The sequence below is a fragment of the Piscinibacter sp. PDB1-1 genome, assembly GCF_056675995.1.
The window spans coordinates 57,212-113,329 of record NZ_JBWVZJ010000003.1 but is presented as its reverse complement, the minus strand read 5'-3'; the positions used below and the strand labels follow the sequence as shown (position 1 = coordinate 113,329).

Sequence of the window (56,118 nt, the reverse complement as noted above, 5' to 3'; positions counted from 1 at the left end):
CGGATTCCGACATACATATAGGCTCGTGCTGACGCGGATTCCACGTCACTCGCGGCAAGATTCGCACATCGATTCAGCGGGATCGATCTCAGAAAAATCTTTCGCAGCCAAAACCAAAGCTGCGGGACAAGGAGACGAAAGGGGCAGGTGCTCGGCGCCGGCCGTTTCGACGGATGCATCACACAGGAGCAATCGGAATGCCACACGTCTTAGTCATTGAAGACGATCTCGACTCGGCCGAGCCTTTGGCCGAACTGATCTCGGCGGAAGGATTTACCGTGGCTACAGCGGGCTCGTTGCGTGATGCGCGGCGGCAGATGGCGCTTCAGGTCCCTGACCTGGTGCTGCTCGATCTGGTGCTGCCCGACGGCAACGGCCTCGAGCTGCTGGAAACCACCCGCGAGATGGCTCACACCGAGGTCGTGCTGATCACGGGCCATGCCAGCCTCGAGACATCCATCCAGGCGCTGCGGCGGGGTGCGACCGACTACCTGGTCAAGCCGCTCAACTTCAAGCAACTCCAGTCGGTTCTCGCACGCGTGAGCAAGCCGTGCCCGCTGCAGGACAAGACCGAAGGGCTGGAGAGCAAGGTCGACACCGAAGGCCACTTCGGCGGCCTGTGGGGGCGCTCTGCAGCCATGCGACAGGTTTACCAGCAAATCGTGCGGGTGGCCTGCACGAATGCCACGGTGTTCATCACCGGCGAAAGCGGCACCGGCAAGGAGGTGGTCGCGCGCACCGTGCACGACATGAGCCGCCGCCGGGGCCGGCCCTTCCTGGCCGTGAACTGCGGCGCGATCTCGCCACAGCTCATGGAGAGCGAGATCTTCGGCCACGAGAAGGGCAGCTTCACGGGTGCCGATCGGCAGCATCAGGGCTTCTTCGAGCGCGCGAGCGGTGGCACCTTGTTCCTCGACGAGATCACCGAAATGCCGCTCGACCTGCAGGTCAAGCTGCTGCGCGTGCTCGAAACCGGCACCTTCATGCGCGTGGGCTCCACCACGGTCCAGCAGACCGATGTGCGCCTGCTGACGGCGAGCAACCGTGATCCGCTGCGTGCGGTGGCCACGGGCCGTCTGCGTGAAGACCTGTTCTACCGTCTGAACGTGTTCCCGATCATGCTTTCGCCGCTGCGCGAGCGCTCCGAAGACGTGGAGTTGCTGGCCCAGCACTTCCTGAACCAGATCGCGCAGCGCGAAGGCGCGCGCAAGCAGTTTGCACCCCCGGTGCTGCAGCGGCTGGCGGCCTACGGATGGCCGGGCAATGTCCGCGAACTGCGCAACGTGGTGTACCGCGCCTATGTGATGGCAAGCGACTCCCTCATCGAGGACGCCTGCCTTCCCGTCTCTGGCGACGCGCCGCCGCCTCTGGTGCCGGTTGCGTCGAGCAGCGGCGACGTGGCTTACAGCGGTGCGCCGGCCTTGACCTTCCGCGTGGGCACAGCGCTGGCCGACATCGAACGCAAGGTGACGCTGGCCACCCTGGAGCACATGGGGCGGCACAAGGAGAAAACCGCCGCCACGCTGGGGATCAGCCTGAAGACGCTCTACAACCGTCTGAAGGAGTACTCGGCCCTGCATGAAGCACCCACGCCGGCTTTGGAAGAGGGTCAGTAAAACGGGGTTCTCAGATCAGAGCCATCCCAAAGCGGCCGCCGCTCCCGAGAACCGGGGCGGCGGCCGCTTTGCATTCGGGCCTGTTCGCACTAGATGAGCACCTCGCCCTGGCCCGGCGCGGGTGCTCAACTGGTGTGAACGGGCCCTATGCAGGCGAGAGTTGTCGATCACGGCCACTCAGAACTGGGCCATCAACAGAATGTTCTGCCAGCACTCAGTTCACCTCATCGGAGACCAGGGACTGAGCATCGACGCTCAGCACCTGCTCCGCGCGTGCGTCCAGGCTTGCCGCTGACCGGCGCGCAAAGCTGCCGGCGCGATCGCTCAGGTTGCTGAGCAGGCGGTCGGTTTCCAGTGCCTGCGGGTCGGGTGGGGCGGGCTCTTGGGTGAGAGCCTGGGCAGCGTCATCGACAGGCTGTGCGGCAACTTCGAGGCGCATGAGCTCGGCGCCTTCCTCGCGGCTTGCCACGGCAGCGGGAACGCGATGGGTGTTGGCGAAGGCGGCCTTGGGGTCGACGAGTCCGGTCTTGAGCGCGTCCTGGAAGAACGAACCGACCAGCAGGATGGCGTTGTGGCCGCCCTGGCCCCAATAGTTGCTGCGCATCGTGACCCGGGGGTCGTTGAAGCCGACCCAAGCGCCCGCCACGAGCTGCGGGTGCATCAGGATGAACCAGCCGTCGGTGTTGTTCTGCGTGGTGCCGGTCTTGCCCGCCACGTCGCTCGCGATGCCGAAGCGCGTCTTGACCATGGTGCCGGTGCCGCGGTTCACCACGCCACGCATCATGTCGATCAGCTCGAGTGCGGTGTCGGCCGACATGGCGCGCTTGGGCGACGAGCCGAACTCTGCGATCACCCGCCCCTGGCGATCGCGTATGCGCTTCACGAACAAGGGAGCGCGCCGCTCGCCTTCCTTGGCGATGGTGGCGTAGCCATTGACCATCTCCAGCAGCGTGACCGCGCTGGTGCCCAGTGCAAGCGAGGGCACCGGCGCCAGCTCGCTCTGGTCGACCCCGGCGGCGCGGGCGAGGGCCACCACGCCGGACGGGCCCACGTCTCGCATCACCTGGGCGGTGATGGTGTTCTTGGAGTGGATCAGCCCTTCGCGCAGGCTCATCGCCTCACCGCTGGAACCTGACATGTCGGTCGGCCGCCAGACCGTGCCACCGCCGGCGCGGAACTCGAGCGTCTCGTCCACATAGCTGCGATCGGGGCTCAGGCCGCGCTCCAGCGCTGCGCCGTACACGAAGGGCTTGAAGGTCGAGCCGGGTTGACGCTCGGCCTGCGCCACATGGTCGTACTGGTCGGCGGTGAAATCGCGGCTCCCCACCCAGGCCTTGACTTCGCCGTTCGTCGGGTCCATGGCGACGAAGCCGGCCTCCAGGCGGGTCTTGCGCGCCTTCAGACGGGCGATCCACGCGGCATTGGCGCTGAGATCTCGCCACACCTCGGTCTGGCTTGCGCCGCCTTCCACCGCACGGCGGAACTCGGGTGACTCTCGCACCGCGGTGGCCAGCAGGTCGGCGCGCTGCCGCCAGAAATGCGCGAACGGGTCGGCGCGCTGGCGGCGCTGGGCGTAGCTCTCGAGGCCTCCCGAGGTGGCGGCCAGGCTGGGCGTGCTCCATTCCACGTCGGCTACGTTCTGCAGAGCCGCCATCTGCTCCTCGACCGAAGCCTGCGCGGCGCGCTGCAGCTGGCTGTCGAGCGTGGTCTCGATCTGCAGGCCGTCGGCGTAGATGTCGACATCGTGGGTTTCGGCCCACTCGAGCAGCCATTTGCGCACGTGCACGACGAAGTGCGGTGCCAGGCCGAGGGTCTCGGTCGGCCGGTTGAAACTCAGACGGATCGGCTGCTGCGACAGGTGCTCGTACAGCGCCGGCGTGAGCGCATTGCGCTTGACCATCTGAGCCAGCACCAGATTGCGGCGCTGGCGGGCGCGATCGGGGTGCAGCACCGGGTTGTAGTAGTAGGTTCCCTTCAACATGCCCACGAGCGTGGCGCATTCGAGCGCGGTGAGTTCGGCTGACGGCTTGTCCCAGTAGGTGCGCGCGGCCATCTCGATGCCCACTGCGTTGTAGAGAAAGGGCGCGGTGTTGAGATAGAGCTCCAGGATCTGCCGCTTGCTGTACTGCTGCTCAATGCGCAAGGCGGTCACGATCTCCTTCAGCTTGCGGTGCAGAGAGCGGCTGCGGCCGATCTCTTCAGGGAAGAGATTGCGCGCGAGTTGCTGGGTGATGGTTGAGCCGCCTTGGAGATCTCCGTTGGCGCTCTGCCATGCGGCACCGATCAGTCGGCGCACATCTACCCCTGGGTGGTCGTAGAAGCGCCGGTCCTCGGTCGCAAGAAGCGCTGGGATGAGGTGCGGCGACACCTGATCGAGCGTGATGCGCTCCTGCTGGGTGCGCCCGAAGGTCGTGAGCACCTCGCCGTCTGCGGTCAGCAGCACCGAGCGGCGCACCTGTTCGATCGAGCGAAGGTCGCGCGCGTCCGGCGCCACCTGGAACAGGTAGGCGATGTAGGTACCGAGGAGCGCCAAGCCGACTGCTGTGCCCAGCATGGACACGATCAAGGCCGGGCGTAGTCGGAGGATCATCCCGCGATGCTGCGGCCGACCGGCCCGCTCGGTCTGTAGGAATGGAGGCCAACTCGCAGTCGGCGCCGGTCAGGACTTGTTCTGGGCCGCCTTCGCCTGACGCCGCAGCTCGGTCACGGGCTTGCCGCCGATGCCCCAGTTGTCGGTGTCGACCTCGTCGATGATGACGAAGGTGGTGGCCGGGTTCTTGTTCAGCACACGCTGCAGCAGGTCGGTCACGCCGGCGATCAGCTCGGCCTTTTGCTCGGCGGTGGCGCCTTCGCGCGTGATCTGGATGTTCACAAAGGGCATGGGGGCTCCTGGTTGCGGATCATTTCAATTCGAGAGGCGCTCAGGCGATGAGTGAGGGGGCGCCGCGCAGGCGCTCGGCCGCATCGGCGATCAGGCGCCTCATCAACTCGGCCACGCTGGGCACATCATGGATCAGCCCGGCGGCTTCACCGGCGATCACCGCAGCGGTGTCGAAGTCACCAGCGGCGCGGGCGGCGGTGTACCGCTCGGCCACCGCAGCCTGATCCCGCAGAAGCTCCAGCTCGCGGCCGCTCCATTGGCGCAGGTGGTCGTTGGCCAGGCATCTGCCCGTGTACGGGGCCGGCCACACGTTGCGGCGCGACAGGTCGAACACGATGCCGCGCTGGCTGTCGTCGCCGCTGGCCTGCACGATGCGCTGCTTGGCAGTGGCAAAGCCAGCCGCTTCTTCGGTGGCGTACAGGCGCGTGCCGAGCGCCACGCCCGCCGCGCCCAGCATCAGTGAGGCCGCCAGGCCGCGTCCATCGGCAATGCCGCCGGCGGCCACCACAGGCACCTGCGGCCCGGCCATGTCGACCAGCGCGGGGACCAGGGCCAGGGTGCCGCGGCTCACGCCGTGGCCACCGGCCTCGCTGCCTTGTGCGACCAGGATGTCGGCGCCGTGGTCGAGGGCGGCGCGCGCCATGGCCTCGGTCTGTACCTGGCACACGAGCTTGGCGCCACTTGACTTGATGCGCCCGGCAAAGGGCGAGACGTCGCCGAAGGAGAGCCACACGGCGCTGGGCCGGGATTCGAGTGCGATGTCGAGCAAGTGCGGTTGCTTCGCCAGGCTCCAGGTGATGAAACCCAGGCCGAAGGGGCGGCCGGTCGCGTCTGCCCAAGGCCGCAGCGCCGCCAGTTCCCGGCGCAGCCAGGCTTCGTCGCCGTAGCCGCCGCCCAGAAAGCCGTAGCCGCCTGCCTCGCCAACGGCCTGGACAAGGCGGGCATCTGCGACGAGATCCATGGCCGCCAGCAGGACGGGGTGGTCCACCGCGAGAGCGTCGGTCAACGCGGTCTTGAGTCGATGCGAGGTGTTCATCGCCGAAAGGGTAGTGCGGCGAGTGAATCTTTAAAAGTGAATTGTTAAGATGCCAGCGTTTCATTTGAGAGATGGCTGCATGGACCCGATCGCGCTCCAGACATTCGCCGCCGTGGCACGCCAGGGCTCGGTGAGTGGCGCAGCGACGGAACTCCACACCGTGCAGTCGAACGTCACCGCGCGGCTCAAGCAACTGGAGTCCGACCTGGGTGTCGCGCTCTTCACCCGCCACAGTCGCGGCATGCTGCTCACCGACGCCGGCACGCGCCTGCTGGGATACGTGCGCCGCCTGAGCGACCTGGCCGCGGAGGCGAGGGCGGCCGTGCTTGACGATGGCCGCGCGCAGGGCAGCCTGCGCCTGGGCTCGATGGAGACGACCGCGGCGGTTCGCTTGCCGGCTGTCCTGAGCCGCTTTCACCGCGACCACCCCGACGTGCAACTCGACGTGCGTACCGGCCCCACGGCCGAGCTGCTGGATCACGTGCTCGCCCATCGGCTCGATGCGGCTCTGGTCGCCGGGCCCGTCGACCATCCTGACCTGGTGGGCGAGGCCGTCTTTCGCGAAGAGCTGGTTCTGGTGTCGGCGCGTGGCGGCCAGCGCATTGACGAGCGGCTGCGCGACGGGGGTCTCACAGCGATCATGTTCCGCCAGGGGTGCTCATACCGCCAGCGCCTGGAGGCGCACTTCGCGGCGCAAGGCTGGCTGCCGTTTCGGCGCCTGGAGTTCGGCACGCTTGAAGGGGCGCTCGGTTGCGTGGGTGCCGGCATCGGCGTGACGGTGTTGCCACGCAGCGCGGTCGAAGGCTATCGCCGCCAGGCTGATTTGCAGGTGCAGCCGCTCGGTACGCGGCCGGCCATGGTCGAGACGCTGCTGGTGCGGCGGCGCGATTCTGGCTCGGGTGCCACGTTGCGCTCGTTCGCGGCGGCCATCAAGGCCGACGACGCGGCGCCTGCCGCGCGTGCGCGCAAGCGGCGATTACCTTAGTCACGCTGCGCGCGCAGGCCGCGCCGCTATTCTGGAGCCGGACTTCGACCGTGCCTCCAGCCCCTGTGTGGGCGTTGTATCCAGCCCTTCGGGCGTTGAACCGACACACCCATGCAAGCCACCACCCAACCCTTGTTCGGAACCCGGCGCGCGCTTGCGTTTGCCGGCCTGTCGGCTGGCCTCGCCGCGCTCGGCGGTTGCGGCATGCTGGGTCTCGGCAAGAGCCCTGCATCGATCAATGCAGTGGTCGTGGCGTCGCCCCAGGTGAACCCCGATTCGCGCAAGCGTGCCTCGCCGGTCATGGTGCGCGTGTTCGAACTCAAGTCGCCCACGCTCTTCGAACAGGCCGATTTCGTCTCGCTGTTCGAGAAGGAGCAGGCGGTGCTTGGCGCCGAGTTGCTCGGGCGCGATGAGTTCGTGCTGCGCCCCGGCGAGTCGCGTTCGGTCAACAAGGTGCTGTCGCCCGATACCCGCTACATCGGCGTGATGGGGGGCTACCGCGAGATCGAGCGCGCGCGCTGGCGCTCGATCGTGCCGATCGTCGTGGGCAAGAAGAACGAGATCCGCATCGACCTGGGCGACATCGCGGTGCAGGCGACACGCTCGTCTCCCTGAGCGCAGGCCTGCTGCCCCCGTTGCCCGACAGCCGACACACCCCCATCCCACATCCAACAACATGAGCTGGCGCGCCAAAGTCGTGTGGTCTTCGGGCATGTTCTTGCAGCCCCATCACTTTCAGCAAGAGACGCGCTACCTCGAACGGTTGGTCGATGCACGGGCGCGCTGCATGAGCCCCTTCGCGTGGGGCTTCTCGGAGCTGGAGCTCGACGAAGGCCTGCTTGCGCTCGGCAAGCTCGGCATCTCGCGCGCGAGCGGCATGCTGCCCGACGGCACGCCCTTCAGCATGCCGCAACTCGATCCGCTTCCCGCTCCGCTGGAGGTCTCGGCCGATGTAAAGGGCGAGATCATCTACCTTGCGGTGCCCTTGCAACGCGAAGGATTGAACGAGGTGGCATTCGATGGCGTAGCGGCCGCGGGCGAGGGCAGCGAGCTTGCCCGCTACAGCGCGCTCGAAGAAGAGGTGCGCGACAACACCGACGCGTCCGATGAACCCACCACCATCCAGACCGGCCGCCTTCGCCTGCGCCTGGTGCGCGCGAAAGAAGCCACCGAAGCCTTCGCGCTACTCGGCGTGGCCCTGGTGGCCGAGCGGCGCAGCGACGGGCAGGTGACGCTGGAGCGTGGGTACATCCCGCCGCAGGTGGCCATCGACGCCTCCGCGCAGCTCTCCGCCAGCGCGTCCCTGCTGCACGGGTTGATCCTGCAGCGCGCGCAGGCGCTGGCCGGCCGCATGGGGCAACTGAGCCATGGCGTGTCGGAGCTGGCCGACTTCCTGATGCTGCAAACGCTCAACCGCAACGAGCCGGTCTTCAGCCAGCATGCCGCCACGCCCAGCGCCCACCCGCGCGAACTGCATGGCGACTGCCTGCGCCTCGCCGGGGACCTCGCCACGCTGGCGAGCAACAAGCGCAGGCCGCCGGAGTTCCCGCCATACAAGCACGACGATCTTCTGCGCACTTTCACGCCTGTGTTCGATGAACTGCGCCGCATGCTGACGGCCGTGCTGGAGCAAAACGCCATCCAGATCGATCTGGTCGACCGCAAGTACGGCGTGCGCACGGCGGTCGTCACCGATCTCGAATTGGCTCGCAGCGGCACCTTCGTTCTGGCCGTGAATGCGCAGGTACCGGGTGAGCAGTTGCGCCAGCGGTTCCCGGCGCACACCAAGGTCGGGCCGGTCGACAAGATTCGCGATCTGGTCAACCTGCAGCTGCCGGGCATCGGCCTGCGCTCGCTGCCCGTGGCGCCGCGGCAATTGCCTTTCCATGCGGGCTACTTTTACTTCGAACTCGATCGCAGCACGTCCGAGTTGTGGAAGCCCATCGAGCAGAACGGCAGCGTGGCCATGCACATCTCGGGGGACTTCCCAGGGCTGGAGCTGGAGCTCTGGGCCATCCGCAAGTAGGCAGCATCGCCAGCCCGCCCTGATTGCCGAGACACGCCCATGAGCAGCTCCAACCCGGACGACCCGTTTGCCGACATCGACACCGGCCGCACGTTCATCATGCCCTCGCCAGGTGGGCGTTCGAGTGCGGCAGGCAACGCGGCCACGACGACCACGGTGCGCAGCGGTGCGGCGGCCGGGGCGGATGTCGCCGCCGACATCGGCCCCAGCGAGAGCGGCCTGAACCCGCTCGTGGCCTTGGCCAACCCCTTGCTGGCCCTGGTGCCGCAGGTGCGCGCGACCACGCACCTGAACGACCCCGCAGCCTTGCGCGAGTCGATGGCGCAAGGCATCCGCGAGTTCGAAGCCGGCGCGCGAGCCAAGGGCATTGCGCCTGAGCGGGTGCTCGCCGCGCGCTACATCCTTTGCACCCTGCTCGACGAAGTCGCGGCCACCATGCCGTGGGGCGCTTCGGGGCAATGGGGGAGGCACAGCCTGCTGGCCATGTTCCACAACGAGACCGGCGGTGGCGAGAAGGTGTTCCAGTTGATGGCCAAGCTGGCCGAGAACCCGGCGGCCAACAGAGACCTGCTGGAGTTGATCTACGCGGCACTGTGCTTCGATTTCCAGGGCCGCTACCGCGTGGTCGATGGCGGCAAGGCACAGCTCGAAGCCGTGCGCGAGCGCCTCGCGCAGATATTGCAGAAGGAGCGCGGGCCCTACGCGCCGGCGCTGGCTCAGAACTGGGTGGGCGAGAAGCCATCGCGACGCTCCATGCTCACATGGTTGCCCTTGTGGGTGACGGCGGCCGTGGTCGGCCTGCTGATGGTGCTGATCTACAGCGGCCTGGCGTTCAAGCTCAGCGGCGATTCCGACCCGGTGTACTCGCGCATTCAAGAGCTGCGGCTGCCCCCGCCCACGCCACCGGTCAAGCTGCCCGCGCCCGCACCGCGCCTGGCGCAACTGCTGATCTCGGACATCAAGGCGGAGCAGGTGGCGGTGCGTGATGAGGTCGACCGCAGCGTGGTCATAATTCGTGGTGACGGTCTTTTCGCCCCTGCCAGCGCCACGCTCAGCCCCGAGCGCGAGGCGCTGATGAAGCGCATCGCCGAAGCGTTGAAGCCGTTGCCCGGGGCGGTGGTCGTGACGGGGCACACGGACAACGTGCGCATCCGCACGGCGAGTTTCCCGTCCAACTGGCACCTCTCGGAGGCGCGTGCCAACACGGTGCGGCAGATCCTGCTGCGCAACGGCCTGCCGCCCGAGCGCGTGCGGGCCGAGGGCCGCGCCGATGGCGAACCCGTTGCGCCCAACGACTCGGTGGCGAACCGCGCGCTCAACCGACGGGTGGAGATCACGCTCTTCATCGCCCGTCCGACGCCGGCGCCCGCAAGCTGACCCATGATCAAGAAGCTCCTCGGATTCATCTTCAACCCGTGGCTGCTTCTGGCGCTCGGGCTGGCGGCGGTCGCGCTGCTGATCTGGATCGTCGGCCCGCTGATCGCCGTGGGCGACTACCGCCCGCTCGAAACGGTGACGGCGCGGGTGGTGTGCATCGGCCTGCTGGTGGTACTGATCGTCTTGCGCAACCTCTACAAGCTGTGGGCGTCGCGCAAGAAGAACGCGAAGGTCGTCGACCAGTTGCTCAGGCCGGCGGCCGCTGCCGCCGACCCGGCCGACGGCGAGATCAAGACGCTGAACGAGCGGTTCACGCAGGCGCTGCAGACGCTCAAAACGGCCCAGTTCGAACAGCCCCGCGCCGGCCTTGCAGGGCTGTGGAGCGGCTTGTCGTCGCGCCTGGGCAAGCGGTATCTGTACGAGCTGCCCTGGTACGTGATCATCGGCGCGCCGGGCTCGGGCAAGACCACGGCGCTCATCAACTCGGGGCTGAACTTTCCGCTGGCGGGCTCCTCTGGCCAGCATTCGGTGCGTGGCGTGGGTGGCACGCGCAACTGCGATTGGTGGTTCACCGACCAGGCGGTGCTCATCGACACCGCCGGCCGTTACACCACGCAAGACAGCAACAAGGGCATCGACAGCAAGGCGTGGGAAGGCTTCCTCGGCCTGCTCAAGCGCAGCCGCCCGCGCCAGCCGCTCAACGGCGTGCTGGTGACGATCTCGGTGGCCGACCTGCTCACCCAGAGCGCGGCCGAGCGCAGTCTGCATGCGGCCACGGTGCGCCAGCGCTTGCAGGAGCTGCACCAGCACCTGGGCATGCGCTTTCCGATCTACCTGCTGGTCACCAAGTGCGATCTGCTGTCGGGCTTCATGGAGACGCTGGGCGATGTCGACAAGGACACGCGCGCCACGCCTTGGGGCATGACCTTCAAGCTCGACAAGCAGCAGCACACCGACCTAGGAACCTTCAGCCACGAGTTCGACCAACTGGAGCGGCGGCTCACCGACGGCATCATCGGCAAGCTGCAGCTCGAACGCGACCTGCAGCGGCGTGCGCGCATCTATGGCTTCCCTCAGCAGTTCGAGGCCTTGCGCGACCTGCTCAAGAATTTTCTGGAGCAGGTGTTCTCGCCCTCGCAATTCGAGGCGCACCCGCTGCTGCGCGGCGTCTACTTCGTGAGCGGCACGCAAGAGGGCACGCCCATCGATCGCATGCTGGGGCGTATCGCGCGCACCTACCGGCTGGAGCGCACGGTGGTGCCGCCCCTGCAGGCCAGCGGGAAGAGCTACTTCCTCTCGCGGCTGCTCAAGGAGGTGGTGTTCGCCGAGAGCGGCCTGGCGGGCACGGACTCGAAATGGGAGCGCCGCCGCGGCCTGCTCGCGCTGGGTGCCTATGCCCTGGTGGGCGTGGTCGCCATCGGTGCCGTGATCGCCTGGGGTGTCAGCTACCTCGGCAACGAACGCTACGTGACCCAGGTCGATGCGAGCGTGGGCGATGTCAACAAGCTGGTGCAGGGCACCCCCAACCGCAACTCGCCCGACGTGCTGGTGTTGCTGCCGGCGCTGCAGGCGACGCGCGATCTCGCTCGCTCGACACACGGCGATTCACCGCCGATGTCGCTCGGCTTCGGGCTGTACCAGGGCCGCAAGCTCGACAACAGCTCGCAACTCGCGTACCGCCGCATGCTGGTCGACTCGGTGCTGCCGCGCATTGCGCTGGGCATCGAAGAACAGCTCAAGACCGGCAACGACAACCCCGAGCTGCAGTACGAGGCCCTGAAGGCCTACATCATGTTGTACGACCCGCAGCGCTTCGATGCATCGGCGCTCAAGCTGTACACCATGGCCGCCTGGGAGACGACGCTGCCGCGCTCGGTGACGACCGAGCAGCGCGCCGAACTCGAATCGCACCTGGATGCATTGCTGGCTGAAGGCGCGGTCGTTTCGCCCTTGCCCGAAGACAAGAACCTCGTTGCGCAGACACGAGCACGCCTGTCGGCCATGCCGCTCACCGAGCGTGTGTTCCGCCGCCTCGTGCGCCAGGGCGTGGGTGCGGAGTTCCCTGACTTCACCATCGCCAAGGCGGCCGGACCGGGTGCGGCGCTGGTCTTCACGCGCGCCAGCGGCCAACCCTTGACCAAGGGCGTGCCCGGCTTGTTCACGCACGATGGCTATCACAAGGGCTTCCAGCGCGAAGTGGAGCGGGTGACCGCGCAACTGGCCGACGAGGAAAGCTGGGTGCTCGGCGTGACCGACGCCCGGCGCCAGAGCGCGCTCAAGGACCTCGACGTGAAGATGCAGCTCATCGACGAGGTACGCCGCCTCTATCTCACCGAGTACGCCAAGGTGTGGGAGGCCTTCATCGCCGACATCAAGATGCTCAACACTGGCAACCTGACCCAGGCGGTACAGATGGCACGTGTGCTCTCTGCGCCCGACAACCCGCTGGTGCCGTTGCTGCGGGCCATGTCGCGCGAGACAACGCTGCGCGACTCGAAAGACGTGACGAGCAAGGTCGAGACCAAGGCACGCGATGCGCTGCAGCGCTCGCGCGAAGAGTTGATGCGGCTGCTGGGCAACAAGAGCACGGCGCCCCCGGTGGCGCCGGGCGATTCGATCGAGAGCATCGTCGACGACCGGTTCGTCGGCCTGCGGCAGTTCGTGAGCTCGCCCGACGGCAAGATCCCTGCACCCGTAGACGGCACGGTGGCGTTGATCAACGAGGTCTACACCTTGCTCACTGCTGCTGATACGGCCGTGAAGGGCGGAAACGTGCCACCGCCGTCCGATGTGCCCAACAAGGTGAAGGCCGAGTCCGCACGCCTGCCGGAGCCAGTGCGCTCCATGCTGGCCACCTTGTCGGTGAGCGGCACATCTGCGGCGCTGGCGATCACGCGCAGCAACCTGGGCAACGCCATCAACTCGGAGATCGGTGAGTTCTGCCGTCAGGCCATCAGCGGGCGCTACCCGTTTGCCAAGGGCAGCACGCGCGATGTCACCCAGGAAGACTTCGCCCGCGTGTTCGCGCCCGGCGGCTTGCTCGACGCCTTCTTCCAGAAGAACCTGGCCAACTTCGTCGATACCACCACCCGGCCCTGGAAGTTCCGAAGCGTCGATGGCGCGAGCATGGGCGCCGACAGTTCCACGCTGCTGCAGTTTCAGCACGCCGCGGTGATCCGCGACACCTTCTTCCGCGGCGGCCCGCAACTGGGCATGCGCCTCGACTTCAAGCCCCTGGAGATGGATGCCACCATCACGCAGTTCACGCTCGATGTCGACGGCCAAGTGGTGAAGTACGCCCACGGCCCGCAGATCCCGAGCAGCATTCAGTGGCCCGGCCCGCGCGGCAGCTCGCAGGTTCGCGTGGCGCTCACGCCGGTGTCGGTCAACGGCACGTCGGGCCTGGTGCACGACGGCCCCTGGGCGCTGATGCGGCTGTTCGATCGTCAGCAGATCGAAGGCGCCGGGGCACCGGAGCGCTTCAAGGCCACGTTCAACGTGGATGGACGGCGGGCCGCTTTCCTCGTCACCACCAGCAGCGTTCGCAACCCGTTCCGCTTGCCTGAACTGGAACAGTTCTCATGCCCGGGAAGACTCTGAACGAACAGTCCCTGCTTGAACTGCTCGAAGGCACGGGCGTGGGAGCCCCCGGCTGGTACGGCAAGATGGCCATGCTCGGCGACTTTGCGAGCCGGCGCCTTCCGCAAGAATTTGTCGACGTGTGCGACGACTGGTTGGCGCGCGGCGTCGAAGCAAGCCGCGCCCAGCTCGGCGAACGCTGGCTCGAGGTTTACCTTACCGGGCCGATCTGGCGCTTTGCATGGGCACCTGGGGTGGTCGACACCCAGTGGTGGTACGGCGTGATGATGCCCAGCGTCGACAAGGTTGGGCGCTACTTTCCGCTGGTGATCGTGCGCAGCGCGCCGGCCTTGCCGGGAAGCAGTGCGGGCATCCAGGCGCTGCAGAACTGGTTCGCGCACCTGAGCGCAGCCGCGCTCGGCACCTTGCAGGCGGGTGCCACGCTCGAAGACTTCGAGGTCGCGCTGGCGCGCGCTCCGGCCGCGGGCGAGATCGCCGAGCCTGGCGATGCCGCGCCCACCGCGAGCCTGCTGCCCGGCCGCGTCCGGCACAGCTTTCATGGCGTAGCCAATCTCGGGACCTGGGTGCAGGCACTGCTGGCCGACGACGTGATGCTGCGCTTTGCAGGCCGCAGCCTGTGGTGGCCTGACCATGCCGACACGCCGGACAACAGCCTCAGCGTGGCGCAGGGCCTGCCACCCGCGCAGTATTTCTGCGAACTTCTGGAGGGGCATTGGTAGCTCGTCAGGCATGCCCATGCTGGGCGCGTGGAGCGCAGATTGCCCGCGTCCGGCATGAACAACAAGCCCGCGCCGACCCCTGCAAATGATGCCGATCCTGCGCCTGCAACGCGCTGGAACGGGCTGCTGGCGTTGATCGCCATTGCATCGGTCGAGATCATCCTGGGAACGACCGTGCAGCGGGTGACCGCCCGCCAGCCTGTGGCCACCACCCAGATGCTGTCTGGCGTGCAACCACAGGGCCCGACCACGGACGCCGAAGCGCTGGCGCAATGGGCCGTGCGAAGTGGCGATGCGGGCCAGCGGCCGTTCGTGATCGTCGACAAGCGCCAGGCCCGCGTGCTGGCGTACGACGCCTCCGGCACGTTGCAACGTGCCAGCCCGGCGCTTCTCGGGTTGGCTCGCGGCGACGATTCGGTACCGGGCATCGGCACGCGCAAGGTGGCCGATGTTCGCCCCGAGGAACGCATCACGCCCGCCGGGCGCTTCGTGGCCCGCCCCGGCATCAATCTCGATGGCGAGGACGTGGTCTGGGTCGACTACAACGCGGCGGTGTCGATGCACCGCGTGCGCGCGACGCAGGCAAGCGAGCGCCGTCTGCAGCGGTTGGCGTCGCCGACGTCGGCGGACAACCGCATCTCCTACGGCTGCATCAACCTGCCGGCGCCGTTCTATGACGACGTGATCGCGCCAATGGCGAGGCGTGGCCCTACGGTCGTCTACGTGCTGCCGGAAACGCGGCCCCTCGGCTCAGTGTTTGCTGTGGCACGCCCGGGTCGCTCGGCGTAGCCCTGGTGCTCAAGGCCGGACCAACGAAAACCGGGCCCGAAGGCCCGGCTTGTTGACGAAGTCACCGGACGAATCAGTTGCGATCGGCGCGCGGCGCCGGCATGTCGGTGCTCATGCTCGGGCTGGTCGTGGTGCTCGAACTCGGGCTGCCGGTCGTGCCCATGTTGCTGCTCGAGGGCTGCGTGTCGGGCGTGATCGGCGGCGTCTGAGTCGTCGTGACCGTGGGTGGGCTCGTGGGCTGCGCGGCCATGGAGGGTTGCTGGTCGGTTGTCGTGGTCTGGGCAATGCTCAGGCCGGCGGCTGCCACGAGGGCGACCACGGCTGCGAGATTCAATCCGTGTCTCATGTCGGACTCCTTTCCAGTGGTTTCAGGGGCGGGGCTCGCGCCCCGGTGCTGGAAACGGGCAATCCATATGCCGACCGAGGCGCCAGGCGGCGTCCACGAGTGTCGGACACCGCCTACTTGACCAACATCACGCGCATGCCGAGCGGCTTGCCTGCCACGCGATCGAGCACCTGCACCGTGGTCTCGCGTGGCTTGAAGCCGTCGGGCAGCGCCTGGCTGCCGCGCACCACCTCATGGCTGCCGAGTTCCAGCGCCACGGGCTTGAGCGCCACCGAGGTGTCCGGGCCGCGCGCCGACTGCCCCGACACGGTGAGTTGCAGAACCCCGGCGAGCGGCTTGCCGCCAGAGCGATCGCGTGTCAGCACCACATCGTAGACAAGGGCGCCGCCTTTGGTGGTGAATCGGCCGGCGCGTACCTCGACGCTGCCGCCGCGCGGATCGGGCGGCAGTGAAGCCACGATGCTGCTCAGATCCTGCCGCAGCCCCTCGCTGTCGGAGCGGGCACCGGCCAGTTCACCGGTGAGGCGCTTCTTGTCGGCAAGCGCGCTCTGGAGTTGCTTCTGCGAGTCGCCCAGTTCGCGCTGCAGGCGCGTGCGCTCGGCGTCGGCCTTTTCGTAGGCACTGGTCAATTCGGCCGATGCGGATGCCGACAGGCGCTTGGGCAGGTAACGCTCCTGCATCACCAAGACCACCACGGCACCGAGCGCCATGCCGCCTAACAGGAGCAACAGCCAGCGCGGCGGGCGCCCCCCCTTTCGGCGGCTGCCATAGGACTCGAGGACGACGGGTTTGGACTGACCGAACATTGCGAGGTACTTCAGAGCTGATTTCAGGGGAATGGGGCAGGGTACAACCAGCGAAAAGCCCCCGTGAAACACGATGTGCCAAACGCGAACGGCTGCTTGAACACGCTGACACGCCCTTACAGTCCTGCATGCCCGAGAAACTGCAAGACGGTGCGGCCACGAGCCCCTCCGAGACCCTGAGCCTGCCCAACCCGCGCCACGCCCGGCGCATCCCTGCCCACATCCGCAAGGAAGACTTCAACCGGATCCGTCAGGCCGCCTACCTGCTGCCGCAGGTCGTCAAGCCGGCCGACTACGTGCCAGAGCGCAGCGCAGGCTTCGAAGATCACCTCGACAAGCTGGGCCTCGTGCTGCTGCAAAAGGCGGTGGCCGGTGCGCGCCCCAGCCGCTGGATCGCACCGGGCCTGATCGACACGGCGCTCCAGCACCTCGATGCACTCGGCAGCGGCCCCGAAGTGCGGCCCCTGATGCTCGAGCGCAGCGCGGTGCTCGACGCGCTGGGCGTTTCGCGCGATGCCGGCGCGTGGACGCGCGTGGCCACCGATACGCTGCACCTCGACGAGTCGGGCTGGAAGGTGCCCGTGCTGTTCAGGGTGCCGGTCGATGAGGCCCCGATCTGGGCCTACTACCGCACGGGCGATCAGGCGGCCTTGTTGCAGGCGCTCGGGCCCGTGCCGTCGTACCCGCATGCCGACACCTTGCTCGCTCACCTGAACAAGCTCGCCGCGCGCAGCCGGGCCTACACGCCGCGGCATCTGCAGGCGCTGCTCCCGCGCCTGCAGTCGGAGTGCGCGTTGCCGCAGGCCACGGCGCACCCGCAGGAGCTGCTGGCCGCTTGCACGCGCGCGCAGGATCGCTGGGAGCATCACGCCACGGAACTCGACACGCTCGAGGGCCTGCACACCGAACTCGCCTTCCAGGGCTACCCGGATTCCTTCCCTCAGGCGCGGCAGTTGCAGCGCCGCGTGAAGCTCTTCGTCGGCCCGCCCAACAGCGGCAAGACGCATGCGGCGTTCGAGCGCTTGGCGGCATCAGGGCACGGGGCCTATCTCGCGCCGCTGCGCCTGCTGGCGCTAGAAGGTCGTGACCGCCTCGCGGCGCGCGGCGTGCCGTGCTCTTTGCTCACCGGCGAAGAGAACGTGCCCGCAGACGCCGCACGCGTGGTGTCGAGCACCATCGAGATGGTCGCCACCGGCAAGCCGATCGAGGTGGCGGTGATCGACGAGGCGCAGATGCTCTTCGACCCGTACCGCGGCTGGGCCTGGACACAGGCGATCGTGGCGGTGCCGGCGCAAGAGGTCATCATCATCTGCTCGAGCTACGCGGTGCCCGCCATCGAGAACCTGCTCGGCCTGTGCGGTGAGCGCTGCGAGGTGAGGCACTTCGAGCGCAAGCAGCACGTGGAGTTGCTGGCCCACCCGGTACCCATCTCCAGCCTGCAACTGGGCGACGCGGTGGTGGCTTTCAGCCGCCGTGACGTGCTGATGCTGCGCGACCAGATCGCGGCCAGCGGGCACCCGGTGTCGGTGATCTACGGTGCGCTGCCGCCCGAAGTGCGGCGCCGCGAGGCCGAGCGCTTTGCCGAGGGCGAGTCGCACATTCTCGTGGCCACCGATGCCATCGGCATGGGCCTGAATCTGCCGATCCGGCGCGTGCTCTTCAGCACCTTGAGCAAGTTCGACGGCCAGGGCACCCGCACGCTCGACGAATCCGAAGTGCACCAGATCGCCGGCCGCGCCGGCCGCTTCGGCATGCATGAAGAGGGCTACACCGGTGTCTTGAAAGAGGCCGAACCGAGCGCCGCCAAGGTGCTCAAGGAGCTGCTGCCCAAGACGCCGAGGGCGCCGCGTGACTTCAAGGCGCCGGTGGCGCCGAACGGGTGGCATGTGGACACGATTGCGTCGCGCCTGCAACTCACCCGCCTGCGCGAGGTGCTGGGCGTGTTCATGGAGCAGTTGCGGCTCGACGACGCTCACTTTGCAGTCGCCGAGCTGGAGCAGATGCTGGAGCTGGCCGAACAACTCGACCAGAGCGCCGCGAGCCTGACTTTGCGGCAGCGCTTCACCTACGCGCAGGCGCCGGTCGATTCACGCACTGAATCGCAGGTGCAGGAGTTCCTGCAATGGAGCAGCAGCCACGCGCGCACCGGCCGGGCAGGGCGGCCGTGGTTCCTGGACGACGTGGACGGCCACAGCCGCCTCGACCGCATGGAGCAGGCGTTGCGCTCGTGCACCTTGTGGCTCTGGCTGAGCCTGCGCTTCCCGGGTGTCTACGGGCATGGCGACGAGGTGGTGGCGCTGCGCGAGGTGCTCAACGACGGCATCGAGCGGCAGCTCAAGGGCAAGAAGCCGCTGGCGCAGCTTCGGCGTGGCATGCGGCGCATGCATTGAGGCCGGTGTCGTGCGCGAGGCCATGGCTCGCGCGAGCCTCGCGGCCTCACTTGCTGCGCATCAACTCCGACCAGTCGAACTTGCCTGTCGACTCGAAGCTCCTGCCGCCCAGGGCGCCACCGGAGAGCCTGCCGCGCAGGGCGTACTCCACCGGGCCGCTCTCCTTGCTTGCCACCATGCCCATCACGCGCCGCATGGCAGCCATCGCCGATACCGACACGGGCACCGTGATGACCGACTCGCCGAAGCGGGGCACGGTGCCTTGCGCGTCGCTCACGCCGGTGGCGAAGGTGGTGTTGGCCATGTCGATCGACAGGGAGACGCCGTCGTAGTCGACGGGTGTGTCGTTCGGGTTCTGCACGCGCAGCTTGACGGCCAGGCGCATTTCCATGCCCTGGCCCTGCATCGGCTCGACGCCCACCATGTTGACCTGCAAGGGTGTGCCGAAGCCTGCGCAGCCCGAGAGCAGCCAGGCGGCCGCCGCGGCTGCGGCCCATCGACAACATTCACGTCTGTTCATCGTTCAAGGCCCTGAAAGTCGGTCGGGTTCGGTCTCGTCGTACAGGCTGGACATCTGCGTGGCCTCGCTGGGGTCACCCACCCACACGGCGATCGCACTGTAGTTGTCCTGGCGCGGCAAGGCGGCGGCTTGGATCCCGCTCGCCATCAGGCCCAGCCATTCGTCGGGGGTCTTCGATGTAGCGAGCATCGACTCGATGGTCTGCGTGTCGAAGTGATCCCACCATCCGTCTGAGCAGAGCAGGAAGGCATCGCCGTCGGCGATCAGCGCGCGCTGCGGCAGCGTATTCGGCTCGACACCCTCTTCGGTGCCCATGGCGCTGAGCAACTGGTTCTTGCTCGGGTGGTTGCGAGCTTCTTCGGGCGTGAGGTAGCCCGCGCTCAGCATGCGTTGCACCACGCTGTCGTCTTCGGTGATGTGGGTCACGCGGCCGTGGCGCAGCATGTACAGGCGCGAGTCGCCCACGTGCGACCAGAGGGCTTCTTCGCGCTCGGCGTCGATCCACAACGCCACCAGCGTCGCATGCATGCGGTCGCGGCTGCGCTTGTCCTGGCTCTGAACCAGCGTCTCGTTGGTCTCGCACACGACCTGGGTGAGCTGCTCGGGGCTGAGCTCGGTGGACGATTGCAGGCCGAGCGCCGTCACACGCACGACGATGTCGGATGCGATGGCACCCCCGCGGTGGCCCCCGGCTCCGTCGGACAGCACCGCATACCAGAGCGCCCCGCTCTGGCCGTGGCGCATGTCGTCCTCGTTGTGGCTGCGCCCACCGACCTCGCATCGCGTGGCGATCTCAACCTGGAGCATGGCGTGCGTCTTTCAGGGTCAGATGGGGTGGCGGGATTCGTCCAGCCGATCCAGCTGTTCTTCATAGGCGCTGATGAAGGCCTTGCCGAAGAGATCGTGGAAGTCGTCCTGTGCGTCGTCACGGATGCGCTTGTAGTGCTGCAGGTACAGCTCCCACAGCTTGGCGCGGCGGTTCATGGGCAGCACGCTGTCGAGCATGCTGCTGCCGGTGAGCTTGCCTTCGAGCCGCGCGGGTTCGAAGCGTTCGAGCACGCCCGCCAGCGCAGCGCGCATGCCGGCCATGGTGCCGATGGCGTGGCCGACTAGGTCGTTCATCACGTCGTTCACCGCGTCGGGGCCCATCAGGAAGCCGCGCATCGGGGGTTGCAGCAACTGCTCGATCGCCACCCCGGCATCGGGCGAGAACTTGAGCGGATTGTTATTGCGCGCCTGGATGGTGGTCACGTCGGCGCGCAACTCCTGCTTGGCGGCGGCGCGAACAGCCACGAGCTTGATGGTGCCGTCGATCGAGTGGTGCATCACCTGCCCCAGCAGCTTCATCAACTCGGGCGTGAGGCCTTGCGGGAGCTTGATGCGCACGCCGGCGCCTTCGCAGAAGGCGGCCCAGAGCGCGTCGACCTCGCCGGCGGCGAGCGGCCGGGACGACGTGGCGGGCGCTTCGGCCTCGGGCGGCAGTGCATCGAATGGCGCCGGGGCCGAGTCGAACTCGAGTTCGGAGCTCTTGATGCCGGGCACGGTGGCGGGCGAACTCGTGTCGTCCACGCGCATCGCGGCGGGAACAGGTCGGCGTGGGGCTGGCGGTGGCGCTGGGGCGGCCTCGGGCTTGGGTGCGGTGACGGGAGCGCGGGCCGCCGCCATGGGCTCCGGTGGCGCCTTGACGGCGGGCGGCGCGTACGCGGATTTCATCTCCGGCGTGTGGTTGAAGGCTGCGGCCGGCGCGGGCGCGGGGGGGCGGTGCGAGGCGGGCGCATCGAACATGGCCATCGGGTCCTTGTTCTCGGGCGCGGCGCCTGCCTCAGGTTTGGCGGGCGCGAGAAACGCGGCGAGCGGGTCGCTGCCGGCAGCGGGCGCTGCACTCAAGCCAAAGGCTTCGTCCAGGTTGCCACCAGCCGACGATTTGCCGAGCAGATCGCCGAGGCCGAGATCCGTGGGCAGGGGATCGCCCGGCGCCGAAGCGGGCGACGCTGACGGCGCGCCGCGCATGAAGGTGTCGAGCGGGCCCTTGGCGGAAGCCACGGACGCGGCGGACGCCCCCGCTGCGGGCAGATCGGCAAAGGGATCGAAATCGTCGGGCAGGCGCGCAGGTGCGGCACCCGGTGACGGCATGCGCACGTGGGCAGTGGTGGTGGGGTGGTTGGTCTTGCTGACGGGGCCCAGCAGGCCGGCGAACGGGTCGTTGGCGGTGGGCGGTGCGGCGTTGGCCAGGAGATCGGCGAACGGGTTGCCGGCGGGGGGCGCTGTCGTCGGTGCGGACGCCCTGGCTGGCGTGGCGGTGGGCGGTGCCGCAGGTGTCGGCGGTGCCGAGATCGATGCCGCCGGCATCGGCGTGGCCGCCTTGGCTTGCGCTGCAGCGGCCGCCGCGGCGCGCAGCCGTGGGTTGGTGCGGATGTCGGAGGCCGAGGCCCGGATCACCGTGCGCGCATCCATGGGTGCCTGCGTGGCGGGTTCGTTGTTGTCGCTCACCGAGGCGCGCATGCCGTACCCGGCGATGACGATTTCGTCGCCATGGTTGAGTGCCGCGCTTTCTCCGGGGCTGATGGCGCGCCCGTTGAGCAGGATGGCGTTGGCGCTCCCCACGTTGCGGATGGAAAACGCGCCGCTGCTGAACCACACCTCGGCTTGCAACCGCGAGATGTGGCGCTCAGGGTCGGGCAGGGTGAGCGTATTGGTGTCGGAACGCCCGATCGTGCCGCCGCGTTCGTCGAAGTGCCCGGTGATGGCCTGCGTCAGGGTGTCGTTCTTGAGTGTGTGGGCGCGAATCACGAGATTCATGGGAGCTCCAGGGGGCGCGACGGGCTGTCCTCAAACGAGGGGATGCCCAAGCTTGCTTTATCCGGCCGCCGATGACGCAAGGCAATGAACGAAAGTCATCCGGCAAGGAGCGCCGATTGCGACGCTGGGCAGCGGCGCGGTCGTTGCGATTCAGGAATCGCGTGCCGGCCGTGCGCCGAGACAGGCGTCATCGGGCGGCGCCGCATCGCGCAAGCGGTTGAGCAGTACGTCGGTGGTGCGGCCCGTGGGCTTCAAGCCCTGGCGAGCCTCTTCGGTGCTGATCGCCTGGCGGGTCTTCGACCCGGGGTTGCCATCGGCCCGCACCTCCGGGTAGCGCGCCGAGAGCAGGCATTGCAATTCACGGATCTCGGGGCGCGACAAGCCCCGCTGCTCACTCGCCCAGCGCAACATGGGTGGGATGTCGCCCTGGATGTAGTCGGCCAGCATGCCCACGGCGTAGGCGTAGTTGAGCGAATGGTTGTACTTGTAATGCGCTTCGAAGTTGGACGAGGCCAGCAGGTATGGCCCCTCCGCGTCGTCGTTCATGCTCAGCAGAACGAAGGGTGTCTCGGGCGCGAGACCCGCGGGTGGTAAATCGACCAGCACGCCACGCCTCAGCCACTCGGCCAGCGGGCGGCGGTTGGCGTCGAAGAGCTGTTTCGACACGCGGCCGTAGAGCGTGCCCCCAAAGGCCCGCTCGCGCAGCGCGAGCGAGCGGTCGAAATCTGCAGGCAGCGTGACCGACAGCGCCCACGGCTGGCCGGCCCGCCAGCCATCGGCACTGAGCTTGCGGGCCGTGATCATCAGCGCATCGGGCACGCTGCGCACGGTGTCGACGCGGCCGTCCTGGTCGCCATCCGCGAACAACCTGCCGGGCTGACCGCGATGCTCCAGATAGGTGGCGGGGATGAACTGCGTGTGCCCAAAGGCGCCCGCGAAGGAGCCGACGAAGACCTCGGGGGCGATGTCACCCAGGCGCAGCACCTCGATCGCCGCGTAGAACTGGCGCCGCGCGTTCGCCTTGGCCGCCGGCGTGGCAGAGACCGACCCGCAGGCGCGGTTGGCCAGAGACTGCAGCACCGGGTAGCTGCCGGGGTAGCGGCCGAAGTCGGTCTCGACGCCGAAGAACGCGACGACCGTGGCGGGCGACACGCCGGTCTGCGCCTGGATGTATTGCAACTGGGGCGCCCAGCGCGCCATCACCGCGCGCCCTTCGGCAATGCGCTGGTCGTCGACCAGATAGGCGGAGTACTCCCAAGTCGGGTTGAAGAACTCCGGCTGCGGGATGCCGGGCTCGGCCAGCCGCGCGTCGTAGTCGATCTGCGTGACGAACTGATCGAAGACCTGTGGCGTGATCCCGCCCTGCGCGGCAGCTTGGGCGCGCAGCTGTTTCAGGCAGGCGTCCAACTCCGCCTGACCCGGCCAGGCCGGGAGGCTGGTCACACCCAGAAGACTGCAGAGCAGTACGCCGGGCAGGGCGAGCTTGGCGTTGCGCACGGGCATCCCTCGTCAAGTGGCAGCCCCATGCTAACCCCGCAGATTCGACGTACGGGCGGCTTGTGGATGCACAATCGCCCGTGTCTCAGCATCCACGTTACAAAAGCATGACCGCATCCATCCGCCATGGCGTGACGTCTTTCGCTTCCATCGTGCTGACGGCCGCAACGATTGCCCCGCTCGTGGGATGCGGCAACATGCCAAGCGGCAGCGCCGATACGGCCGCGACCGGCCCCGCCCCGGCGGCCAGTGCTCCGGTTGTCGCTCCGCCGCCCCCGCCGCCGCCCACCGCTGCCCAGCAGCAGCAGGCGCAGAAGATCGCGCAAGGCGCGATCGAGTCGCTCGAACTGGGCAACGAAGACCAAGCCCGCACCGAGCTTCAATCTGCACTCTCTCTCGACCCGAACAACAAGCTCGCGCAGAACCTCACGCGCCAGATGACCGAAGACCCGATGGCGGCGCTGGGTCGTGAGTCGTTCCCGTACACCGTGCGCAGCGGCGACACTTTGTCTCGCATTGCTGGCACCTACCTCGGCGACATCTACGCCTTCCACATCCTCGCGCGCTACAACAACATCAAGGTGCCGCGCCAGGTGCCGGCCGGGCAGGTGATCCGCATCCCGGGCAAGGCGCCCGCCGTGTCGGCCGCGCCGCCTCCGCGCGCAGAGCGCCGGGCCGAGCCACCTCCTGCCGCAGCGGCACCCGTGGTCGCCGCGCCGCCACCGCCGCCGCCTGCACCCGCGCCGGCTGAACCCAGCGCGGCCGAAGTGGCCTATCGCAGTGGCGAAGCGGCGTACAAGGCCGGCATGTACGAGAAGGCGATGGCCGACTACCGGCGCGCCGGCACGCTGGGCCACCCCCAGGGCGCGGCGAAGGCCGATGCCACCGCCAAGCGGCTGGTCGACATCCACTCACGCAATGCCCACGCCGCGATGGCCCGCCAGGACCTCGACGGCGCCATCCGGTCCTGGGATCAGGTGCTCGAGATCGACCCCACCAACGAGACCGCGCGCCTCGAGAAGCAGAAGGCGCTGCGCTTGAAGGACAAGGTCAAGGCTTTGCCGGGCTGAACGCGCCCGTGCGGGTAGGCGTCTTGGTCGGCGCCTTGGCCGGGGCCGCTGCGGTAGGTGCAGGCGTCGGTGTGGCTGCGGCCACGATTCCCCTGCAGCCCGCGTGCTTGCTCTGGACGCGCAGGCAGCTTCGGGCGGCGGCGAGCGCCGCCGCTGCATCCTTGGCCTGCAGCGATTGGGCCTTCTTGAAGTAGATATCGGCCAGCATCTCGCGCGCGGCCTGGTCTGCGGGCTCGGCTTTCAACTGGCCGTTTAGCAGCTCGATGGCCTCGTCGAAGTCGCCGCCGCTGGCGAAGTTCGAAGCCTGTTCCATCACCAGAGGGTTGCTCGCCACGGGGGGCGTGGCGGGCCGCTTGGCGGCCGCTTCTGCCGGCTGCTGCATGCGGCCGGGCTTGAGCATGTACTCCTGCCGCGTACGCGAGCGTTCAATGCCGCGCAGCGCATTGGCGGCGTCGGCGTTCTGGGGCTGAAGGGCCATCACGGCGAGGTAATAGCGCTCGGCTTCGGCGGCATCGCCTCGCTTCTGGGCGGCTTGCGCTCGGCCGAAATACTCGCGCGCGCGGCTTTCGGCCTTCTCCTGCGCGGCTTCGAGGCGGCTGTCGTATCGCCCGGGGCGGAGCAACGAGAGCACCTCCCAGGTCTGTGCGGCCTCGAAGTACGCGCCATGCTGCTCGAACGCTGTGGCGGCTTCGACCTGCTTCTTCTCGAATGAAGTCACCCCCTCAGGTTCGGCCGTGCCCATGAAAGGGGCTGACGTGTTGGTGCGAGTGGAACTGCAGGCGCCGATCAGGGCGCACAGCAGCACGGCGGCAAGGCGTTGCGTGGTGGGCGACATGGTGGGCGTTACGGGAGGCTGTAGGGGCGACTGATTTGCACGCGGGCCTTGAAGGCATCCAGATCGTGGTTGCCGTAAATCATGGTTCGCCGCAGCATGAACGAGTGCGCGAAGAAGGGCGTGCCGCCGGGGTTCACTGTGACACCCATGCGGTATCCGTTGCGCGCAAGCGAGTCGGTGACGATTTCGTTGGCATCGCCGTAGGGGTAGGCGAAGTCTTTCACGTCGAGCTTCAGGCGGCGCTCGATCAGGTCGCGTGGGGAGCGCGTTTCGGTGTCAATTCGCTGCCGGTAGGCAGAATCGCTCTCGTCGCGCAGGCGGTTGATCAGGTTGGCGTGCGTCTTGGAGTGGGCCTGGATGTCGATGAGGCCGGTGGAGATCATCTCCTGCATCTGCGGCCAGGTGAGGGCGTCGGCGGCGCCGACAAAATCGCTGTACAGGAACACCGTGGCCGGATAGCCGTACTTCTTGAGCAGCGGGTAGGCCTGTCGGTAGTACGACTCGTAGCCGTCGTCGAAGGTCAACACCACCGACCGCGCAGGCAGGGCCTGCTTGCCATCGATGAACGCGGCCACGTCTTGAAGGCGCACCACTCGGTAGTCATTGCGCGCCAGCCATTCCAGCTGCTCCGCGAAGGCCGCGCTCGACACGGTCATGCGGCTCACCGGATTGCCGATGCGGTGGTAGCAGAGGATGGTGACGGTCTGGTAGCGATCACGCCGCACACCAGTCGGGTTGGCCTGCTTGAGCGGCACCACGACCGGGTAGCCCACCCGCGCCTTGGCGCCGCCGTTGGCCTCGGCCACCTCCCAGTCGCGCTTGGCGTTGCCGAGAAAGCGCGTTGCAATGCTCGCATTGGTGTCATGCGCAGAGGGCATGTAGAGCAGCCAGCGTTCGTTGCGGCCGATGACACCTTCGCTCGATGCGGGTGCGGGGGTGACCGATGGCGGATCAGACGGCGTCGTGGCGCATGCGCCGAGCAGCGCCACCACGGATGCGAGAAACAGGAGGGGCCAGCGCACGGTGGTGTCAGGGATTCAGTTTGTGGGTGTCGCCCGGCTTGGGCCCGGCTGCGTTGGTGGCGGCCGCGCCCGTGGGTGGGCGCGGGCCGGGGGTCTCTTGTGGTGCGGGCGGCCGTGCTGCAGGCATGTAGCGGTGCTGCAACGCCTGCGCCATGCCGTCGAAGGCGTTGAAGAGCAGGCCGAACTCGTCCTTGCGGTCTTCGGCGATTCGGTGGTCGAGCCGGCCCTGCGCGATCTCGCTCATCGATTGCGTGAGCGTCTTGATCGGCCGTGCGAACCAGTTGGCCAGGAAGTACATGGCCAACGCCACCGCCACCACGGTCACGAGCACGAGCACCACCATCAGCATGAGGCTCAACCGCGCCACGTATGCCAGCGGCTTCTCGGCAATGCCGAGCGCCACACGGCCCACCGTTTTGCCTTGGAAGGTCATGGGTGCCTCGAAACCGAGCACCGTGTCCGCACCGTCGACATACCGCGTGACGGCGACCTCGCCGCCGCGCTTGCCGAGTTGCTCGCCCGCGTACGGCTTGTACGGCTGCCCGACGCGCGTTGCCTGGCTGGAGGCGCGCACCATGCCGGCGCGGTCTACGATGGTGACTTCGGTGAAGTCGCGCGTCTTCATGATCTCTTGCAGCGAGACGTCCACCGGCACCCACTCATCGGCCAGCGCAGACAGCGCGTTCTGCGCCGCGATGAAGCGGCTGAGCGAGGCTCCGTAGTCCATCACCTGGCTCATCATTGCCGCCGTCTGCTGCTTGTGGACCACCGTGCCCGTGATCGCCATCACCACCAGCACCACGGCCCCCATCATCAGCGCCCATTTCACGCGCAGCGGCATGATCTTGGAGCGGCCCTTCTCGCGTGCCTCTTCCTCGAGGTCTCGCTGCAGGCGGATCATCGCGTCAGCCAACTCGCGGCCCGTCTGGAAACGGCGGTCGGGCGACTTGGCCAGGCAGCGCTCCACGATCCGGCGCATGTCTTGAGGGATGTCGGGCCGCAGCTTCTGGATGGCTACGGGCTCGTCGTTGGCAATCATCATGGCCAGCGCCACGATGCTGTCCGACTTGAACGGCGCCTGGCCGGCAAGCATCTGGTACAGGATGATGCCCACCGAGAACAGATCCGAGCGGCCATCGACCTTGTTGCCCTTGGTCTGCTCGGGTGACATGTACTGCGGCGTGCCGAGCACGTCGCCCACGCGCGTTTGATGCGCGGCCGATGCCGACGTGACGTGCGCGATGCCGAAGTCGGTGACCTTGACGTTCTGCGCACCCGCGACGCACATGATGTTCGATGGCTTGATGTCGCGGTGCACGACACCTTTGCTGTGCGCGTAGTCGAGCGCCTTGCCAAGCTGGATGCCGATGGCGATCACGTCCGCGATGGGCATGGGCCCCACGCGGGACATCAACTCGTTGAGCGGCTCGCCTTCGATCAGCTCCATGGCCATGTACGGCCGGTTGTCGATCTCGCCCACGTCGTGCACCGTCACGATGTTGGGGTGCGACAGGTTGCCGGCGGCGCGCGCTTCACGAAGGAAGCGGGCGCGGTACTCCTCTTGTTCGCAGAACTCGGGGTGCAGGAACTTGATCGCGATCGCCCGGTCGATGCTCGGGTCGTGTGCCTTGTAGACACTGGCCATGCCGCCACGGCCGATGCGGCTGATCACCCGGTAACGGCCCACCAGGCGCGGCGCGTTCGCGCCTTGGTTGACTGCGCGCTCGGCCGTCGGCAAGGTATCGAATTTGGACTGCCCACTGCTCGTTTCACTCACGGCCCGAGTGGCCTCGGTGTCGATCGGGGGGCGTGCGGGTTGGCGTTCGGGTGGGTCGGTGGGAGAAGACATGGACCAGCCTCGGGGACAGCGTCTCGTGACAGGGTTGCAGTTATCGGGCCCGAAGGCACCATTGGCAATCAACGAAAGTCATGCAATCTAGGGGCTTCACCTTATGTGCCGAAACATCAAGACACTCTTCAACTTCGAGCCGCCGGCGACCGAGCTGGAGATCCGGGATGCGTCGCTGCAGTTTGTGCGCAAGCTGAGTGGGTTCAATGTGCCATCGAAAGCCAACGAAGAGGCGTTCGACCGAGCGGTGGAAGACGTGGCGGCTGCGGCCCGCATTCTGATCCGTTCGCTCGTGACGACCGCCGAGCCGCGTGATCGGGAGGTCGAGGCGGCCAAGGCGAAGGCGCGATCGGCAGAGCGCTTCGGCACTCAGCCGCGCAGCATGTCGCGGTAGAGCCCGGGCTCGGAGCCTTCGATCGGGGTGGCGTTGGCGACGCGGCGGAAGAAGTCTTGCGAGCCGACGTAGCCCGCCACGGCGTAGGCATAGCCTTGGCTGCGCATGTCGTGCAGGCAGGCCAGCAGCAAGGCTGCGCCTATGCCGGCCTTTCTTGCGCTGGGTGCGACGCCAACGGGACCGAACATGCCGCGGGCGGTGGCGTCGTAGCAGGCGAAGCCTATGGAGGCGCCGGACTGGGTGGCGATGAAGAGACTGACCGGCTGGTTCGACAAGGCCACGCGGGCTTCGCTGGCCCAGCCGGCACCGAAGTGCTCGGTGATCCAGGCGAGCAGGAGATCGTGCTCTGGTCCGATCGGTTTGCGGATGGCGAGGCCTTCTGCTGGCGATCGCGAAAGTGCCGGCAAGGCGTAGAGCTTGATCAGCATGTCCATCGCAGGATTCTCGTTCAGTGCATACCGGACTGGTAGAGCCACAGCCAGGCGGCTACCAGCGAGAAGATGATGCCGATGATGAGCCAGGTCTTGGCCTGCGGAACGAGGCTGCCGGCGCGCAGGTAGCGCCAGCCGGCGAGCAGCAGGAAAAGGAGGCCGAGGATGGCGAAGATGAACCGCAGCTCAGGCATCAGGCTTCCATTTGCGCGAGAAGGCGCTCTTGACGGCGCGCCGGCGCGGCACAGTTGAAGAGCGCGGTGCCGGGTTTGAGCAGGCTCATGTACAGGGCCGCGGCCATGCGCCTGCGCTGCGTGTGTTCCTTCAGGACTTGGAGGCAGTGGTTTGTTGTGGGTGAGGCGCCTGCGAAGAGCCGCGCGCCCGTGGGGAAGCGATGGGCATTCGCCTTCCACCAATCGCTGAGCTTGGACAGGTCCGGCCAAGGGAGGCTTTCGTCCTCATCGAGCGCGATGTCGTCGTCGTCCAGGTCATCGGTGGGGCCTGCGGCTGGCGTCTCGGGTGGTTTGCGCTCCAAGTCAAGCCAGGCCAGGTCGGCGCCGGTGATGAAGCTGAAGGCCTCGCCAGCAACTCGCGCGAGGGCGTCGTCTTCCATTTGCTTGAGGAGCCAGGGCATCACGTGTGCATCGCCGGCCCAGCCAGATGCCGTGATGAGCAGGCGCAGCTTTGCTCCCTGTGCGGCCAGTTGTCGAACCAGCAACTGCGCGGCTTTGGCATCGGAGGTGAAGAGGGCCAGCCTGAGCGCTTCTGGCTGTGCAGGGCTGGGCTTCAGCGCGAATGACCGTAAAGACTCGACGGCTTGGTGGCGGTCATTCAGCATGACCGCGGACAGGGCGGCGGCAAGGCCGGTGGAAGAAGCTTCGTCCGTGAGATGGCGGAGGCAGGCTGGCAACAGGTCGACCCGGCCGAGCTCGCCTGCAGCACGCAGGGCACGAGAGCGCAATCGGGTGTCGGGGTGTTCGATCGCAGCATCCAGCGCGGGGCCGGGGTCTACGCGATGCAAGGCGCATGCGGACACACCGAGCCAGCGAGAGGCGGGCGAGTCTGCAGCCAGCAAGGCGGTCGTGAGTCCGCGCAATCGCGCGGGGCTTGCCCAGCCCATCGCCGAAGACAGCGCGCGGTCGGCATCGGGCACCAAATCCAGCAACGACAGCAGGCGCGTGATCTGTTCCATGTCGCGGCGCTCGACCGCCAGAATTGCGGCCGCAAAGAGCGTGCCCATGCCGGGTGATTCGAGTGCCGCCTGGCTGAGCCTCGCGCCGTAGTCGCCAGCATTGACCAGACCGTCGAGATGGGCCGCCAACCTCTCGTCGGTGCGACCGAGTTGGTGCAGTTTCACGTGCGGGCCATTCACAAGCACCTCGCGCACGGATCGCAGCAGCGCAGCGTCTTCCAGATGCTGGGAGACAACAGCCGCAATGGGTGGTCGCTGGAACGCTGCCATGTGGCGAAGTGCGCTCAAAGATGACGCAAGCGCGACGTCATGCCGTGACTTCGACGGCGATGTCGTCGGTAGACACCCATCTCCACTCGCGGGCGTCGGCGGACCAGCCGATGCGCTTCGAATGGATGGCCCATGTCGATGTGCCGCCACGCGCGAAACGGCTGACGGCTGGCGCTCCTGCAACCGGAGCCAGCTCGCTCCATCGCTCGGTGACGGGCGAGGCATAGAGGGTCTGGGTTCCTATCCAGAGCAGACGATCGCCTTGCAATCTGACATCGGAGAAGTAGCCGCTGAACTCCGAGTCTTCGGCTGTGCGGCACCAGCCCTCGATCGACCCTTGAAGAAGCACGCCGCTGGCCCCGCACGCGACAAAGGTGGTGGCATCAAGAGCGCAGACGGCATTCAGCATGGCGTTGGTGGCGCTGTCGAGCCGCCGGCTCTGCTGGCCCGTGATCGACAGGATCATCCCGCCTCCACCGACAGCAACCAGTGACTTGCCACCCAGATCGGCAAGGCCGTAGATGGCAGCGTCGGCCTCGTTCATGTCTCGATCCAGGAAGGAATCATCACTGCGCTCGAAGCGAGTCTGGTTCAACGGCGAACGATAGAGCTGGTTGCTCATCCCTCCGACATAGACGAATCCATCTTGCTGCACGCAGCAGCCGAGATAGCCAAAAAGGTCCGGGCCCTCGGAGCCGAAGGCATCGTCTATCTGCGTCACCGCGCCGCCCGGCTGAAGCTGCCACAACGTGCCGCCGGGGGAGGTGATCAGCGCGTGCAGGCCTGCGCCGAGGGCGTCCCGCCCGTGAAACCACAGCACAAGTTCGGCCGCGCCTGGGAACTCGCCCAGCACCGATGCCCTGGCGGTGGATCGATCGACCACCACCAGCGCACTTCGCCGCTCGAGCAGCATGGGATCGGGAGGCTGGCTCAGCAGCAGAAGACACTGCGTTTCGTTCACGACGCACGCATCGATGGGCGGAAACAGCTCGCAGAACCTGGACAACGCGATGGTGGTCAAGTGGAAACCTCTTGGTACGGGGATCAGCTCAGGACGGTCGCCGTTCGCACCGGCGTGTCTGCTGGTATCCCGGCTTCGTCGACGTGATAGGCCTCCAATTGCTTCTCGGTGCAGTCCTTGGGGCATTGCTGGAAGGTCTGGTGGTGCGCCCAGGCGCCGTCCTGGATGGATTCTTCGAGCGTCGCATAAGAATTGTGCTTGGCCGGATCCGGCCCCCAGCTCGCCAGAGGCTGGTTGCGCAAGCCATTGCGCCGGCGTCGCTTTGCCTTGTCACGCAGGCTTTGCAACTTGTGGTGCAGCGGATCGGAGTGGTCTTTCCCGACGCACACGGTGGGCGCTTCGAACTGGTCGTAGTTATCGAAGGTGTTTTCGAGCGGGATCGCCTGCGAGAGGGGGCTCGAGATCTGCGCGCCCGTGGCGGCAATCACCGCTTGGGTCACGCCCATCCCCGAGAGGCCCCCGCGCCCGCCTGGCTGCGTGAAAGACGAAACTTCGACCAGGTGGTCACCGGTTCGTTCGTCGTCATCAGTGCTCTCACCGCAGCAGAACTTCTTGTCGAGCCTCTTGGGCACGAGGATGCACTTCTGAGCGTCCTTGCAGGCGTCGGAGCAGTTCTTGACTTTGTTGCCTTCGACCGTTGCAGAGGAACACTTGGATTCGAACTCCGTCTTCTGCGTGGAGCATTCTGGTGGAAGCGCCGCGAGCAGATCCTGGTAGACGGTGGGCAAACTGTTCGGCGGGGTCGACCCGTGGTTGTGGGTGGTCATGTCGAGGTGACGCACCACGTTTTCGCCTTCGAACTTCACGTCCATCGACCACATGCTGAAGTAGACCTTGCCAGTGATCTTGTGGGTGACGACGCCTTTCATCGGTGCTGAACCTGCTTCGTCCCCCGAGCTCTTCTTGAAATAGCTCTTGTTCTTGAGCATGACCTCCTGGCCCGAGATCTTGACGCTGGTCGAGCCGTCAGACGTGTCTGAAGCGAGCCCGGTGTTGGGGTAGGGAATAGGAACGCCCGGTGGTGTGGCAGGCGTCTGAGGCGGCGTCATGCACACGTCAGGGAAGGCGCAGATCGCCTTGCCCGCCGCCTGCTTGCATGCAATCTCCATGGTGTTGGCATAGACCTCGTTGCTCATCTTGCAGCCCCGTACTGGAGAGTGACTGCGGCGCGCTGACCAGTGTCGTTGGACCAATGCGCCAGGATGTTGTGCCCCTGTGCATAGGCCTTGCGGCATGCCTCTCGGGCCATGGCAATGACGGTGACGCCCGCCGCCGCACCGGTTTCGCCTGTGCATTCAGCGGGGTGCCAGATGTCGAACTCGTCTTTCAATCGCCTCAAAGTGCGCGACAAGGCGAGCGTGGCTTCCTTGAAGTAGTACTGCTCTCCTGACAGGTCGGTGATGCGGAAGTCGATGTCGTGCATTTCGCAAGAGGCGTCCGCAAGGCAGGCGCGGATCGCCTGGGACAGACCTTCTGCGCGCAGCGGCTCCCCGCTGTCGATATGCGCCTCTTCGCGCCCGAAGCCGATGCCGGTGCACCACAGCTCCGGGGCCTGGGCTTGGGCTGCACCCACCAGCAGCGCGCCGGCCGCTTCGCCGGGCATGAAGCCGTTGGCGTTGTGCTCCCTGAGCAGGCGCCCCTTCTGATCGAGCGGGTGGAGGCTGGGCCAGGTCAGCAGGCTGTCTACGGCGGCGATCAAGACACGAGGCACCGCGGATCCGGAGACCAGAGAGCGCGCGTGCGAGAGCGCAACGGCCACGCCGACCCGCCCGTGCGGCACCACCATCGACTGCGGCCCGAACGATGCCCCCAGCTCGTCACGGATGAGCTGCATGATCTCGTCGTCCAGACCAGGAGCACGCCCGGGCCTGTCGGTTTCGGCCACACACAGCAAGAGGGGCAGTTGCGCCCACTGCGCTTGCGGTACCCCTTGCAGTGCTTCGTCGATGGCCATGGCGGCCATCTTGGCGAGCTTGGTGGAGCCTCGCCATGGTTTGTCCAAGGCGACCTGGTGAGCCATGATCCATCTGCCATCTGAGGCGACGAAACGCGTTTCGGTCGGGTTGGTCAGCTTCGCGCGGAAAGCCGCGCAGCTCTGCTCGGCCGTGAGGCCGACCGATGTGACGAGCCCGGTGCCCTGGATGGCAAGAAGGTGTGCGCTCATGCGGCAGATGGCGCGGGTTTGGGTTGCGGCTTGTGCATCGGCACCATCACGACCGGGATGGGGAAGGCCAGCTTGTCGCGTTGCTGCCACCATTCCTTGCCCTTTTTACCCACCAGCACCTGGGCAATCTCGTGGATGCTTGCTCGCAGAGGGCGTGCCACGCGCCATGTCATGGTGAAGCGCTCCAGGTCGGGCTCGAACACGATGGTGTCGAGGCTGGCGACCCGACTTTCGCGCTCGCCCCGCTTCGGGAAAAAATGCACCGGCGCCTCGAAATGAGGGAGCGTGAACTCGCGCAGGCCATCGGCGGTGAACCCTTCGAGCGCGACGGGCAATGGCTGCGTTGGCAGTGGCAGCTGCTGGTCTTCGGGCGCGGTTTGGTAGTAGCGCTCGTCGAAGTCAGCCGGCAAGAATGGAAATGTGTCGGCCAGCCAGCGGTCGTCATACGTACCGGCATGGCGGGCGCGCGCCGGCCAGCCGCGCCCTAGGGCCCCCAGAGCCATGGGCATGTACTTGTCGCTTGGGAACTTGACGGCCTGCCCGGTCTCTTCTGTGTTGGGCAGGGGCTTGCCATCGACCCACGCGTTCTTGAGGTGTTTGTGCCACCCGCGCCCGACCGGGTTCGCGAGATAGGCGTCGTGTTCACTCGCATCAGGGCTGTTGCGATCTGCCCCACCGAAAGCAACGTCGTAGGAGATCGGCATCTGGGTGAATGGTGTCGGATGAGACGCGGTAATGCCCGTCACGCCCGCCTGCCAGACCCTGTCGCCAACGACGTCGAAACTCTTCTTCAGGGGCCCGATGCGCAGGCTCACCCGCTGGCGTGTGACCTGCCGCCCAGCGGGGGCATGCGCGCTCCCCAGCAGCAAGACGTCGCAGGCCTGTTTGCGCGGTGCGAAGTCCACTTCATTCAGCGGGGCGGTGATGCCGGGCTCACCGGTGAAGGTATCGGCCATCACGAGGGGCAGTTGCTCGTCCTGCAGACGCACCTCCTCTCCAGCCTTGGGTAGTACAAAGCTGCCCTTGATCACGACGACCAGCAGATCGCGGCCGCTGGCCTCCGTGGCCACGCTGTAGCCGGCGGTCATGCGCGTGGCGTTGGTGAACTCCATGGCGGACCTGCCGTCAGTTCAGTTGAACCGAGCCGCCCTTGACCCGATTGACCCCGGTCGAGCGGCTGGACACATAGCCGCCCTGGATCAGCACCTTGCCCGCTTTCGTCAACGTGATGCTCGCCTTGCCGCATTGAAGCACCAGCTGCTCGCGTGCGTTGACGACCATGCGAGCCCCATCGGCATCCACCTCTACCTGACCGCCAGCTTCCAGCGGCCGGTCCCCGGGCTGGCGCAGCACGCCCATCACGATGGGGCGCGAAGGGTCGCCACCTTCGAATGCCAGCACGACCTGCTTGCCGACGTGGGGGCCATGCAGGTCGAGCACGGTGCGAGTGCGCAACGCAGCCGTTCCGGGTTGGCCGGGATACTGCACGAGCGGCGTCTGGCCTTCGTCGGCCAGCGCGACGATCTCGCCGATCACCACCTCCGGTAGGGCCTGCGGCGCCAGGTGGGCCGGACGAGCCGCGAGGAGCGGTGCCAACATGGCAGACCCCACGGTGGAGACAGCTTCGTCTTCGGCTGGCATCAATTCTTCAAGGGCTCGGGAGTCGCGTTTCATCGTCTGCCTCGTCAGTTCTGCAGGATCTTCGAACCCTTCATCACGATGTCGCTGCTGGCCTTGGCGTTGATCTTGCCGGAGCCCTCGATCGTGATGTCCTTGCCCTTGATGGTGATCGTGCCGTCTTTCTTCATCGTGATGCTGGCGCTTCCTGTGGTCAATGTGATGGAGTCTGCGGCGGTGATCTTGAGATTCTTTCCGACGCTTAGGGCGTCGTCTTCGCCCACGCTGGTCGTGCGTGCCTTGGCGACACTGGTGCTTTGGGCTCCGCCCACGTTCAATGAACGATCGGCGCCGACGTCGGTGCTTTGCTTGGCGCCAATGCTGTTGGACTGGTTCACGCCGACTGTGGTCGATTGATTCGCTCCCACCGTGATGGTCTGCGCGGCTCCGACTGCGACGACCTGAGCCGCACCGATGGCGATCTCCTGCGCGGCGCCGATCGCCACGCTTTCATTCACACCCACAGCTCTCGTGCGCTGCAACGCGACCGTCTCCGTCTTGCTGGCGCCTACGGTCACCGTGCGGTTTGAACCGATCGAAACCTCTTCGTTGGCGCCAACCGATTCCGTGCGGTTGGCCCCGATCGTGATCGTCTCGTTGCTTCCAACGTCTTCGGTGCGGTTCGAGCCGATCGAGATCACCTCGTTGCTGCCGACGCTCTCGGTCCGATTCACCCCAATCGTGATCGTCTCGTTGTTGTCGACGGTCTCGGTGCGGTCATGTTTCACATGCACCGTCTCGTCGTTGTCAACTGTCTTGGTGCGGTCGTGCCCGACCCAGTGCGTCTCGTCGTTCTCGACCTCGATGTCCTGGTTCTTCTCGGCGTGCAGCCAAAGTTGCTCCGAACCCTTCTTGTCTTCAAACCGAATCGCGTTCGCGTTGTCGTAGCCCGCGCCCTTTGAAGACCGGGAGAGGATGCCGCTCTGTGTGGCATTCGCGGGCAGATCCCACGGCGGCATCTGCTCGGCGTTGTAGACGCGGCCGGTGACGATGGGTTGGTCGGGGTCGCCTTCGAGGAAGTCGACGATCACCTCTTGCCCGATGCGGGGGATCTGGATGGCGCCGAAGTTCTTGCCCGCCCACGGCGAGGAAACGCGCACCCAGCAGGAACTCTTGTCGTCTTTCTTGCCGTAGCGATCCCAGTGGAACTGCACCTTCACGCGGCCGTACTTGTCGGTGTAGATCTCTTCGCCGGAAGGGCCGACGACGACGGCCGTCTGCGGTCCTTGCACGAAGGGCTTTGCAGTGCGGCGGCGCGGACGAAACTGTTGGGATGAGGGGATGCAGGCAAAGTCGCATTGAAAGTCGCCGCCGCTCTCTTCGCCGGAGTCGTGGCCGGCGATGTGAGCGTTGAGTGCGAGCGAGGTGATCAGGTACTCGGCGTTCTGGTCATCGCGCGGGTGGTGGCTCAGTTTGAGCAGTCGGCCCACCTCGATGCCGTGTCCGTTGGAGGAGCCGCGAAGGGATTCGAAGCGCGTCTGCATCTCGTCGATGCGGTCTTCGGCGATCTGCTTGCCGTCGGCCGACTGAATGTAGTCGCCCTGGTAGTCGAAGACTTCGTAGTCTGCAAGGTCGTGGCTGCGGGCGTGGTCCTTGTCGACCTGAAGGCTGGTGGACGGGCGCTCGAAGTCGTAGCTCGTCAGCACCGATTTACCGGTGCGCACCTCGCGGGCGCAGGCCCAGCGCGAGACGAACTCGGTGTCGGGCGGCGCCATTCCGCCGGCTTCGTAGAAGGGCAGGGTCTCGTGGTGGTCGACGGCGTTGTGCGCGCTTTGCGAATCGACTAGGACGAGCTTGTGCTTGCCGTCCGCGTGTTCGAAGTGCCAGTAAATGCCCTCGTGTTCGAGCAGGCGGGCGATGAAGTTGTAGTCGCTCTCCCGGTACTGGACGCAGTAGGTCCATGTGCGGTAGCTGCGAAAGAGCTTGAATTCGAAATCGGCAATGCTGTGGTCTTCGAACACCTTCTTGACGATGTCGGGAACGCTCATCTCCTGGAAGATTCGGCAATCGGTGGTGCGCGAGAGGAACCAAAGCCACGGCCGGACCACGGCGCTGTAGCCGTAGTGCCGCCCACGGTGCGAGCCGATTCCGAAGCGGGTGACATAGCCGTTGACGTGGCGCCTGGCCCCGTCGCGCAGCTCCACCGTCACGGTGACGGGTTTGCCGAGAAGGTCTTCGGGCTTCAGGTCGGGCCGCAGGCTCAGCATGTTGAGCTGCATCTCACCGAGCATGCTCAGGCCCGACGACGCACTCATCGATTCGAAGAGCAGGTCGGTGGCTGGCAGCGGAGTGGTGAGTGAGATGGGAGACGGCATGTTCTGCTCTCTCGGACTGCGGTGGCTGCGGCGCATTGCCACCGCGGGGCTATGTTTGATCTTTGCCGTGAAGGCGTAAAGCGACCAAAGTCATGGGTTCGTGTTGGCTGCTCGTGGGTCTCAATCGACGTCCGGTTCGGCCAGTGGTACGTCCAGTTCGTAGACGTCCACGTCGTGTGGCGTGTAGACCGCAGGTGTGCCGCGCCGCCAGGCGCCGCGCGCGGCCAGCTCCGTTGCCGCGTCATGTGGGTTCAGCGCGCCGGGGTCGAAACAAAGCGTGGGACCTTCGAAGTAGCCCCAACTGTCCGGGCCCCAGTAACCCAGTGCTCGTGCCGGCCAGTGCCAGGGGCTGTCGTCTGGGACCCCGATGACGGCGCCCACCTGGGGATCCAGCGCGGCGTATACCTTCGCTTGTGCGGCGTTGGCCAAAGCCTGGCAGTAGAGCCGGCCTTCGAGTCCGCGCGCCATCTGGCAGGCGTGTATCTCGATGCCTTGATTGCCCTCGCTGAACCACGGCGTGAGTGCCGAGAAGAGGCCCAGCATGGGGCGGGTGAGCAGGCCGGTTTCGGCAAGGGGGCCGCTCCCGAGCTTGAGTCCGACGTTGCCAATGTCAGGCTGATTGACGCCGTGGCAGTTGATGACGAGCAGGTACAAGGACCCGTGGCCGGCCAACGGCTCGGTGATGCGGGTGATCAGGTCGCCGCTGCCGGCAATGCGCGGCAGGGTGACGTGGGCGACGTCGGCGCGCACGCTGGTGTGGCGGCGAAACGTGATCCCGGCGTCGGACATCTCTCGGGACGACACGTAGACGATCATGAAGCCGCCCTCCGGGGCTTGGCGCATGCCACCAACCAACCCATCACGGGCTGGCCGCCTTCCATGCGCAATACCTGCTGACCGATGTGGCGGATCTCGAGTTGAGCGTGCGCGAGGCACTCTTCGACATAGCTGCGCGCATGAGCGTAGCGGCCACTGGTTTGCAACACGTACGGCCGTGGATCGTCCGCGGAGGCGGCCTCGACGGTGAAGGTGTAGAAGCCTCCGGGGCGCATGGCACTGGCCCCGGCCAGCATGGCTTCATGTAGCTCTCCGAAGTAGCAGAGCGTGTCGGCGCAGATGAGTGCGTCATAGCTCGATGGGTGCGAGCGCATGTAGCGCACGAGTTCGGCGTGGTGCAGGCTGTCGTACACGCCACGCCGTTCGGCGCGCGCGAGCATGCCTTGGGAAAGGTCGCAGCCGCTCAGGTCGCGCGCCCACTCGCGCACCATCGGGCCGCACAGGCCGGTGCCGCAGCCAAGGTCGTGGATGTCGAACTGGCGCTCCGGCGGGGGCAGCAGCGTGGCGAGCAGGTCCGCCACAAGTTGTGGTGCGCGGTAGCCCAGCGCGCTGAGGTTGGCGTCGAAGCTCGCCGCGAAGGCGTCGAAGGTGCGCTCCACATAGGCGTCGCTCGCACGTTCGGGAATGTTCTGCGCTTCGCAGGCGGCGAGATGGTGCTTGATGACCGGGTTGTCGGGGTCGGCCTGCAGCCATTCACGGTACAGGCGGGCCGCCTCGTCCAGGCGGCCGAGGCGGGCCAGCGCCTTGGGCACGGCGTTGCGCGCCTGCAGATGGCGCGGCCAGCGCACCACGGCCTGGCTGTGTGCGGTCAGGCCTTCGTCGATGCGGCCTTGCTCCAGGAGCGTGAGCGCAAGGTTGTACCAAGCCTGTGCAAAGTCGCCGGAGAGGGCCAGCGCCTTGCGGCACAGCGCTTCCGACTCGGGGTGCTCGCCGCGCTTGCGCAGCATGGTGGCGAGGTTGTTGAGCGCGTCGACGTTGTCGGGATCGAGTGCCAGGCTCTGCCGGTAGGCGTCCACGGCCTCGTCGTAGCGCTGGGTTTCGACCAGCACGTTGCCCATGTTGTTGAGTGGGCCCGGCTGCCCCGGCAGGTGATCGATCGCCTGGCGGATCAGAGAGAGTGCCACGTCGCTGTGGCCGCGGCTGTGTTCAAGCACGCCCAGGAAGTGCAGGGCATCGGGTTGGCCGGGCCATCGTTGCAGCACGGCGCGCAGTGCGGGTTCGGCGGCGTCGAGCTTCTTGTCGCGCAGCAGGAAGATCGCGCGCTGCAGCATCTGCTGCTGCGCTAGGCGTGCGGCGCCGCTCAGGGGGCGGCGGGCGGCTGTGTCAGTCGAACGCATACGCGAATTCGCCCTCGGCCACGCTCAGCGCCACCTGGCCGATCGGCTTGCCGCTCGCCAGCCGCGTGAGGTACTCGTGGCTGATGCGCGGCAGCACGGTGTTGGTGAGCAGCGAGTCGATCACGCGACCGCCGCTTTCCACCTCGTTGCAGCGGCTCACCACGAGCTTGACCACCTCGTCGTCGTACGAGAAGGGCACGTCGTGGTTGGCCTCGACGCGCTTCTTGATGCGGTTGAGTTGCAGCTTGACGATGCGGCCCATCATCTCCTCGGACAGCGGGTAATACGGGATCGTCACGATGCGCCCGAGCAGCGCAGCCGGGAAGACCTTGAGCAGCGGCTCGCGCAGCGCCTTGGAGATGGCATCGGGCGAGGGCATCAGCTCCGGGTCCTTGCACAGGTTCATGATCATCTCGCTGCCGGCGTTGCTGGTCAGCAGGATGATCGTGTTCTTGAAGTCGATGAGGCGGCCTTCGCCGTCTTCCATCCAACCCTTGTCGAACACCTGGAAGAAGAGTTCGTGCACGTCGGGGTGGGCCTTCTCCACCTCGTCGAGCAGCACCACGCTGTAGGGCCGGCGGCGCACGGCCTCGGTGAGCACGCCGCCTTCGCCATAGCCCACGTAGCCGGGCGGCGAGCCCTTGAGTGTGGAGACGGTGTGCGCCTCCTGGTACTCGCTCATGTTGATGGTGATGACGTTCTGCTCGCCGCCGTAGAGCGCTTCGGCCAGCGCGAGCGCGGTCTCGGTCTTGCCCACACCGGAGGTGCCGGCGAGCATGAAGACGCCGATCGGTTTGCTCGGGTTGTCGAGCATCGCGCGCGAGGTCTGGATGCGCTTGGCGATCATGTCCATCGCGTGGTCTTGCCCGATCACGCGCTCGCCCAGGTTCCGGGCGAGGTTGAGCACCGTCTCGATCTCGTTGGCGGCCATGCGGCCCACGGGGATGCCGGTCCAGTCGCCCACGACGCTGGCCACGGCCTGGTAGTCAACGGTGGGCAGGATCAACGGGCTTTCGCCTTGCAAAGCCGCGAGTTCGGTTTGCACCTTCTTCAGCGCGTCGAGGGCGGCACTACGCTCGGCGTCTGACAGCCTGGGCACATCGGCCGCCGCCTGTGCCGCACCTTTCTCCAGCTTGCTGCCGGTGCCTTCGACAGGTTCGACCGCCCCGCGCAGCGTAGCGCGCAGGTCGAGCAGCTTGTCGACCAACGCCTTCTCGCTCTGCCAGCGGGTCTGCAGCTTGTCGAGGCGTGCACGCTCGGTGCCGAGTTGCTCTTCGACGAAGGCAGCGCGCTTGCCCGTTTCAATGCCGATGGCGCCTTCGCGGGCGATGATGCCGCGCTCGACCTCCAGCGCTTCGATGCGGCGCGAGCAGTCGTCCACCTCGGCCGGCGTGGCGTGCAGGCTTACCGCCACGCGCGCGCAGGCGGTATCGAGCAGGCTGACCGATTTGTCGGGCAGCTGGCGGCCCGGGATGTAGCGGTGCGACAGCTTCACCGCGGCTTCGAGCGCTTCGTCGAGGATCTGCACCTTGTGGTGCTTCTCCATCGTGGAGGCCACGCCACGCATCATCAGAATGGCGCGCGGCTCGTCGGGCTCGTCGACCGTGATGCTCTGAAAGCGCCGCGTGAGCGCCGGGTCCTTCTCGATGTGCTTCTTGTACTCGGCGAATGTGGTGGCGCCGATGGTGCGCAGCTGGCCACGCGCGAGCGCCGGCTTGAGCAGGTTGGCCGCATCGCCGGTGCCCGCCGCGCCACCGCCGCCCACCAGGGTGTGGGTTTCGTCGATGAACAGGATGATCGGTTTGGGGCTTGCCTGCACCTCGTCGATGACGGAACGCAGGCGTTGCTCGAACTCGCCTTTCATGCTGGCGCCGGCCTGCAACAGGCCGACGTCGAGCACGCGCAACTCCACCTCTTTGAGCGAAGGCGGCACGTCGCCGCGTGCGATGCGCTGCGCGAAGCCTTCGACCACCGCCGTCTTGCCCACGCCGGCCTCGCCGATGAGGATGGGGTTGTTCTGGCGGCGGCGCATCAAGATGTCCACGACCTGGCGGATCTCGTCGTCGCGCCCGACGATCGGGTCCATCTTGCCGCCGCGCGCCTGCTCGGTCAGGTCGGTGGTGAACTTCTTCAGCGCCTCCTGCTTGCCCATGGCGGCCGGCGCGATGGCGCCACTCGCCTCGCCGGGCGCGGCACCGCTTTCGCTGGCGGCCTGCTGGTCTTCGGGTGAGCCCGCCACGATCTTCAGGAAGTTCTCGGTCAGCTCGTCGGTCTGGATGCGCTCGAACTGCTTGCTGATGCTCATCAGCACATTGCGCAGGTTCTTGGTCTTGAGCAGGCCGACGATGAGGAATCCGGTGCGCACCTGTGTGCCACCGAACATCAGCGAGCCATACACCCAGCCGCGCTCGACGGCGTCTTCGACGAAGCTGGACAGGTCGGTCACGGACGACGCGCCTCGCGGCAGCCGGTCCAGCGAGTTCTGCAGATCGGCCACCAGGTTGGACGCATCCATGCCGTAGTGCTTGGCGATGCGGTGCAGGTCGGAGTCCTGGTTCTGCAGGATCTGGAACAGCCAGTGCTGCAGCTCCACATACGGGTTGCCGCGCAGCTTGCAGAACACGGTGGCGCCTTCGATGGCCTTGTAGGAGAGCGGGTTGAGCTTTCCGAACAGCGCGGCGCGACTGATTTCAGCCATGGTGGACTCCCGGTGATACGGACTGGTCATCCGGGCGTGGGCCGGCGTGACGGATGTTGTGCGGGTGCAGTCGCAACTCGCCTCGGTCTGGGTGGGGGGTCTTGCGCCCCAGCCAGGTGGTGCGCCCGAGCATGGCGCGGCGGTCGAGCCCGAGTGGCGGCACCTCCTGGCCCTGCAGCACGAGTTGCGTGTCCCAGAGCATGTCGAAGCCGACGAGCTGGCGCATCCAGTCGCGCAGCTCCACCAACGCGGGCTGACCGGGCAGGAACTGCCGGTACTGCGCCAGCGTGAGCGGGCCAATGTGCAAGCGCAGCTTGTACTGGCGATCCCACACCTTGCTGCCCGCCACCACCGAGACACCCAGCGGTGCACTGCGCCGGGCGCCGGGGCGCCCGAGGCGGCTGCGGTCTTCGGCTCGCAAGGTCATCCAGTGGCCCACGTACGGCTCGACGCGGATCGGCACCTGGAAGTACTGGCGCAGCACCTTCGAGATCGTCTCCGGGTTGCGCGTGGGCCGCGCCAGGTGGCCGGCAGCGTGGCGCTTGGCGGCATCTGGCACCGCGTCGCGCTGGCGCAGGGGCATGGGCGTCTGACCGAACAGCGCGCTGACCCATTTGGCGAACTGATCGTCAGTGGGCCGGTCGGCATGCACCGCAGGTTGGCTCTGCGCCCAGGCGCGGTAGAAGAGCAACAGGGCCCGGTGATGGAAGACATCGGCAAACCGCGCGATGGTCGCGTCGCCGTGGTTGCGCATGCGGTCGCGTGCGTACTCCGTCATGTGCAGTGGCAACGGCCCCATCGGCCCGAACAACCCGAGGGCGCGCGATGCCAGGCGCGGTGGCGTCTTGCCGCCCGGCTTGAACGACATCAGGTTCGCCGGCGCGAAATCCAGCTCAGGGTCTTGGCCAAGGCGGATGGCCTCGGCGCTCGGCCTCAGCGCACGACCCAGGCGCGGCGCGTCGGGCGACAACGCGTCGATCTGCCGCAGCACCGCGAAAAAGTCATGCCCCCACGGCTCGGCAGCCAACCGCTTGAACAGCCGCTGCCGCTGTTCATGAAGCTGACGCAGGCCGCCGGTGACGCCCGACGAACTCACTGGTGCACCTCAGATAGCGCGAGCGAAGCAAAGCGCCCCCCAAGCAACGCCCAAGGCACGGGTCTCCCGGGCCGATGGGTGGCGCCCCTCGGGGGCAGGAGCGAAGCGACTGGGGGGCTCATAGAACTGCGTGGGTACCAATGCGCGGTTTGCATCGCATGATTTCGCCGCGCGCCGCGGAGCGCAGCACCGTCTCGCAAAAGCTGTTGACGGTGGCGTGGCGTGCGAAGAAGCGATCGAGCACCTGGCCCAGAAGAAAGGCGCTGGAGCCCTGGAAGCCGAGTTCATCGACCAGCGCCGTCACCTCCACGCCGCAGCCAAACGTCAGCGGCCCGGGGAAGGGCAGGCGTCGCACCACTGATTTGGCTTCGACCCACTGCACGCTCTCGACTTGCTTGCTCCAGGCCACGTCTTGCTCCGGCCCGTGCAGTGCGAGCAGGGTGCGCAGCGACGCGGCGGCGCGCTTGGGGTCTTCACCGGCAATGCTGAGGTAGTTGAGCGTCAACAGGCTGACCATGGACCAGCCCACGTCGCCACGCGCCAGGCGCTGCACCGGTCGGGTCGGGCCGCGCAGCGTCTCCACACGGCCGGCGGTTCCGGCGCCGTCGAGCGTCCAGGTGGTGGCGCTGCCCGGCAGCAGGGTGGGCAGGTCGCGGTTGGTGACGAGCGCGGCGAGCGACAACTGGCGGATGTCTTCGCGGTAGGGCGCGCTGCTGGGGTCGACCAGCGAGACGAAGACCTCCTGGCCCACGTAGGCAGACCGTGGGCCCTCCTGGCGCTGCCGCGACGACAGCAGGCGCGGCTCGCGCCGAACGGTGTAGTACGCGGCGTGGTTGGCCGGCCCGTCGTGGTAGCTCGCATACAGCGGCAGAAAGCGCTGCTCGGCCACCTGGGCGATGCCATAACCCGTCACCGATTCCAGGGTGTGGACTTCATAGTCCATCGGCCGAGTCCGGTCGGGCACCGCGTGGTGCTCCCACTGGCCCGGGCCGAGCTGGATGCGATCCAGCCGCTTGGGGAAAAGGTTGACGGCGGGGGTACAAAAGAGCGCGAGGCTGCCGGCGTCCACCAGCGATTCAAGGGCGGCCTCCCCGCGCGTGAAAAGTAGAACGATCTCGGCTTCTGCGCCGTCGACAGCGGCCAGGCGGCGCGCCAGGTCCTGCACTTCGAAGAACAGAAAGCGATGTGGCATGGCCGCCATCTCCTGCAGCAGGCGGTGCCCGCTGAATCCGCGCAGGGTTTCGGGCAGCAGGGCCTGGTCGTCGGCAAAGCCCACCGGCTGCACGGAGTCGCCATCAGCGAACGCGCTGGCGGGGCTGCGCGGGCGGCCAGCGCTTGCGGCCGGAGCGACCCAGGTGCCGGCCGTGTTGCCCAGCACCAGCTCGTGCAGGCGGAAGGCCACGTCATCGGGGGCCGAGATGTAGAAGGGCAGGCGGTCGAGCTTGATCTGCTTGAACTTCAGCCCGCCGTGCAGCTTCAACTTGATTCGCAGGCCACCGCGCAACTGGCGCGCCACTGGCAGGTGAGTGAGCGGCAGGTCGGGCGCGTGGGTGAAGTACTGCACCGACTCGATGTCGATCGGCCAGAGCGTGACCTCATGCGCCGTACGGAACTCGCAGCGCGTGTTCTGCCCGCGCGTGAGTTCGCTCGTGAGCGCGCTGCCACGCTTGAGCGTGAAGCCGCGCGCCAGGTTCGGGTCGAGCGGGTCGGGGCGCATGCGCGCCACCATCATCGAAGGCACGGGGGACAGGAACCCCGGGTACACCGTTTCGAGCAGGTGCTGGATCAGGCGCGGGTGCTCGGCATCGAGCTTGAGTTGAATGCGCGCGGCCAGAAACGCGAAGCCTTCGAGCAGGCGCTCGACGTAGGGGTCTGTCACCTCCAGGCCGTCGAGCGAGAGGCGCGCCGCGATCTTCGGGAACTCCTGCGCGAACTCGGCGCCCACCTCGCGCAGGTGCGTCAACTCGTCGTTGTAGTGGCGGAGGAGGTTCGGGTCCATCGAGGAGTCGTGCGTGGTGCTGCGGATCGATTCTGTGCTTCGGGGTATCAAAGGCCAGCTACTTTGGTCACACGCTCCACCTCAGCGCGGCCCATGGCGGCTGACCGTGCCGCTGGCCGCGTCGCGCACTTCCACCTGGCCGGCCTCGAGATCGAGTTGCGTGCGCAACAGCAATTCGAGCGGCACGGGCTGCGCCCACATGAAGCCGCGGATCTCGAACTCGATCACGTTGTGCGTGTCGAGGACGCTGGAGGCTTCGAGTGCCTTGACCTGCAGGGAGTCCTCCATCACGCGCGGCTCGAAGCGCAGGATGGCTTGCTTGATGGCGCGTTCGAGTTGCGTCACGTCAACGCGCGACGCCAACTGCCCCGACATGGCGGGCAGCCCGAAGTTCAGGACCGACTCCGCCGCACGCGGGAACTGGCGCGACACCGTTTCGCCCAGCGGCTGAACCGAGTTCAGAAGCCACGACAGATCGCGCAGCACCGCCTCGCGGATCTGCGATTTGGTCATGACGCTGGCGTCTTCGCCTTCCACGCGCGTGTGGGGGGCGAGGTCGGTGAGCCGATCGAGCAGCGCCGGTTGCAGCCGATCGCGCAGGTTCATGGCGGCAGCCTGCCGAGCGGGTGCGTTCCCTGGGAAGACCCGCTCGCTGCGGCAGCGGCGCACCTGGTCATGCGGCCGCGAGCTTGATCTCGCGCACTTCGAGCAGGCCGAGTTCGGCGCTGCTGGTCGAGAGCACGCGCTGGCCGAGTCCGGCGTACTGGTCGGGGCCGCAAGGCAGCCACTCGGTCGCGCGTGCGAGCTTGAGTTTGCCGTCGGGGTGCTCGCGGGTGCCGGGGTAGCAGGTGGGCACCAGCGCGACAGAATCGCCGCCGTTGCTGAAGGTCAGGTGCGCGGGCGCCCAGATCATGTCGCGCAGATCCTCGGGCGGCTCGACGGTGACGGCCGCCAGCGCGTTGAACGGCACCCAGGTGTAGCGACCGTTCAGCACGACCTCGAGCACCGGGCCCAGGCGCGAGTCGGCGTCGGCGATCCAGTCGAAGGCGTCTCCATTGATGCTGCCGGCGGTGGTGGGCGCCTGCTCGAAGGCATCGGCCCGCAGGCGCTGCGCTTGCTCAGGGTGGCCTTGGCTGTCTTGCGCCAGCGCTTCGATCAGCATTGCGACCCAGGCGGCGGGTTGCCCAAAGACCACCGGCGTCGTCTTGCCGGTGAACACTGCCGTGCGAACCGCTTCGCACTTGATGGCTTCGCGGTAGGTGTTGACCATGGCGAGCGTGCCGTGGTCGAGTTCGCCGCAGACGTCGAGTTGCGCCATCGCGCGTTCCCACTGGCCGAGCACGCTCAGCAACTGGAAGAGAAACACGCGTAGCTTCGCGTCGCCGGGCTTGTCGCGCACCTGCTGCTGCAGGGCCTGGAGGGCGGCATGCGGGTCGCCCGCCGCGAGAAGGTCTTGGGGGCTGGCCATGGTGCTCAGGCCGGCAGGATTTCGTCGTCGAAAGTCATCGAGCCGCTGCGCCCGCCGGCGGTTCTCTGTGGCCGGTACTCCACCGAGACCTTCTGGAACTGCAAGGTCACCGTCTCGAAGGTGTTGCCTTGAGGGTCGGTCGCGTGGTCGATGGCCGTCACGCGGGCCTTCTCCAGCGTGACGAGGAAGAAGTCGATCTGTTCTGCGCCAGCTTTGCGCATGGTCAGCTTGGCTTCCTTCACCTCGTCGTTGGTGGCGAGTGCGGCCATCAGCGCTGTGGTGGATGCGTCGATCTGCTTGACGACCGTCAAGCCCTTGTAGGCTCGGCGCCCGGTGGCCTGCGCGGTACCGAGCGCCGACGAGGCCGCTACACCCCAGCTCCAGCCCTTGATGACGATGTCGTCCTCGTGGCCAGGCGACGTGGCCTCGCCCTTGACTTTGCCGGCCCGCTTGGTCTGCACGTGCAGGAAGATGTCGCTGCTGCCGGGCGTGGATGTGGTCAGCTCAGGGATGCTCACAGGCATGGCGGTGCTCCTTCGGTGGGTCGCGGGCGGGCGGTGTTCACATCGTGGTCGAGATGCCCCGCAGCGACTCTCCCGCGTAGTGCTGGTTGACCAGTGCGCGCCAATCTGCGGCGGTGTCGAAGCCGTACAGGCCGCCCGCGCCGTTCTCGTCGCAGTCGTAGAAGTAGTACATGTTGTTGACGATCGCCGCGCCGATGGCGTGCGCACCGGTGCCGAGGCGGTAGACGCCGGGGTGGGCCTCGATGTACGTCAGCGCCACGTCGGTGCCGGTGTTGTTGAAGTCGATGCTGCCCTGCACGCCAATGCGCGAGAGCAGGTTGACGGAATCCTGGCCGCCCCCGGCCGGGTCCCAGCGGTAGAGCACCTGCAGGGCTTGCGCGCGTTCATAAGAGGGCTTGGTCAACAGGTCGCGCTTGCCTTCGAGCATGTGCATGCACCACAGCGAGGTGAGCGCTGCGCAGATGCCCGCGCGCTGGGCCGTGGTGTTACCACCGCCCTGGCTCTGGAGCGAGCTGAAGTTGTTGGTTGAACTGAAAATCTTGGCCATTCCTGGTCTCCGGGATGGGCCGACTGCATTGCGCAGCGGTGGGTCGAGCATTGCTCGCTTGCCTTCTGATGGTCGTGCGCGGCCACGCGGAGCCATGCGCACCGCGCCACGCGGCAAGGAGCGGGGTTTGCAGGGCCGCCTGGGCCGACAGCTGCGCCGAGTGGCGGCTGCGGTCGGCCTCGGCGTGGCCGCTCAGCGGATTTCGGTGGTCGCGATGTTCCAGCCGAACTTGACTTCACCGCCCAGGCCGCCCTTGTCGTCTTGCGGCTTGTAGGCGAACTCGATGTCCTTGTACGACATGGACACCGACTCCACGATGTCGCCGCCCGAAGATCCTGCGGGCTGCACGCTCGTGATGAAGACCTCTTTCAGGGTGATCACGAGGAAGTCCTTCTGGCCTTCGCCGGATTTGCGGGCGGTCAGCTTGGCATCTTTGAAGTGCTTGCCGGAGGCGCATTGCTTGGCCAGAACGGGCGAAGCCTTGTCATAGATGTGCATGAAGTTGAAGTCGGCGCCGGTCGCCTTGCCCTTGCCCGAGCCACCGCCGCTGGCAGCGCCCGTGGCCTGGGTGGCGCCCCAGCTCCAGGACAGAACCTCGATCTCACCCTTGTGGTCCTTGTGGGTGGCTTCGCCTTCGACGCCGTCGAACTTGATATGGCAATCGATCGTCATGATGGAATCTCCTTAGTCTGAATTGCGATGTGCTGGTATCGGGACGCGTAGTGCGCGGGAATCGACGTCAATCAGGCCTGCTTTTGTGAGGGCAGTTTGGAAACCAGTCGCAGCGACACCGTCAGCCCTTCGAGCTGGTAGTGCGGCCGCAGGAAGAACTTCGAGCTGTAGTAGCCGGGGTTGCCGGGGATGTCTTCGACCACCACCTCGGCGGCGGCCAGTGGCTTCTGGGCCTTGGTGGTTTCAGACGAGTTGGCGGGGTCGCCATCCACGTAATTCATGATCCAGCTGTTGAGCCACTTGGACATGTCGTCACGCTCCTTGAAGGAGCCCACCTTGTCTCGCACGATGCACTTCAGGTAGTGCGCGAAGCGGCAGGTCGCAAAGAGGTAGGGCAGGCGTGCGGCGAGGTTGGCATTGGCCGTGGCATCTGGGTCGTCGTACTCCGCGGGCTTTTGCAGCGACTGCGCGCCGATGAAGGCCGCGAAATCGGAGTTCTTGCGGTGCACCAGCGGCATCAGACCGTTCTTGGCCAATTCGGCCTCGCGCCGGTCGCTGATGGCGATCTCGGTCGGGCACTTCATGTCGACACCGCCGTCGTCGGTCGGGAAGGTGTGCGTGGGCAGGCCCTCGACGGCGCCGCCGGATTCGATGCCGCGGATGCGCGAGCACCAGCCGTACATCTTGAACGAGCGGTTGATGTTGACCGCCATCGCGTACGCCGAGTTGGCCCAGGTGTACTTGGTGTGGTCGGCGTTGGCCGTTTCTTCCTCGAAGCTGAACTCCTCCACCGGGTTGGTCTTGGCGCCGTAGGGGATGCGTGCCAGGAAGCGCGGCATGGCCAGGCCCACATAGCGTGAGTCTTCGGATTCGCGCAGCGAACGCCAGGCGGCGTACTCGGGCGTGGTGAAGATCTTGGTGAGGTCACGCGGGTTGGCAAGCTCCTGCCACGAGCCCATCTGCATGAGAGCCGGGTCGGCTGCCGCGATGAAGGGCGTGTGCGCCGACGCAGCTACCTTTGACATCTCGCCCAGCAGCTCCACGTCGGGCGGGCTCTGGTTGAAGTAGTAGTCGCCGACCAGGCAGCCGAAGGGCTCGCCACCGAACTGACCGAACTCTTCTTCGTAGACCTTCTTGAAGATCGGGCTCTGGTCCCAGGCGGTGCCCTTGTAGCGCTTGAGCGTCTTGCCGAGCTCGTTCTTGCTGATGTTCATCACGCGGATCTTCAGCATCTCGTCGGTCTCGGTGTTGTTCACCAAGTGATGCAGGCCGCGCCAGGCACTCTCGATCTGCTGGAAATCGGGGTGATGCAGGATCTGGTTGATCTGCGAGCTGAGCTTCTGGTCGAGCTCGGCGATCATGGCTTCGATCGATGCGATGACGTCGCTGCCGATCACCTGCGTGTTCGAGAGCGCCTGCTGCGCCAGCGTGAGAACGGCGTTCTCGACGGCCGATTTGGCCTCGTCGCTCTTGGGCTTGAACTCCTTGTTCAGGAGGCTCGCGAAGTCGCCGCCCTGGAACTCCAGGCCCTGCAGGGCGGACGATTGACCTTGTGCTTCTGCCATGTCGGTTCTCCGTGGGTTCTTGTCGTGGGCTTACTCGGCCTTGGGTTCGTCGGTGGCCTTCTTGGCAGAGGCCAGGCTGTTGAGCAGCGCGGGGTCGGAGATGACCTTGGCGAGCAGTTCCTCGGCACCCGTTTTGCCATCCATGTAGGTGATGAGGTTGGAGAGCTGCTGGCGCGCGGTGAGCAGCTGATTCAGGGAGTCGACCTTGCGTGCCACGGCAGCGGGCGAGAAGTCGTCCATGTTCTCGAAGGTGATGTCGACCGAGAGGTTGCCTTCGCCGGTGAGCGTGTTGGGCACCTGGAAGGCCACGCGCGGCTTCATGGACTTCATGCGGCTGTCGAAGTTGTCGACATCGAAGTCGAGCAGCTTGCGCTCGGCCACCGGCGGCAGCGGCTCGGTCGGTTTGCCAGACAGGTCGGACAGCACGCCCATCACGAAGGGCAGTTGCACCTTCTTCTCGGCGCCGTAGAGCTCCACGTCGTATTCGATCTGGACGCGTGGTGCGCGGTTGCGGGCAATGAACTTCTGACTGCTGGTGGCCATGATGAAACTCCTCTGCGCTGGATGAAGAAGTGACTACGGGTTTGAGTTGCCGGCGATGTTTTCGATCTGGTCGATGCCGGCAGGCGCCAGGTCTCTGATGATTTCGAGAAAGCTCTTGCCCATCAGCCGCTGGGCGCGCCGGATGAGCAAGGGGGCAGGGTTGGTGGGCTCGTTTCGCTCCAGCCATTCGCAGGCGCGATCGAGCAGGCGCATGACGTCTTCGCGGCTTTGCAAGGCGCCGGGTGCGGCGCGCGCGGTGGTGCTGGCCACAGGCGCGTCAGCCGGGGCGAGCGTGTCGGCGGTGCCGCCCGACGCCTGCACGGCGGCGTTGGACATCAACTGCGTCAGCGCGATGAGCGGGCGCAGCTCGGGGCCTTGGCCTGGCACCTTGCTGCTGAGCACGGCTTCGATGCGCCTGGCGTCGGCGTAGGTCTGTTGCAGCGTGGCCAGCAGTCCGGGGGTGTGCGCTTCGGCGGCCTGCAAGCCTTGCTGCACGCCCTCGGCGGAGAGAGGCGTTTCGCCGGGCAGGGGATCGGCGCGGCCCGCTGCGAGCTCGATCTGGCGAACGGTGATCGCGGGCCTTGCGCTGCCGATGGTGGCCGCGCGCAGGTCGGCCAGGCCGCCGTCGGCGTCGACGAGCGGCGCCAGCGCGTTCAGCCGCATCGTGGGGTCGTTGTTGTCGTCGGCGTCGAGCGCGGGGTAGACATGCTCCCAGTGGTGCTCGAGCAGGCCGGCGACCAACGCGAGCCCGCTTGCGAAGGCACTGGCGCCATCCAGGCGGGCACCGGCCCGCGCCAGCAGCACGGCCACCCGCAGGTCGCGCGTGCGGCGCGCGAGTTCGAGGGCTTGTTCGTGCACCGAACGCCAATCCGGCTCTTCGGCCGGAATGACGGTGTCGCCGAACTGCTGCTCGGCCCTGCGGCGTGCGGCTTCTTCGAGCGCCAGGAAGGCCGGGTCGTAGGACAGGTCGGCACCGCAGGGGGATCCGTCGCCGAGCGAGGCCAGCAAGTCTTCGACGGGGAGGGCGTTCATGCGATGCGCTCGGCGACAGGGTAGGTCACGATGGGCGGACTGTATGGAGCGGCGCCCGGGCTTACATCAGCCGAAAGTCATCTGCCGCTGGCGCAGGAGCGTCAGCCCGATCCCCGAGATGAGCGGGTTGCGCTGCGACTCAGGGGACGCCGCGTAACGCCGCATGCAGCTCGCGGGTGCGCACCGGCTTGAAGAGCACCGGGTGGCCGCTGTCGTGAACGCGCTTCACCTCATCGGGCGAGGTGTCGCCGGTGATCAGGAGCGCGGGCAGCGGGGCGCCGTAGACGCCGCGCACGCGCTCGATGGCATCGATGCCGTCCTCGTCGTTGGCCAGGCGCAGGTCGGAGACCACGATGTCGATCACGCCGGCGTGGCGCCGCACCTCGGTGCAGGCCTCCTGGATGGTGGCGGCGCTGAGGACCTGGTAGCCCCAGGTTTGGAGCAGCTCGCTCATGCCCACGCGGATGCTCTCTTCGTCGTCAATCAGAAGCAACGTGCGCGCGGAGTCGATTGGTGAAGGCACTGTGTCTGCAGGCACGAGCAGCCTGTCCATCTCCTCGAACTCGGTGGCCTTGATGAGGATGCGAAACACCGTGCCACGCCCCGGCCGGGATGCCACCTCCAATTCGTGCCCCATCAGCGCCACCAGTCGCTTGACGATCGCCAGACCCATACCCAGCCCGCGCGAGCGGTCACGGCCGGGGTTGTCGACCTGGTAGAACTCGTCGAACACGCGCGGCAACTCGTCCTCGTGGATGCCGATGCCGGTGTCCCAGACCTCGATGCTGGTGGCGCCCTGACGGTTGCGTGCCACGACCACGATGCCGCCCTCCTGGGTGTAGCGGATGGCGTTGTGAATCAGGTTGGCCAGCACGCGTTCGAGCAGGTGCGGGTCGCTCATGATGATCTTGCCGCCGGGCTTGAAGCGCAGGCCCAGGCCCAGTTCCTCGGCTTGGCCCGCGCAGTGCATGTGCAGCACGCGGAACAGGTCGCGCACGGGGAACGACTGCATATTGGCCTCGATCACGCCGGCATCGAGCTTGGAGATATCGAGCATGGAGGTGAAGCTCTGCTCCAGCGCGTCGATGGCACGGATCATGTTCTTGACCAGCGGGTGCAGCGGGGTGGCGGCAAGGCGTTTTTCCAGCGTCGCGGTGAACAGACCCAGCGCGTGCATGGGCTGGCGCAGGTCATGGCTGGCCGACGCCAGGAAGCGGCTCTTCTCCCGGTTGGCGCGTTCCACCAGGAACACCTGCTGCCGCAATGCCCGCACCAGGGTGTCGTTGTCGAGCTTGGTCTGCAACTCGCGCATCAGCAACCGGTGTCGCGCCAGCGCGAAGTAGACGCAAGCCCCGAGGAAGGCCAGCACCAGACCCGACGCCAGCAGGCTGCTCTGGGTGCCGGCGTATGCCAGGAAGGCGATCAGGGGGCATAGCAGCGGCAGCAACCAGGCGAACACCGCCGTGCGGTACGAAGCGGCGGTTTGCGCGCCAGCCGCAGCCAGCCCGAGCAGCAGCATCACCAGGGGCAGGGCGGGGATGAGCGAGGGGATGAAGGGCAGGGGGTTCAACAGGAACCAGGGCGCTGCACCCCAGCACACGGCCGAGAGTGTCAGGGCGGCCAGGTAGCGGCGCAGCCAGCGCTGTGCCTGAGCGAATGCGGCGCGGCCCGCCTGGGCGTACCGCCATACCAGCCAGCCCATCAGTGCCTGCGAGCCGTGCACCAGCAGCACCCAGGCCCACAGGCGCGGGCCGGGCGGCCAGACCAGCGCGAACGCCAGCCAGCACACGGCCGCGAGGCTGGCGGACACGCCGAGCTCGATGCGAAGGTTCTTGAACAGGCGGATGAGTTGCGAGGCGCGGGTGCGCTCGCGCCGGCGCTCCGGCCCCTCCTCGGATTCGTCGTCGGACGAGCCGGCGCCGGTTGAGGGCGAGAGCTTGAAATTCACCTAAAGAGGCTGATCAGGTGCGAGCGCGACTTCACATCCAGCGCCAGCAGGATGGTGGACACATAGTTCTTGATCGTGCCCAGCGACAGACCGGTCGCGTTGCTGATCTCCTGGTTGGAGCAGCCCGACAGCACGAGTTCGAGGATTTCGAGGTGACGCGGCCCGAGCTCCGCCACGCGGTCGTAGCGTGATGAACTCGGGAAGCGCGAGAAGCTGGTCGGCATGGCGCCTTGCGCTGATGCGACGAGGCCCATCACGGTGTCGCACATGGCGGTGGGGGCCTGGCCCTTGGTCACGTAGCCGACTGCGCCCAGCGCCCGCACCTGCCCGATCACGAACTCGTCTTGCGTGCCGCTCACGATCGCCACTCGCGCTTGCGGGAACGCTTCGAGGAACTGCTTTAGGCCCTGCAGGCCCTTGCAATCGGGCATGTTGAGATCGAGCAGCACGAGCGTGATGCCGGGCTCGTTGCGATAGAGGGTCATCGCGTCGTTCAGCGTGGCGGCTTCGAGCAATTGCAGCGGAGGGTTCTGCTGCGCGCTCAGGCTGGTGACGATGCCCAGGCGAACCAGGGCGTGGTCATCGACGATCAGAACCTTGGCCGTACCCGGCAGGGGTGAAGCGAAGGAACCGGTGGTCGGCGTTGAATAGTTCGGCTGCAAATGGTTCATGGGGAGACCTCTCGACACGCTGTGAGAGCCCTGTGACTGTCAGTGAACTGGATACGGCTCGCCCGGGGGCGACCACGGAAGCAGGTATGGTCACGGATACCCGCGGCGATGGGCATCCCTAGGAATACAGCCCCGCGTGCCGGGGGTGTGACACTTCTTTGACAGCTGGGTACAAGGGACCTTGGGAGAACGAAGCGATGGGTTGGATCGGTTGGGCCATGGCGGCCTTCCTGCTGGCGGTGATTGCGGTGTCGGCTGGCGCCGTGTTGCGCAGCGGCGGGCAGCACCGCGTGCAACACGCGGCGATGGTGCTGGTGGTGCTCGCTGTGCTCGGCGCAGCGGTGTTTCATTTCGCGCTGCCGCCATTGCAGGCGCGCTACGACGCCAGCACGCTCGACGACTCGCTCTCGCGCAACGCGGCCTTCGCGGCCATCAAGAAGCATGACGCGCCGACCTACGCGCGCCTTACCGATGACATGCGCAGCTGGCTGCTCGAAGGGCAGAGCCGATCGGTGATCACGGATCGCGTGAGCACCGAGGTGACGAACCTGGTGCAGAAGCGCTTGCCACAAGCCTCGGACGAGGCGGCGGTGGAGTACATGCGCGTCAAGGTGCAGGAGATGGGCGAACTGCGCGAGCGCGGCGCCGGCCTGTGTGCCCGCTTTCTCTATTCGCGACCGTCGCAGGGCGTGGACCTGAGCAAGTACGTGGCGGCCAGCACGCTTGATGCCGACACAGCGGCACTGAGCCAGGTCGTTCGCAGCGCCATGCTCACGCCGCAGCCAGCACCCACAGAAGCCGACGTGTCGGCCGACCTGAAACCGGTGTTCGACGCGCTGGCCGGTCGCTACGGCAGCGAGCTGGCCATGATGCAGAACCCGCAGGCGCCTGGCACCGATGCCGACAAGCTCTGCGCGATGAGCATCGACCTCTACACCGTGATCCTGCAACGGCCCACGCCGATCAGCGGGAAGCTGATCCGTTACTTGATGGGGCAAGGTTGAGCGCGCGGCCAAGCTGACCGCTCAGTTCTCAAGTGTTTCATCGAGGCCGCTGAACTGGCTGCAACCGCGGCAGCTGGTCTGTTCGGGCGACTGCAGCAATTCGTCCCAGCCGATGGGCTCGTGGCAGGTGTCGCACAGGCCATAGCGGCCATGGCCGATGCGCCGTTCCGCCTCGTGCACTGCAGCAAGCGCGGCCTCCGCACGGCGGATGCGGGGCAGGGGCGCATCGGACTGGATCACGCCTTCGAGGTCACGCGATCGCTCGCGCAGGCGGCTCTGAAAGAGCGCGAGAAGTATCAGATCCGAGCCCGGCATCGAGGGCGGGCGTTCGTTGCTTCCGCTTGTCATGTTTGTCTCCAACAGCGTGAGCGTGCGTCTTCGGTCGGACTGCAAGGCCGAAGATAGTTGACGCGATCCCGCGCGGCAAGCAATCAACCCTTGCGCATCGGGTTTGTTTGAACTACGACTAAAGGTCCACCCCACCAACCAGGAGGCACGCCATGGCGAGCAAGAACGGAAAGGCCGGCGGCAGCAGGCCCGCGACGACAGC

At 66.8% G+C, this 56,118-nt stretch carries 50 protein-coding genes (1 of these 50 running past the window's edge); 13 read left to right on the top strand and 37 right to left on the bottom strand.

The features are described from left to right. The first annotated feature begins 197 nt into the window (after positions 1-197). On the top strand, positions 198-1,616 hold the full coding sequence (locus AC1KAR_RS16475; protein ID WP_480319643.1) for a sigma-54-dependent transcriptional regulator: 1,419 nt from the start codon (positions 198-200) through the stop codon (positions 1,614-1,616). 214 nt (positions 1,617-1,830) lie between these two features. Here AC1KAR_RS16475 and AC1KAR_RS16470 read toward each other — a convergent pair whose 3' ends face one another. From AC1KAR_RS16470 to AC1KAR_RS16460, 3 genes are all read right to left on the bottom strand, one after another. Next, positions 1,831-4,206 (bottom strand): penicillin-binding protein 1A, encoded by a 2,376-nt coding sequence (locus tag AC1KAR_RS16470; RefSeq protein WP_480319641.1) that lies wholly within the window; start codon positions 4,204-4,206, stop codon positions 1,831-1,833. Between the two features lie 69 nt (positions 4,207-4,275). Beyond that, entirely contained in the window at positions 4,276-4,497 is a 222-nt protein-coding gene (locus AC1KAR_RS16465) for a 2-hydroxymuconate tautomerase family protein (RefSeq protein WP_480319640.1), read from the bottom strand. Between the two features lie 40 nt (positions 4,498-4,537). Continuing rightward, the gene (locus tag AC1KAR_RS16460) at positions 4,538-5,533 is read right to left on the bottom strand and encodes an NAD(P)H-dependent flavin oxidoreductase (RefSeq protein WP_480319638.1); all 996 of its coding nucleotides are present in this window, start codon (positions 5,531-5,533) and stop codon (positions 4,538-4,540) included. 79 nt (positions 5,534-5,612) lie between these two features. On the opposite strand from AC1KAR_RS16460, the gene AC1KAR_RS16455 reads away from it, so the two are divergent. From AC1KAR_RS16455 to AC1KAR_RS16425, 7 genes are all read left to right on the top strand, one after another. Beyond that, entirely contained in the window at positions 5,613-6,518 is a 906-nt protein-coding gene (locus AC1KAR_RS16455; protein ID WP_480319636.1) for a LysR substrate-binding domain-containing protein, read from the top strand. Positions 6,519-6,629: 111 nt separating this feature from the next. Continuing rightward, entirely contained in the window at positions 6,630-7,133 is a 504-nt protein-coding gene (gene tssJ, locus AC1KAR_RS16450; protein WP_480319634.1) for a type VI secretion system lipoprotein TssJ, read from the top strand. A gap of 61 nt (positions 7,134-7,194) precedes the next feature. Continuing rightward, positions 7,195-8,544 (top strand): type VI secretion system baseplate subunit TssK, encoded by a 1,350-nt coding sequence (gene tssK / locus AC1KAR_RS16445; RefSeq protein ID WP_480319632.1) that lies wholly within the window; start codon positions 7,195-7,197, stop codon positions 8,542-8,544. 39 nt (positions 8,545-8,583) lie between these two features. After that, a complete protein-coding gene (locus tag AC1KAR_RS16440) occupies positions 8,584-9,921 on the top strand; it encodes a DotU family type VI secretion system protein (protein WP_480319630.1) in 1,338 nt (445 codons plus the stop codon). 3 nt (positions 9,922-9,924) lie between these two features. After that, positions 9,925-13,521, top strand: a complete 3,597-nt coding sequence (gene tssM / locus AC1KAR_RS16435) for a type VI secretion system membrane subunit TssM (RefSeq protein WP_480319628.1) — start codon at positions 9,925-9,927, stop codon at positions 13,519-13,521. Further along, entirely contained in the window at positions 13,503-14,240 is a 738-nt protein-coding gene (tagF, locus tag AC1KAR_RS16430) for a type VI secretion system-associated protein TagF (protein ID WP_480319626.1), read from the top strand. The genes tssM and tagF overlap by 19 nt, the downstream gene beginning before the upstream one ends. 54 nt (positions 14,241-14,294) lie before the next feature. Next, positions 14,295-15,029, top strand: a complete 735-nt coding sequence (locus tag AC1KAR_RS16425; protein ID WP_480319625.1) for a hypothetical protein — start codon at positions 14,295-14,297, stop codon at positions 15,027-15,029. 73 nt (positions 15,030-15,102) lie between these two features. On the opposite strand, the gene AC1KAR_RS16420 is transcribed toward AC1KAR_RS16425, so the two are convergent. Both AC1KAR_RS16420 and AC1KAR_RS16415 read right to left on the bottom strand, forming a co-directional pair. Then, on the bottom strand, positions 15,103-15,375 hold the full coding sequence (locus AC1KAR_RS16420) for a hypothetical protein (RefSeq protein ID WP_480319623.1): 273 nt from the start codon (positions 15,373-15,375) through the stop codon (positions 15,103-15,105). A gap of 113 nt (positions 15,376-15,488) precedes the next feature. Beyond that, complete coding sequence (locus AC1KAR_RS16415; protein ID WP_480319621.1) at positions 15,489-16,181, bottom strand: hypothetical protein; 693 nt, start codon at positions 16,179-16,181, stop codon at positions 15,489-15,491. Between the two features lie 128 nt (positions 16,182-16,309). On the opposite strand from AC1KAR_RS16415, the gene AC1KAR_RS16410 reads away from it, so the two are divergent. Next, on the top strand, positions 16,310-18,571 hold the full coding sequence (locus tag AC1KAR_RS16410; RefSeq protein ID WP_480319619.1) for a helicase-related protein: 2,262 nt from the start codon (positions 16,310-16,312) through the stop codon (positions 18,569-18,571). A gap of 46 nt (positions 18,572-18,617) precedes the next feature. On the opposite strand, the gene AC1KAR_RS16405 is transcribed toward AC1KAR_RS16410, so the two are convergent. From AC1KAR_RS16405 to AC1KAR_RS16390, 4 genes are all read right to left on the bottom strand, one after another. Next, entirely contained in the window at positions 18,618-19,091 is a 474-nt protein-coding gene (locus AC1KAR_RS16405) for an LEA/WHy family protein (RefSeq protein WP_480319617.1), read from the bottom strand. A gap of 3 nt (positions 19,092-19,094) precedes the next feature. Next, positions 19,095-19,898 carry a PP2C family protein-serine/threonine phosphatase gene (locus AC1KAR_RS16400; RefSeq protein ID WP_480319615.1) on the bottom strand — a complete coding sequence of 268 codons (804 nt, stop codon included), beginning with the start codon at positions 19,896-19,898 and terminating at the stop codon, positions 19,095-19,097. 18 nt (positions 19,899-19,916) lie between these two features. Beyond that, entirely contained in the window at positions 19,917-21,890 is a 1,974-nt protein-coding gene (gene tagH / locus AC1KAR_RS16395) for a type VI secretion system-associated FHA domain protein TagH (RefSeq protein ID WP_480319613.1), read from the bottom strand. Positions 21,891-22,040: 150 nt separating this feature from the next. Next, complete coding sequence (locus tag AC1KAR_RS16390; protein ID WP_480319611.1) at positions 22,041-23,393, bottom strand: lytic murein transglycosylase; 1,353 nt, start codon at positions 23,391-23,393, stop codon at positions 22,041-22,043. A gap of 101 nt (positions 23,394-23,494) precedes the next feature. On the opposite strand from AC1KAR_RS16390, the gene AC1KAR_RS16385 reads away from it, so the two are divergent. Next, positions 23,495-24,457, top strand: coding sequence for a LysM peptidoglycan-binding domain-containing protein (locus tag AC1KAR_RS16385; protein ID WP_480319609.1), 963 nt, complete (start codon positions 23,495-23,497; stop codon positions 24,455-24,457). Here the strand turns inward: AC1KAR_RS16385 and AC1KAR_RS16380 are convergent. Genes AC1KAR_RS16380 through AC1KAR_RS16370 form a run of 3 tightly spaced genes read right to left on the bottom strand, consistent with a single transcriptional unit; the run spans position 24,438 to position 28,163 of the window. Beyond that, positions 24,438-25,292, bottom strand: coding sequence for a tetratricopeptide repeat protein (locus tag AC1KAR_RS16380; protein ID WP_480319607.1), 855 nt, complete (start codon positions 25,290-25,292; stop codon positions 24,438-24,440). The two genes, AC1KAR_RS16385 and AC1KAR_RS16380, sit on opposite strands and share 20 nt — an antisense overlap. Positions 25,293-25,300: 8 nt before the next feature. Further along, positions 25,301-26,314, bottom strand: coding sequence for a polysaccharide deacetylase family protein (locus tag AC1KAR_RS16375; RefSeq protein ID WP_480319605.1), 1,014 nt, complete (start codon positions 26,312-26,314; stop codon positions 25,301-25,303). Between the two features lie 7 nt (positions 26,315-26,321). Continuing rightward, positions 26,322-28,163 carry a protein kinase domain-containing protein gene (locus AC1KAR_RS16370; RefSeq protein WP_480319603.1) on the bottom strand — a complete coding sequence of 614 codons (1,842 nt, stop codon included), beginning with the start codon at positions 28,161-28,163 and terminating at the stop codon, positions 26,322-26,324. Positions 28,164-28,266: 103 nt separating this feature from the next. Here AC1KAR_RS16370 and AC1KAR_RS16365 point away from each other — a divergent pair, with 103 nt between their 5' ends. Continuing rightward, positions 28,267-28,557 (top strand): DUF2277 domain-containing protein, encoded by a 291-nt coding sequence (locus AC1KAR_RS16365; RefSeq protein WP_480319601.1) that lies wholly within the window; start codon positions 28,267-28,269, stop codon positions 28,555-28,557. Here the strand turns inward: AC1KAR_RS16365 and AC1KAR_RS16360 are convergent. The 24 genes from AC1KAR_RS16360 to AC1KAR_RS16245 form a co-directional block, all read right to left on the bottom strand. Then, complete coding sequence (locus AC1KAR_RS16360; RefSeq protein ID WP_480319599.1) at positions 28,533-28,991, bottom strand: GNAT family N-acetyltransferase; 459 nt, start codon at positions 28,989-28,991, stop codon at positions 28,533-28,535. The two genes, AC1KAR_RS16365 and AC1KAR_RS16360, sit on opposite strands and share 25 nt — an antisense overlap. A gap of 14 nt (positions 28,992-29,005) precedes the next feature. Continuing rightward, a complete protein-coding gene (locus AC1KAR_RS16355; protein WP_480319597.1) occupies positions 29,006-29,182 on the bottom strand; it encodes a hypothetical protein in 177 nt (58 codons plus the stop codon). After that, complete coding sequence (locus tag AC1KAR_RS16350; protein WP_480319595.1) at positions 29,182-30,450, bottom strand: TIGR02270 family protein; 1,269 nt, start codon at positions 30,448-30,450, stop codon at positions 29,182-29,184. Before AC1KAR_RS16350 ends, AC1KAR_RS16355 begins: the two co-directional genes overlap by 1 nt. Before the next feature lie 37 nt (positions 30,451-30,487). Continuing rightward, positions 30,488-31,471 carry a hypothetical protein gene (locus AC1KAR_RS16345; RefSeq protein WP_480319594.1) on the bottom strand — a complete coding sequence of 328 codons (984 nt, stop codon included), beginning with the start codon at positions 31,469-31,471 and terminating at the stop codon, positions 30,488-30,490. A 23-nt stretch (positions 31,472-31,494) separates the two neighbouring features. Next, positions 31,495-32,607, bottom strand: a complete 1,113-nt coding sequence (locus tag AC1KAR_RS16340; protein WP_480319592.1) for a PAAR-like domain-containing protein — start codon at positions 32,605-32,607, stop codon at positions 31,495-31,497. Beyond that, a complete protein-coding gene (locus AC1KAR_RS16335) occupies positions 32,604-33,635 on the bottom strand; it encodes a hypothetical protein (protein WP_480319591.1) in 1,032 nt (343 codons plus the stop codon). The genes AC1KAR_RS16340 and AC1KAR_RS16335 overlap by 4 nt, the downstream gene beginning before the upstream one ends. Beyond that, complete coding sequence (locus AC1KAR_RS16330) at positions 33,632-34,747, bottom strand: DUF2169 family type VI secretion system accessory protein (protein WP_480319589.1); 1,116 nt, start codon at positions 34,745-34,747, stop codon at positions 33,632-33,634. Before AC1KAR_RS16330 ends, AC1KAR_RS16335 begins: the two co-directional genes overlap by 4 nt. 13 nt (positions 34,748-34,760) lie before the next feature. After that, positions 34,761-35,309 carry a DUF6484 domain-containing protein gene (locus tag AC1KAR_RS16325; RefSeq protein WP_480319587.1) on the bottom strand — a complete coding sequence of 183 codons (549 nt, stop codon included), beginning with the start codon at positions 35,307-35,309 and terminating at the stop codon, positions 34,761-34,763. A gap of 11 nt (positions 35,310-35,320) precedes the next feature. Further along, positions 35,321-37,627 carry a type VI secretion system Vgr family protein gene (locus AC1KAR_RS16320; protein ID WP_480319585.1) on the bottom strand — a complete coding sequence of 769 codons (2,307 nt, stop codon included), beginning with the start codon at positions 37,625-37,627 and terminating at the stop codon, positions 35,321-35,323. A 120-nt stretch (positions 37,628-37,747) separates the two neighbouring features. Beyond that, positions 37,748-38,443: a hypothetical protein gene (locus AC1KAR_RS16315; protein ID WP_480319583.1), complete on the bottom strand. Its 696-nt coding sequence runs from the start codon at positions 38,441-38,443 to the stop codon at positions 37,748-37,750. Further along, on the bottom strand, positions 38,440-39,801 hold the full coding sequence (locus AC1KAR_RS16310; protein ID WP_480319581.1) for a tetratricopeptide repeat protein: 1,362 nt from the start codon (positions 39,799-39,801) through the stop codon (positions 38,440-38,442). Before AC1KAR_RS16310 ends, AC1KAR_RS16315 begins: the two co-directional genes overlap by 4 nt. Beyond that, positions 39,788-42,499, bottom strand: coding sequence for a type VI secretion system ATPase TssH (gene tssH, locus AC1KAR_RS16305; RefSeq protein WP_480319579.1), 2,712 nt, complete (start codon positions 42,497-42,499; stop codon positions 39,788-39,790). The genes AC1KAR_RS16310 and tssH overlap by 14 nt, the downstream gene beginning before the upstream one ends. Then, positions 42,492-43,595 (bottom strand): type VI secretion system baseplate subunit TssG, encoded by a 1,104-nt coding sequence (tssG, locus tag AC1KAR_RS16300; protein ID WP_480319577.1) that lies wholly within the window; start codon positions 43,593-43,595, stop codon positions 42,492-42,494. The genes tssH and tssG overlap by 8 nt, the downstream gene beginning before the upstream one ends. A 118-nt stretch (positions 43,596-43,713) precedes the next feature. Continuing rightward, positions 43,714-45,594 carry a type VI secretion system baseplate subunit TssF gene (tssF, locus tag AC1KAR_RS16295; RefSeq protein ID WP_480319575.1) on the bottom strand — a complete coding sequence of 627 codons (1,881 nt, stop codon included), beginning with the start codon at positions 45,592-45,594 and terminating at the stop codon, positions 43,714-43,716. A gap of 81 nt (positions 45,595-45,675) precedes the next feature. Continuing rightward, positions 45,676-46,200 (bottom strand): type VI secretion system baseplate subunit TssE, encoded by a 525-nt coding sequence (tssE, locus tag AC1KAR_RS16290; RefSeq protein ID WP_480319573.1) that lies wholly within the window; start codon positions 46,198-46,200, stop codon positions 45,676-45,678. Between the two features lie 67 nt (positions 46,201-46,267). Continuing rightward, complete coding sequence (locus AC1KAR_RS16285; RefSeq protein WP_480319572.1) at positions 46,268-47,062, bottom strand: type VI secretion system accessory protein TagJ; 795 nt, start codon at positions 47,060-47,062, stop codon at positions 46,268-46,270. 5 nt (positions 47,063-47,067) lie between these two features. Continuing rightward, entirely contained in the window at positions 47,068-47,586 is a 519-nt protein-coding gene (locus AC1KAR_RS16280; protein ID WP_480319570.1) for an Hcp family type VI secretion system effector, read from the bottom strand. A 37-nt stretch (positions 47,587-47,623) separates the two neighbouring features. Then, on the bottom strand, positions 47,624-48,133 hold the full coding sequence (locus AC1KAR_RS16275) for a hypothetical protein (RefSeq protein WP_480319568.1): 510 nt from the start codon (positions 48,131-48,133) through the stop codon (positions 47,624-47,626). Between the two features lie 192 nt (positions 48,134-48,325). After that, positions 48,326-48,805 carry an Hcp family type VI secretion system effector gene (locus AC1KAR_RS16270; RefSeq protein ID WP_480319566.1) on the bottom strand — a complete coding sequence of 160 codons (480 nt, stop codon included), beginning with the start codon at positions 48,803-48,805 and terminating at the stop codon, positions 48,326-48,328. Between the two features lie 71 nt (positions 48,806-48,876). Next, entirely contained in the window at positions 48,877-50,370 is a 1,494-nt protein-coding gene (tssC, locus tag AC1KAR_RS16265) for a type VI secretion system contractile sheath large subunit (protein ID WP_480319564.1), read from the bottom strand. Positions 50,371-50,400: 30 nt separating this feature from the next. Then, complete coding sequence (gene tssB / locus AC1KAR_RS16260; RefSeq protein WP_480319562.1) at positions 50,401-50,913, bottom strand: type VI secretion system contractile sheath small subunit; 513 nt, start codon at positions 50,911-50,913, stop codon at positions 50,401-50,403. A gap of 33 nt (positions 50,914-50,946) precedes the next feature. After that, positions 50,947-51,945, bottom strand: coding sequence for a type VI secretion system protein TssA (gene tssA / locus AC1KAR_RS16255; RefSeq protein WP_480319560.1), 999 nt, complete (start codon positions 51,943-51,945; stop codon positions 50,947-50,949). Between the two features lie 139 nt (positions 51,946-52,084). Next, the gene (locus tag AC1KAR_RS16250) at positions 52,085-53,893 is read right to left on the bottom strand and encodes a sensor histidine kinase (protein ID WP_480319558.1); all 1,809 of its coding nucleotides are present in this window, start codon (positions 53,891-53,893) and stop codon (positions 52,085-52,087) included. Further along, positions 53,890-54,564 (bottom strand): response regulator, encoded by a 675-nt coding sequence (locus AC1KAR_RS16245; protein WP_480319556.1) that lies wholly within the window; start codon positions 54,562-54,564, stop codon positions 53,890-53,892. The genes AC1KAR_RS16250 and AC1KAR_RS16245 overlap by 4 nt, the downstream gene beginning before the upstream one ends. Before the next feature lie 197 nt (positions 54,565-54,761). On the opposite strand from AC1KAR_RS16245, the gene AC1KAR_RS16240 reads away from it, so the two are divergent. After that, on the top strand, positions 54,762-55,568 hold the full coding sequence (locus AC1KAR_RS16240) for a hypothetical protein (protein ID WP_480319554.1): 807 nt from the start codon (positions 54,762-54,764) through the stop codon (positions 55,566-55,568). A 21-nt stretch (positions 55,569-55,589) separates the two neighbouring features. On the opposite strand, the gene AC1KAR_RS16235 is transcribed toward AC1KAR_RS16240, so the two are convergent. Then, positions 55,590-55,916 carry a hypothetical protein gene (locus tag AC1KAR_RS16235; protein ID WP_480319552.1) on the bottom strand — a complete coding sequence of 109 codons (327 nt, stop codon included), beginning with the start codon at positions 55,914-55,916 and terminating at the stop codon, positions 55,590-55,592. Between the two features lie 152 nt (positions 55,917-56,068). On the opposite strand from AC1KAR_RS16235, the gene AC1KAR_RS16230 reads away from it, so the two are divergent. Then, a protein-coding gene (locus AC1KAR_RS16230) for a phasin family protein (protein ID WP_480319550.1) crosses the window boundary here: on the top strand, positions 56,069-56,118 show its beginning. Its footprint extends 520 nt past the window's final position; the window shows 50 of its 570 coding nt (coding positions 1-50); its start codon is at positions 56,069-56,071; the stop codon falls past the right edge of the window.

Excerpts from the sequence above, each read along its gene's own strand:
- AC1KAR_RS16245 (WP_480319556.1), bottom strand. The coding sequence starts at position 54,564 with ATGAACCATTTGCAGCCGAACTATTCAACGCCGACCACCGGTTCCTTC.
- AC1KAR_RS16320 (WP_480319585.1), bottom strand. The coding sequence starts at position 37,627 with ATGCCGTCTCCCATCTCACTCACCACTCCGCTGCCAGCCACCGACCTG.
- AC1KAR_RS16365 (WP_480319601.1), top strand. The coding sequence starts at position 28,267 with ATGTGCCGAAACATCAAGACACTCTTCAACTTCGAGCCGCCGGCGACC.
- tssM (WP_480319628.1), top strand. The coding sequence starts at position 9,925 with ATGATCAAGAAGCTCCTCGGATTCATCTTCAACCCGTGGCTGCTTCTG.
- tssH (WP_480319579.1), bottom strand. The coding sequence starts at position 42,499 with ATGGCTGAAATCAGTCGCGCCGCGCTGTTCGGAAAGCTCAACCCGCTC.
- AC1KAR_RS16335 (WP_480319591.1), bottom strand. The coding sequence starts at position 33,635 with ATGAGCGCACACCTTCTTGCCATCCAGGGCACCGGGCTCGTCACATCG.
- tagH (WP_480319613.1), bottom strand. The coding sequence starts at position 21,890 with ATGAATCTCGTGATTCGCGCCCACACACTCAAGAACGACACCCTGACG.
- AC1KAR_RS16280 (WP_480319570.1), bottom strand. The coding sequence starts at position 47,586 with ATGCCTGTGAGCATCCCTGAGCTGACCACATCCACGCCCGGCAGCAGC.
- AC1KAR_RS16350 (WP_480319595.1), bottom strand. The coding sequence starts at position 30,450 with ATGGCAGCGTTCCAGCGACCACCCATTGCGGCTGTTGTCTCCCAGCAT.
- tssJ (WP_480319634.1), top strand. The coding sequence starts at position 6,630 with ATGCAAGCCACCACCCAACCCTTGTTCGGAACCCGGCGCGCGCTTGCG.
- AC1KAR_RS16475 (WP_480319643.1), top strand. The coding sequence starts at position 198 with ATGCCACACGTCTTAGTCATTGAAGACGATCTCGACTCGGCCGAGCCT.
- AC1KAR_RS16420 (WP_480319623.1), bottom strand. The coding sequence starts at position 15,375 with ATGAGACACGGATTGAATCTCGCAGCCGTGGTCGCCCTCGTGGCAGCC.
- AC1KAR_RS16405 (WP_480319617.1), bottom strand. The coding sequence starts at position 19,091 with ATGAACAGACGTGAATGTTGTCGATGGGCCGCAGCCGCGGCGGCCGCC.
- AC1KAR_RS16315 (WP_480319583.1), bottom strand. The coding sequence starts at position 38,443 with ATGATCGTCTACGTGTCGTCCCGAGAGATGTCCGACGCCGGGATCACG.
- AC1KAR_RS16425 (WP_480319625.1), top strand. The coding sequence starts at position 14,295 with ATGAACAACAAGCCCGCGCCGACCCCTGCAAATGATGCCGATCCTGCG.
- AC1KAR_RS16465 (WP_480319640.1), bottom strand. The coding sequence starts at position 4,497 with ATGCCCTTTGTGAACATCCAGATCACGCGCGAAGGCGCCACCGCCGAG.
- AC1KAR_RS16285 (WP_480319572.1), bottom strand. The coding sequence starts at position 47,062 with ATGGCCAGCCCCCAAGACCTTCTCGCGGCGGGCGACCCGCATGCCGCC.
- AC1KAR_RS16385 (WP_480319609.1), top strand. The coding sequence starts at position 23,495 with ATGACCGCATCCATCCGCCATGGCGTGACGTCTTTCGCTTCCATCGTG.
- AC1KAR_RS16355 (WP_480319597.1), bottom strand. The coding sequence starts at position 29,182 with ATGCCTGAGCTGCGGTTCATCTTCGCCATCCTCGGCCTCCTTTTCCTG.
- AC1KAR_RS16400 (WP_480319615.1), bottom strand. The coding sequence starts at position 19,898 with ATGCTCCAGGTTGAGATCGCCACGCGATGCGAGGTCGGTGGGCGCAGC.
- tssE (WP_480319573.1), bottom strand. The coding sequence starts at position 46,200 with ATGAACCTGCGCGATCGGCTGCAACCGGCGCTGCTCGATCGGCTCACC.
- AC1KAR_RS16270 (WP_480319566.1), bottom strand. The coding sequence starts at position 48,805 with ATGACGATCGATTGCCATATCAAGTTCGACGGCGTCGAAGGCGAAGCC.
- tagF (WP_480319626.1), top strand. The coding sequence starts at position 13,503 with ATGCCCGGGAAGACTCTGAACGAACAGTCCCTGCTTGAACTGCTCGAA.
- AC1KAR_RS16470 (WP_480319641.1), bottom strand. The coding sequence starts at position 4,206 with ATGATCCTCCGACTACGCCCGGCCTTGATCGTGTCCATGCTGGGCACA.
- tssK (WP_480319632.1), top strand. The coding sequence starts at position 7,195 with ATGAGCTGGCGCGCCAAAGTCGTGTGGTCTTCGGGCATGTTCTTGCAG.
- AC1KAR_RS16370 (WP_480319603.1), bottom strand. The coding sequence starts at position 28,163 with ATGTCTTCTCCCACCGACCCACCCGAACGCCAACCCGCACGCCCCCCG.
- AC1KAR_RS16415 (WP_480319621.1), bottom strand. The coding sequence starts at position 16,181 with ATGTTCGGTCAGTCCAAACCCGTCGTCCTCGAGTCCTATGGCAGCCGC.
- AC1KAR_RS16455 (WP_480319636.1), top strand. The coding sequence starts at position 5,613 with ATGGACCCGATCGCGCTCCAGACATTCGCCGCCGTGGCACGCCAGGGC.
- tssB (WP_480319562.1), bottom strand. The coding sequence starts at position 50,913 with ATGGCCACCAGCAGTCAGAAGTTCATTGCCCGCAACCGCGCACCACGC.
- AC1KAR_RS16360 (WP_480319599.1), bottom strand. The coding sequence starts at position 28,991 with ATGGACATGCTGATCAAGCTCTACGCCTTGCCGGCACTTTCGCGATCG.
- AC1KAR_RS16240 (WP_480319554.1), top strand. The coding sequence starts at position 54,762 with ATGGGTTGGATCGGTTGGGCCATGGCGGCCTTCCTGCTGGCGGTGATT.
- AC1KAR_RS16410 (WP_480319619.1), top strand. The coding sequence starts at position 16,310 with ATGCCCGAGAAACTGCAAGACGGTGCGGCCACGAGCCCCTCCGAGACC.
- AC1KAR_RS16310 (WP_480319581.1), bottom strand. The coding sequence starts at position 39,801 with ATGCGTTCGACTGACACAGCCGCCCGCCGCCCCCTGAGCGGCGCCGCA.
- AC1KAR_RS16380 (WP_480319607.1), bottom strand. The coding sequence starts at position 25,292 with ATGTCGCCCACCACGCAACGCCTTGCCGCCGTGCTGCTGTGCGCCCTG.
- AC1KAR_RS16460 (WP_480319638.1), bottom strand. The coding sequence starts at position 5,533 with ATGAACACCTCGCATCGACTCAAGACCGCGTTGACCGACGCTCTCGCG.
- tssC (WP_480319564.1), bottom strand. The coding sequence starts at position 50,370 with ATGGCAGAAGCACAAGGTCAATCGTCCGCCCTGCAGGGCCTGGAGTTC.
- AC1KAR_RS16390 (WP_480319611.1), bottom strand. The coding sequence starts at position 23,393 with ATGCCCGTGCGCAACGCCAAGCTCGCCCTGCCCGGCGTACTGCTCTGC.
- AC1KAR_RS16340 (WP_480319592.1), bottom strand. The coding sequence starts at position 32,607 with ATGAGCAACGAGGTCTATGCCAACACCATGGAGATTGCATGCAAGCAG.
- AC1KAR_RS16275 (WP_480319568.1), bottom strand. The coding sequence starts at position 48,133 with ATGGCCAAGATTTTCAGTTCAACCAACAACTTCAGCTCGCTCCAGAGC.
- AC1KAR_RS16325 (WP_480319587.1), bottom strand. The coding sequence starts at position 35,309 with ATGAAACGCGACTCCCGAGCCCTTGAAGAATTGATGCCAGCCGAAGAC.
- AC1KAR_RS16235 (WP_480319552.1), bottom strand. The coding sequence starts at position 55,916 with ATGACAAGCGGAAGCAACGAACGCCCGCCCTCGATGCCGGGCTCGGAT.
- tssA (WP_480319560.1), bottom strand. The coding sequence starts at position 51,945 with ATGAACGCCCTCCCCGTCGAAGACTTGCTGGCCTCGCTCGGCGACGGA.
- tssF (WP_480319575.1), bottom strand. The coding sequence starts at position 45,594 with ATGGACCCGAACCTCCTCCGCCACTACAACGACGAGTTGACGCACCTG.
- AC1KAR_RS16440 (WP_480319630.1), top strand. The coding sequence starts at position 8,584 with ATGAGCAGCTCCAACCCGGACGACCCGTTTGCCGACATCGACACCGGC.
- AC1KAR_RS16330 (WP_480319589.1), bottom strand. The coding sequence starts at position 34,747 with ATGGAGTTCACCAACGCCACGCGCATGACCGCCGGCTACAGCGTGGCC.